44 protein-coding genes, 1 tRNA gene and 1 pseudogene are annotated in these 48,628 nt (G+C 59.7%); 33 read left to right on the top strand and 13 right to left on the bottom strand.

Annotated features, from left to right (window positions below; translation table 11 throughout):
* From PHX69_RS01415 to PHX69_RS01395, 5 genes and pseudogenes are all read left to right on the top strand, one after another.
* Window positions 1-79: pseudogene (locus tag PHX69_RS01415) on the top strand (electron transfer flavoprotein subunit beta/FixA family protein); the annotation flags it as partial.
* Between the two features lie 10 nt (window positions 80-89).
* Window positions 90-1,025 (top strand): electron transfer flavoprotein subunit alpha/FixB family protein, encoded by a 936-nt coding sequence (locus PHX69_RS01410; RefSeq protein ID WP_288042006.1) that lies wholly within the window; start codon window positions 90-92, stop codon window positions 1,023-1,025.
* A gap of 90 nt (window positions 1,026-1,115) precedes the next feature.
* The gene (locus PHX69_RS01405) at window positions 1,116-2,252 is read left to right on the top strand and encodes an ABC transporter substrate-binding protein (protein ID WP_119011736.1); all 1,137 of its coding nucleotides are present in this window, start codon (window positions 1,116-1,118) and stop codon (window positions 2,250-2,252) included.
* Between the two features lie 31 nt (window positions 2,253-2,283).
* Window positions 2,284-4,074: an acyl-CoA dehydrogenase gene (locus PHX69_RS01400; RefSeq protein ID WP_288042004.1), complete on the top strand. Its 1,791-nt coding sequence runs from the start codon at window positions 2,284-2,286 to the stop codon at window positions 4,072-4,074.
* A 116-nt stretch (window positions 4,075-4,190) separates the two neighbouring features.
* Window positions 4,191-5,147: an NAD(P)H-dependent flavin oxidoreductase gene (locus PHX69_RS01395; protein WP_119011738.1), complete on the top strand. Its 957-nt coding sequence runs from the start codon at window positions 4,191-4,193 to the stop codon at window positions 5,145-5,147.
* On the opposite strand, the gene ribD is transcribed toward PHX69_RS01395, so the two are convergent.
* The 10 genes from ribD to PHX69_RS01345 form a co-directional block, all read right to left on the bottom strand.
* Entirely contained in the window at window positions 5,144-6,262 is a 1,119-nt protein-coding gene (ribD, locus tag PHX69_RS01390; protein ID WP_288042003.1) for a bifunctional diaminohydroxyphosphoribosylaminopyrimidine deaminase/5-amino-6-(5-phosphoribosylamino)uracil reductase RibD, read from the bottom strand. The two genes, PHX69_RS01395 and ribD, sit on opposite strands and share 4 nt — an antisense overlap.
* A gap of 40 nt (window positions 6,263-6,302) precedes the next feature.
* Window positions 6,303-6,887 (bottom strand): Uma2 family endonuclease, encoded by a 585-nt coding sequence (locus tag PHX69_RS01385; RefSeq protein WP_288042002.1) that lies wholly within the window; start codon window positions 6,885-6,887, stop codon window positions 6,303-6,305.
* Window positions 6,888-7,080: 193 nt separating this feature from the next.
* The gene (locus tag PHX69_RS01380) at window positions 7,081-7,512 is read right to left on the bottom strand and encodes a type IV pilin protein (protein ID WP_288042001.1); all 432 of its coding nucleotides are present in this window, start codon (window positions 7,510-7,512) and stop codon (window positions 7,081-7,083) included.
* Between the two features lie 24 nt (window positions 7,513-7,536).
* Window positions 7,537-11,496 carry a pilus assembly protein gene (locus PHX69_RS01375; RefSeq protein WP_288041999.1) on the bottom strand — a complete coding sequence of 1,320 codons (3,960 nt, stop codon included), beginning with the start codon at window positions 11,494-11,496 and terminating at the stop codon, window positions 7,537-7,539.
* A gap of 91 nt (window positions 11,497-11,587) precedes the next feature.
* The gene (locus PHX69_RS01370; RefSeq protein WP_288041998.1) at window positions 11,588-12,376 is read right to left on the bottom strand and encodes a pilus assembly PilX family protein; all 789 of its coding nucleotides are present in this window, start codon (window positions 12,374-12,376) and stop codon (window positions 11,588-11,590) included.
* A gap of 11 nt (window positions 12,377-12,387) precedes the next feature.
* Window positions 12,388-13,263, bottom strand: a complete 876-nt coding sequence (locus tag PHX69_RS01365) for a PilW family protein (protein WP_288041997.1) — start codon at window positions 13,261-13,263, stop codon at window positions 12,388-12,390.
* 76 nt (window positions 13,264-13,339) lie between these two features.
* The gene (pilV, locus tag PHX69_RS01360; protein WP_502958454.1) at window positions 13,340-13,924 is read right to left on the bottom strand and encodes a type IV pilus modification protein PilV; all 585 of its coding nucleotides are present in this window, start codon (window positions 13,922-13,924) and stop codon (window positions 13,340-13,342) included.
* Window positions 13,925-13,974: 50 nt separating this feature from the next.
* Window positions 13,975-14,556 (bottom strand): GspH/FimT family pseudopilin, encoded by a 582-nt coding sequence (locus PHX69_RS01355; protein WP_288041995.1) that lies wholly within the window; start codon window positions 14,554-14,556, stop codon window positions 13,975-13,977.
* Window positions 14,547-15,107 carry a GspH/FimT family pseudopilin gene (locus PHX69_RS01350; RefSeq protein WP_288041994.1) on the bottom strand — a complete coding sequence of 187 codons (561 nt, stop codon included), beginning with the start codon at window positions 15,105-15,107 and terminating at the stop codon, window positions 14,547-14,549. Before PHX69_RS01350 ends, PHX69_RS01355 begins: the two co-directional genes overlap by 10 nt.
* An 87-nt stretch (window positions 15,108-15,194) precedes the next feature.
* Window positions 15,195-15,503 carry a hypothetical protein gene (locus PHX69_RS01345; RefSeq protein WP_288041993.1) on the bottom strand — a complete coding sequence of 103 codons (309 nt, stop codon included), beginning with the start codon at window positions 15,501-15,503 and terminating at the stop codon, window positions 15,195-15,197.
* Between the two features lie 164 nt (window positions 15,504-15,667).
* Here PHX69_RS01345 and PHX69_RS01340 point away from each other — a divergent pair, with 164 nt between their 5' ends.
* The 23 genes from PHX69_RS01340 (at window position 15,668) to PHX69_RS01230 (ending at window position 37,651) form a co-directional block, all read left to right on the top strand.
* Window positions 15,668-17,038, top strand: a complete 1,371-nt coding sequence (locus PHX69_RS01340) for a Fic family protein (protein WP_288041992.1) — start codon at window positions 15,668-15,670, stop codon at window positions 17,036-17,038.
* Between the two features lie 156 nt (window positions 17,039-17,194).
* Entirely contained in the window at window positions 17,195-17,461 is a 267-nt protein-coding gene (gene rpsO / locus PHX69_RS01335; RefSeq protein WP_119011745.1) for a 30S ribosomal protein S15, read from the top strand.
* 197 nt (window positions 17,462-17,658) lie between these two features.
* Window positions 17,659-19,896: a polyribonucleotide nucleotidyltransferase gene (pnp, locus tag PHX69_RS01330; protein WP_288041989.1), complete on the top strand. Its 2,238-nt coding sequence runs from the start codon at window positions 17,659-17,661 to the stop codon at window positions 19,894-19,896.
* 92 nt (window positions 19,897-19,988) lie between these two features.
* Window positions 19,989-20,975, top strand: coding sequence for an NAD(P)H-quinone oxidoreductase (locus tag PHX69_RS01325; RefSeq protein ID WP_288041987.1), 987 nt, complete (start codon window positions 19,989-19,991; stop codon window positions 20,973-20,975).
* A gap of 2 nt (window positions 20,976-20,977) precedes the next feature.
* Window positions 20,978-21,724 carry a triose-phosphate isomerase gene (gene tpiA, locus PHX69_RS01320; RefSeq protein ID WP_119011748.1) on the top strand — a complete coding sequence of 249 codons (747 nt, stop codon included), beginning with the start codon at window positions 20,978-20,980 and terminating at the stop codon, window positions 21,722-21,724.
* Window positions 21,725-21,765: 41 nt separating this feature from the next.
* Window positions 21,766-22,143: a preprotein translocase subunit SecG gene (gene secG, locus PHX69_RS01315; RefSeq protein WP_288041986.1), complete on the top strand. Its 378-nt coding sequence runs from the start codon at window positions 21,766-21,768 to the stop codon at window positions 22,141-22,143.
* Window positions 22,144-22,237: 94 nt separating this feature from the next.
* Window positions 22,238-22,322 (top strand) — tRNA-Leu (locus PHX69_RS01310).
* Between the two features lie 79 nt (window positions 22,323-22,401).
* A complete protein-coding gene (locus PHX69_RS01305) occupies window positions 22,402-22,761 on the top strand; it encodes an NADH-quinone oxidoreductase subunit A (protein ID WP_119011750.1) in 360 nt (119 codons plus the stop codon).
* A 25-nt stretch (window positions 22,762-22,786) separates the two neighbouring features.
* The gene (locus tag PHX69_RS01300; protein WP_119011751.1) at window positions 22,787-23,266 is read left to right on the top strand and encodes a NuoB/complex I 20 kDa subunit family protein; all 480 of its coding nucleotides are present in this window, start codon (window positions 22,787-22,789) and stop codon (window positions 23,264-23,266) included.
* 9 nt (window positions 23,267-23,275) lie between these two features.
* Window positions 23,276-23,884, top strand: a complete 609-nt coding sequence (locus PHX69_RS01295; protein ID WP_119011752.1) for an NADH-quinone oxidoreductase subunit C — start codon at window positions 23,276-23,278, stop codon at window positions 23,882-23,884.
* A gap of 27 nt (window positions 23,885-23,911) precedes the next feature.
* Entirely contained in the window at window positions 23,912-25,165 is a 1,254-nt protein-coding gene (locus PHX69_RS01290) for an NADH-quinone oxidoreductase subunit D (RefSeq protein WP_119011753.1), read from the top strand.
* Entirely contained in the window at window positions 25,162-25,653 is a 492-nt protein-coding gene (gene nuoE / locus PHX69_RS01285) for an NADH-quinone oxidoreductase subunit NuoE (RefSeq protein ID WP_119011754.1), read from the top strand. The genes PHX69_RS01290 and nuoE overlap by 4 nt, the downstream gene beginning before the upstream one ends.
* Entirely contained in the window at window positions 25,650-27,005 is a 1,356-nt protein-coding gene (nuoF, locus tag PHX69_RS01280) for an NADH-quinone oxidoreductase subunit NuoF (RefSeq protein ID WP_119011755.1), read from the top strand. Before nuoE ends, nuoF begins: the two co-directional genes overlap by 4 nt.
* A 15-nt stretch (window positions 27,006-27,020) precedes the next feature.
* Window positions 27,021-29,144 carry an NADH-quinone oxidoreductase subunit NuoG gene (gene nuoG / locus PHX69_RS01275; protein ID WP_288041983.1) on the top strand — a complete coding sequence of 708 codons (2,124 nt, stop codon included), beginning with the start codon at window positions 27,021-27,023 and terminating at the stop codon, window positions 29,142-29,144.
* The gene (nuoH, locus tag PHX69_RS01270; RefSeq protein ID WP_119011757.1) at window positions 29,141-30,217 is read left to right on the top strand and encodes an NADH-quinone oxidoreductase subunit NuoH; all 1,077 of its coding nucleotides are present in this window, start codon (window positions 29,141-29,143) and stop codon (window positions 30,215-30,217) included. Before nuoG ends, nuoH begins: the two co-directional genes overlap by 4 nt.
* A gap of 14 nt (window positions 30,218-30,231) precedes the next feature.
* A complete protein-coding gene (gene nuoI / locus PHX69_RS01265; protein ID WP_119011898.1) occupies window positions 30,232-30,741 on the top strand; it encodes an NADH-quinone oxidoreductase subunit NuoI in 510 nt (169 codons plus the stop codon).
* A 45-nt stretch (window positions 30,742-30,786) separates the two neighbouring features.
* Window positions 30,787-31,455, top strand: coding sequence for an NADH-quinone oxidoreductase subunit J (locus tag PHX69_RS01260; protein ID WP_119011758.1), 669 nt, complete (start codon window positions 30,787-30,789; stop codon window positions 31,453-31,455).
* Complete coding sequence (gene nuoK / locus PHX69_RS01255; RefSeq protein ID WP_119011759.1) at window positions 31,452-31,760, top strand: NADH-quinone oxidoreductase subunit NuoK; 309 nt, start codon at window positions 31,452-31,454, stop codon at window positions 31,758-31,760. The genes PHX69_RS01260 and nuoK overlap by 4 nt, the downstream gene beginning before the upstream one ends.
* Before the next feature lie 27 nt (window positions 31,761-31,787).
* Complete coding sequence (gene nuoL / locus PHX69_RS01250) at window positions 31,788-33,812, top strand: NADH-quinone oxidoreductase subunit L (protein ID WP_288041981.1); 2,025 nt, start codon at window positions 31,788-31,790, stop codon at window positions 33,810-33,812.
* A 13-nt stretch (window positions 33,813-33,825) separates the two neighbouring features.
* The gene (locus tag PHX69_RS01245) at window positions 33,826-35,301 is read left to right on the top strand and encodes an NADH-quinone oxidoreductase subunit M (protein WP_288041980.1); all 1,476 of its coding nucleotides are present in this window, start codon (window positions 33,826-33,828) and stop codon (window positions 35,299-35,301) included.
* A 24-nt stretch (window positions 35,302-35,325) separates the two neighbouring features.
* Window positions 35,326-36,819 (top strand): NADH-quinone oxidoreductase subunit NuoN, encoded by a 1,494-nt coding sequence (nuoN, locus tag PHX69_RS01240; RefSeq protein ID WP_119011762.1) that lies wholly within the window; start codon window positions 35,326-35,328, stop codon window positions 36,817-36,819.
* 16 nt (window positions 36,820-36,835) lie between these two features.
* A complete protein-coding gene (locus PHX69_RS01235; RefSeq protein WP_119011763.1) occupies window positions 36,836-37,144 on the top strand; it encodes a DUF2818 family protein in 309 nt (102 codons plus the stop codon).
* A gap of 30 nt (window positions 37,145-37,174) precedes the next feature.
* On the top strand, window positions 37,175-37,651 hold the full coding sequence (locus PHX69_RS01230) for a DUF1178 family protein (protein WP_119011764.1): 477 nt from the start codon (window positions 37,175-37,177) through the stop codon (window positions 37,649-37,651).
* Between the two features lie 115 nt (window positions 37,652-37,766).
* On the opposite strand, the gene PHX69_RS01225 is transcribed toward PHX69_RS01230, so the two are convergent.
* Complete coding sequence (locus tag PHX69_RS01225; protein WP_288041975.1) at window positions 37,767-39,605, bottom strand: ABC transporter transmembrane domain-containing protein; 1,839 nt, start codon at window positions 39,603-39,605, stop codon at window positions 37,767-37,769.
* A 287-nt stretch (window positions 39,606-39,892) separates the two neighbouring features.
* On the opposite strand from PHX69_RS01225, the gene PHX69_RS01220 reads away from it, so the two are divergent.
* The 5 genes from PHX69_RS01220 to PHX69_RS01200 are packed head-to-tail and all read left to right on the top strand — an operon-like array spanning window position 39,893 to window position 44,575.
* Window positions 39,893-40,663, top strand: coding sequence for an ABC transporter ATP-binding protein (locus PHX69_RS01220; RefSeq protein ID WP_119011766.1), 771 nt, complete (start codon window positions 39,893-39,895; stop codon window positions 40,661-40,663).
* Window position 40,664: 1 nt separating this feature from the next.
* Entirely contained in the window at window positions 40,665-41,390 is a 726-nt protein-coding gene (locus PHX69_RS01215) for an ABC transporter ATP-binding protein (protein ID WP_288041972.1), read from the top strand.
* A gap of 56 nt (window positions 41,391-41,446) precedes the next feature.
* Window positions 41,447-42,643 carry an ABC transporter substrate-binding protein gene (locus tag PHX69_RS01210; protein ID WP_288041970.1) on the top strand — a complete coding sequence of 399 codons (1,197 nt, stop codon included), beginning with the start codon at window positions 41,447-41,449 and terminating at the stop codon, window positions 42,641-42,643.
* Window positions 42,644-42,682: 39 nt separating this feature from the next.
* Window positions 42,683-43,567 carry a branched-chain amino acid ABC transporter permease gene (locus tag PHX69_RS01205; RefSeq protein WP_119011769.1) on the top strand — a complete coding sequence of 295 codons (885 nt, stop codon included), beginning with the start codon at window positions 42,683-42,685 and terminating at the stop codon, window positions 43,565-43,567.
* Window positions 43,568-43,579: 12 nt separating this feature from the next.
* Window positions 43,580-44,575 carry a branched-chain amino acid ABC transporter permease gene (locus PHX69_RS01200; protein ID WP_119011770.1) on the top strand — a complete coding sequence of 332 codons (996 nt, stop codon included), beginning with the start codon at window positions 43,580-43,582 and terminating at the stop codon, window positions 44,573-44,575.
* Window positions 44,576-44,630: 55 nt separating this feature from the next.
* Here the strand turns inward: PHX69_RS01200 and PHX69_RS01195 are convergent, their stop codons facing one another.
* Together PHX69_RS01195 and PHX69_RS01190 are read right to left on the bottom strand one after the other, a co-directional pair.
* The gene (locus tag PHX69_RS01195; protein ID WP_288041968.1) at window positions 44,631-45,872 is read right to left on the bottom strand and encodes a lipocalin-like domain-containing protein; all 1,242 of its coding nucleotides are present in this window, start codon (window positions 45,870-45,872) and stop codon (window positions 44,631-44,633) included.
* Between the two features lie 2 nt (window positions 45,873-45,874).
* On the bottom strand, window positions 45,875-48,628 hold a 2,754-nt coding region (locus tag PHX69_RS01190; RefSeq protein WP_288041966.1), incomplete at its 5' end, for an ABC transporter permease.

The raw sequence follows: 48,628 nt of genomic DNA, 5'->3' as shown, positions 1-48,628 counted from the left end.
CAAGCGCGGCGCGGGCGTCAAAGTGGCCGACGTGGCCGCTCTGGTGGACAAACTCAAAAACGAAGCCAAAGTGATCTGAGGAACCGAACATGACCACCCTCGTTATTGCCGAACACGACAACGCCAGTATTAAAGGCGCCACCCTCAACACCGTCACGGCGGCTGCTGCCATCGGCGGTGATGTCCACGTGCTGGTCGCAGGCCACAACGCCGGTGCTGCCGCAGCCGCCGCAGCCCAAATCGCCGGTGTCGCCAAAGTGCTGCACGCCGACGGTGCCGCCCTGGCCCACGGCCTGGCCGAAAACATGGCCGCGCAGGTGCTGGCCATCGCATCCAGCTACAGCCACCTCCTGTTTGCCGCCACGGCAGCGGGCAAGAACGTCGCCCCGCGCGTCGCCGCCCTGCTGGACGTGGCGCAGATCAGCGAAATCAGCAAAGTCATCAGTGCCGACACCTTCGAGCGCCCCATCTACGCTGGCAACGCCATCGCCACCGTGCAAAGCCAGGACGCCACCAAGGTCATCACCGTGCGTTCTACGGGTTTTGACGCTGCAGCCAGCGCCGGACAAGCGCCAGCAGCTATCGAAAGTGTAGCGGCTGTGGCCGACGCCGGACAAAGCAGCTTCCAGGGCAGCGAAATCGCCAAGAGCGACCGCCCTGAACTGACCGCCGCCAAGATCATCGTCTCCGGTGGCCGGGCGCTGGGCAGCAAAGAAAAGTTCGACGAAGTGATGACCCCGCTGGCCGACAAGCTGGGCGCCGCACTGGGTGCCAGCCGCGCAGCGGTGGACGCGGGCTACGCCCCCAACGACTGGCAAGTGGGCCAGACGGGCAAGATCGTGGCGCCGCAGCTGTACGTGGCTGCGGGCATCTCCGGCGCCATCCAGCACCTGGCCGGGATGAAGGACAGCAAGGTCATCGTGGCGATCAACAAAGACCCTGAGGCGCCGATCTTCAGCGTGGCCGACTATGGGCTGGAGGCCGATCTGTTTACGGCCGTGCCGGAGCTGGTCAAGGCGCTGTAAACCACAGCGCAAAGCAAAAAGGGGCGTTGTGCCCCTTTTTCTTGTCTGAAAAAGCAGGCGCCCCGGCCTGCCCGAACAAAGGAAAACGCCATGACACGCTTGTCCCTATGGGGTCGATTTTTGTTGGCCACTGTGGTGTGTGCTGCCGGTGCGGTAGCGCACGCCAGCCCGTGGGTGGTAGGGCAGGTGGCGCCCCTGAGCGGGCCCTATGCCACGCAGGCACGGGCCTATGCGCAGGGCATGCGCCTGTACTTTGACGAGGTCAACAAGGCCGGTGGCATACAGGGCGAGCAGATCACGCTGGTCACGCAAGACGACCGGGGGCAGCCCGAAGAAACCGTGCGTGCCACGCGCGAGATGCTGGCCCAGTCCAAACCCGTGGTGTTGGCGGGCTACTTTGGCGACCGCAACTTGTTGGCCCTGGCCGACAGTGGCCTGCTGGCGCAGACGCAGACCAGTCTGGTGGGCTACCGCAGCGTGGACCCGCGCGTGCTCCAGGTGCCGCAGTTGTTCAATGCGCGTGCCAATACCCAGGACGAGATGGCCAAAATCGCCACCCACCTGGCTACCGTGGGCATCACCAAACTCGGGCTCTTTTATGAAGACGGCCCCGGTGCTGCCTCGGTGGTGAAGCTGGTCGAGGAGGCCATCAAGCCCGCAGGCGCCCGCCTGGCCGGGCACGCCATGCTGCAAGCCCAAGGAGGGGCACGCACCGCCGATGCCGTGGCCACCTTGATCAACGCGCAGCCCCAGGCCATTTTGATCATTGCCTCCAGCCCGGCGGCCGCCGGTTTTATCGAGCACTACCGCATGTCCGGGGGCACGGCGCAGATCTATACCAATTCCGATGCCGACATTGAGCAGCTCATCAAGCGCCTGTCGGTAGAGCACATGAGCGGCATCTCCATTGCCCAGGTAGTGCCCAGCCCCTACCGCGTCTCGGGCCGCTTGAACAAGCAGTTTCGGGATGTGGTGGCCACCCGTGGCGACAAGCTCGACACCCCCGTCAGCTACGCCATGATGGAAGGCTACGTCAACGCCCGCGTGATTGCCGAGGCCCTGCGCCGCGCACCCAAAATCACCCCCGACCAAATTGCCCCGGCACTGCGCAGCATCGATTCCGTCGATCTGGGCGGTTACTGGGTTTCCTTCAAGCCGCGATCCAACCAGGGGTCGCGGTTTGTGGAGTTGTCCATCGTCAATGCAGCTGGCCGCGTCAGCCACTGAAGAAAAGTCTTATTTCACAGGGAGTTCACCCATGAGTTACATCGCACCCGTCAAAGACATGCTGTTTGCCATTGAGCACTTGGCCCAGATTGAGCAAGTCGCGCAAATCCCCGGTTTTGAAGATGCCAACCTCGATACCGCACAGGCCGTGCTGGAAGAGTGCGCCAAGTTCAACGAGGGTGTGGTTGCCCCGCTGAACTGGGAGAGCGACAAGAACCCGTCGAGCTTCCAGGCCGGTGTGGTCACCACTGCAGCGGGCTTCAAGGACGCATTCCGCCAATACGCCGAGGGCGGCTGGCAAGGCTTGCAGCACCCGGCAGATTTTGGCGGCCAGGGCCTGCCCAAAACCATTGGTGCTGCCTGCATTGAAATGTCCAACAGCGCCAGCCTGAGCTTTGCGCTGTGCCCGCTGCTGACCGATGGCGCCATCGAGGCGCTGCTCACCGCAGGCAGCGATGCACTCAAAGAAACGTACCTGGAAAAACTCGTCAGTGGCCAGTGGACGGGCACCATGAACCTGACCGAGCCCCAGGCCGGTTCTGATCTGGCTCTGGTGCGCACCCGTGCCGAGCCCCAGCCCGATGGCACCTACAAGGTCTTCGGCACCAAGATTTTCATCACCTACGGTGAGCACGACATGGCCGAGAACATCGTCCATCTGGTGCTGGCCCGCGTGCAGGGCGCGCCCGAGGGCGTCAAGGGCATCAGCCTGTTTGTGGTGCCCAAGTTCTTGGTCAATGCCGATGGCACGCTGGGCGCGCGCAACGACGCGCACTGCGTCAGCATCGAGCACAAGCTGGGCATCAAGGCCAGCCCCACGGCCGTGCTGCAATTTGGCGACCACGGCGGCGCCGTGGGCTACCTGGTGGGCGAAGAAAACCGGGGCCTGGAGTACATGTTCATCATGATGAACGCTGCGCGCTACGCCGTGGGCGTGCAGGGCATCGCCATTGCTGAACGCGCCTACCAACAGGCCGTGCAATACGCCCGTGACCGCGTGCAAAGCCGCCCGGTCGATGGCAGCGTGGCGGGCAGCGCCGCCATCATCCACCACCCCGATGTGCGCCGCATGCTCATGACCATGCGCGCCTACACCGAGGGCTGTCGCGCCATGGCCACCACCGCCGCTGCGGCCTACGATGCGGCCCACCACCACCCCGATGCGCAGGTGCGCAAGGACAACGCCACCTTCTATGAATTCATGGTGCCGCTGGTCAAGGGCTACAGCACTGAAATGAGCCTGGAAGTGACCAGCCTGGGCGTGCAAGTGCATGGCGGCATGGGCTTTATCGAAGAAACCGGCGCTGCCCAGCACTACCGCGACGCCAAAATTCTGACGATTTACGAAGGCACCACCGCCATCCAGGCCAACGACCTGGTGGGCCGCAAAACCGCCCGCGACGGTGGTCAGTCGGCCCGCGCCATCGCCGCGCAAATCGAGAAGACCGAAGGCGAACTGACCGCCAGCGCCACCCCCGCTGCCCTGGCCGTGGCCAAGCGCTTGCAGGCCGCGCGCCAGGCGTTTCTGGACGTGGTCGGCTTTGTGGCGGGCAGCGCCAAGGCCGACCCCAACGCCGTCTACGCTGGCAGCGTGCCCTACCTCATGCTCACCGGCAACCTGGTGGCAGGCTGGCAAATGGCCCGTGCGCTGCTGGTGGCGCAGGAGCTGTTGCACAAGGGACAGGACGAAGCCTTCATGCGCGCCAAAATCGCCACGGCCCAGTTCTACGCCGAACACATCCTGGTCAAGACCGGCAGCCTGCGCGACAGCATCGTCGAAGGCGCCGCCAGCGTGACGGCCTTGGCACTGGACGCGTTCTGAGCCCCAGACCAGCCGCCCTGGTTGGCTGAATTTCGCTACTGAAATGAGAGCTGCTCGCGCTTGCCAGGCAAGCCCTGCGGCTCTTTTTTATATCTAAAACTTGTTGGAGACACGCCATGTCACGTTTGCCCCCCGTTTTGCAGAAACTGACCTTTCCGGTGATCGGCTCGCCGCTGTTCATCATCAGCAACCCGCAACTGGTGATTGCGCAATGCAAGGCGGGCATCGTCGGCTCCATGCCCGCGCTCAATGCCCGCCCGGCCGCGCAGCTGGACGACTGGCTGGCAGAAATCACGGAAACCCTGGCCGCCCACGACCGTGCCCACCCCGAGCAGCCTGCGGCGCCCTTTGCCATCAACCAGATCGTGCACAAAAGCAACGACCGGCTGGAGCAAGACATGGCCGTTTGCGCCAAATACCATGTGCCTATCGTCATCACCAGCCTGGGCGCGCGCGAAGACGTGAACCAGGCTGTGCACGGCTGGGGCGGCGTGGTGCTGCACGACATCATCAACAACAAGTTTGCGCACAAGGCCATTGAAAAAGGGGCGGATGGCCTGATTGCCGTGGCCGCAGGCGCCGGTGGCCACGCGGGCGTGAAAAGCCCGTTTGCGCTGATCCAGGAAATCCGCCAGTGGTTTGATGGCCCCGTCGCCCTGAGCGGCTCCATCGCCAGCGGCGGCGCCGTGTTGGCCGCGCAGGCCATGGGGGCCGATTTTGCCTACATCGGCTCAGCCTTCATCGCCACCCACGAAGCGCGCGCCAGCGAGGCCTACAAGCAGGCCATCGTGGACAGCAACTCCGACGACATCATCTACAGCAACCTGTTCACCGGCGTACACGGCAACTACCTGGCCAGCTCCATCCGTGCTGCTGGCCTGGACCCCGAGAACCTGCCCGCATCCGACCCCAGCAAAATGAGTTTTGGCAGCGACCGCACCAAAGCCTGGAAAGACATCTGGGGCTGCGGCCAGGGCATTGGCACCATCGATGCCGTCACCTCCACGGCAGAGTTGGTGGCACGCCTGCGCCGCGAGTACCAGGCCGCCCGCGAGCGCCTGCAATTGGTTTAAAAATCTCCGCGTCCGGGCACACGCGCCAGCACCCGCAAATCGGGCCCTACGCGCTCGGCGCTGGTGAATTCCAGTGCCTGTGCCTGGGCCAGCTCGCTCAAGGGGCCGATGTTGGCGATGCCCAGGCCGGGCCCCAGCAGCTTGGGCGCCAAATACACCAGCAGCTCATCGACCAGCCCCTCGCGCAGCAAAGAGCCGTTGAGCTGGTGGCCCGCTTCTACGTGCAGCTCGTTGATGCCGCGCCGCCCCAGGTCGATCAGCATGGCGCGCAAATCCACCTTGCCTTGCGGATTGGGCAACTGCACTACCGCTGCGCCGCGCGCCTGCAGGGCGGCTTTGCGCGCGGCAAATTCAGCATCCAAAGTGCCTCCAGCGTAGATGGTGCAAGCGCGACCAGCTATAAAAAGTGCAGCATCTGGCGGCGTTTGCAGGCGGCTATCGATCACCACCACCTGCGGCTGGCGCGGCGTGGCCACCTCGCGCACGTCCAGGCGCGGGTTGTCGCTCCGCACCGTGCCAAAGCCGGTGAGCACGGCGCAGGCGCGGGCGCGCCAGGCGTGGCCATCGGCGCGCGCGCTGGCAGAGGTAATCCACTGGCTGGCCCCGTTGGCCAGCGCCGTAGTGCCATCCAGCGACGCTGCCACCTTGAGCCGTACCCATGGCGTGCCGCGCACCATGCGGCTGAAAAAACCGATGTTGAGTTCGCGCGCTTGGTTTGCGCCCGGCCCCACCTCTACTGCCACGCCCGCTGCGCGCAGCCGGGCAAAGCCCTGACCACCGACCAGCGGATTGGGGTCGGCAATCGAGCCCACCACGCGGCCTATGCCTGCGGCAATCAGTGCATCGCAGCACGGGCCTGTGCGGCCCTGGTGGGCGCAGGGCTCCAGCGTGACATAGGCGGTGGCGCCGCGCACATCGTGCCCGGCGGCCTGCGCATCGCACAGTGCCATCACCTCGGCGTGCGGGCCGCCCGCCTGCTGCGTAAAGCCTTGGCCCAGCACACGCCCGTCGGGCGTCGCAATGACGCAGCCCACGCGCGGGTTGGGGTTGGAAAGAAAAAGCGCCTGGGCCGCCAGCCCAAGCGCTTGAGAGATGAAGTGCGCTGTTGTTGTCATAGCGCGGCGATGGTAGCGTGCCGCAATGGTGGTGGTGGCGCTAGGCCAGCAGCTCTGGTACATCGGCATACACATCGCGCAGGCTGACGGCGGCATCCAGACAGCGCAGCGCCAGCACGTCGTCTGGCTGGGTGAAAGTGTGGTGCTCCCAACGGCCCTCGTCGCCGCGCTGGTACAGATCGGCCTGCACGCGGTCTTGGCGCAGCAGCAGGTACTCGCGCAGGCTGGGCAGCAGGCGGTAGGCCAGCAACTTTTCGCGCGAGTCGATGCGCTCGGTGCTGGGCGAGAGCACCTCTACCAGCAGGCAGGGGTGGCGGCGGTAGTAGGCCGACTCCCGGTCGTCTGGCTGGCAGCTCAGCAGCAGGTCGGGGTAGTAACAGTAGCTGTCACTGTCGTGGTTTACGCGCACTTTCATGTCTGCGATGAACAACTGGCACCCTTTGCGCCGTGCAGCCGGGAGCAAAGCCGCGTACAACGAGCCTGCAATCAGGCCATGCTTGTCACTGGCACCACCCATGGCCACCACTTGGCCGGCCAGGTACTCGTGCTTGGTGTCGGTGTGCTGCTCGCCCTCAAGGTAGTCCTCAATGCTGATTGGAGCTTGTGGCTGGGTTTGGCTAGTCATGGGCTTGTACTCCGTGGAAAGGCAGGCGGGGCTTCTATCCTACAGAAGCAGGGTAGATGCCCAAAAGTCCCGTTTTGCCAAGCGCGCCAGGGACGGATGGAACATGAAAAAAGCGCCTAGACGGCCAGCCCAAGCGCTTGAGAGATGAAGTGCGCTGTTGTTGTCATAGCGCACGCGATGGTAGCGCAGCGGGTTATTTGTTCCAGCAGTCCGCAACCGATAAGGTGGCTGATGCTACATCCCGTTTACCTGATTGGGTCAGGGTGTAGCTGCCGCACTTGTCTTTCAACTGAGCGCCTTTGGGGGTGGCGGTCAAGGTGTAGCTGCTGCCATTTGCACTGTCAACTTTGATGCCGTAACGATCCATCTTGAGCTGTGCTTCCAGCGCAGCAATAGCGGAGGCGGCAGACGAGGCTGTCGGGTACGTGCCATTCGCTGTAGCTGCGCGCTCCATCCACTGCGCTGCTTGCAGCAAGTTGGCCCTGGCTTCTGCGCGGTGCCCGCGCGCGATGTACTCGGTGTAACTGGGGTAGGCAATGGCCGACAAGATGCCGACGATAGCCACCACGATCATGAGTTCGATGAGGGTGAAACCTTTTTGTCGCATAGTGATAGTGGTGCTCATGGTTGCTGTCATATCTCCCGCCCGTTATTGGATTTGGCGCCAGCTGGGGCGCAAGGATTCTTCCGGCATGCGGGCGAGCTTTTCTTTGTTGTTCTTGGCGTCAATATCGACGTTTTCATATTTGCCGATCCCGATGATGCTGTGCGGGCCTTTCTCCACTTTCTTGCGTGAGATGCTGATGTATTTGCCGCTACCGACCGAGTAGCCATCGCCATCGGCCACGTTGAATTTGTCGTCTTTGTTCTTGTCCACCAGCGCTACTGAAGGAGCCTTGCCATCCATGATGTTGACAAAGGTGCGGTATTGATGCTCTTCGTCCACAGAGGTTGCATCGCAGCTCTCCACGTCGGCGCTGGCGGTCGATCCCTTGGCGGGTGCCTGCGACCACACCGTCAGCAGGTTGCTCGCATCGTAAAACTCCATGCCTTTGAGCAGGCGCTCGCCCGTAGCAGGCAGGTCTACGTACCAGCCGTTGAAGTTGCCCCAGTTTTCTGGCTTCAATTCGTTCGATGCGTTGGTTGGTTTAATCGCACCATAGGTGCCCGAATCGATTTCTGCGAATTCTTGCTGGGCCAGTTTGGCCGCGCTTGCCCCAGCACCGAGTGGCGTGGGTGTTGGTACGCAGTTATCCCCACTGGGGCAGCTACCGCCGCCGGGATGCACCTCCAGGCGCTTGCCCAGGCCAGGGGCGGGGTTGCGGTAGCGGTAGCGGGTGTTGTCCAGCACCGAATACAAGGTTTGCACACTCCTCTTATTGGGATCTCTTACTTCCACGTTACGGCCCGTGCCAAAGGCCACCATCATGCCGCCGACTTTCACGGTTTTGGCATCTTTGCCGCTGCCCACGATTCTGGTGCGGTCGTTGGCGCGCACGGTGGGTGGGGCGGTGATGGGTTGGATTTGATCGCGCGATGCAGAAGTCGGCGCTTCCAGTCCACTGGTGGTAAACAGCGGTTGGCCGCCAAAGGCAACGTTCCAGTCACTGGCGCTGGCGCTGGTCAGGTCAAACTTCCACAGATTGCCTAGGTTGTCGCCGGCATAGACCACGTCAGAGAGACCGTCACCATCCAGATCAATCACGCGTGGGGCCGACAGGCCGTTGTCGTTGGCCAGCCCGGTGCCAGGGGTGGGTGGCGCAGCCACGGTGCCTGCTGTAGGAATGCGCACCAGCTTTTTGTCGCCGTCCAGGTACTGGATGAGCAACACGGCACGCTGGTTGGTGCTGTTGTAGCCATTACCCATCACCACAGCCCAGCGGTTGTTGTTCAGGCGGGTGATTTGCGTGCTGCGCATGGCGTTGTTTTCGTCCAGCACGGGTTTGGCGGTGATGTAGCCAATGTCTTTGTCTTCCTCTACGGCTTCAAGGCAGGCGGTTTTTTCTGCGGCAACGGTCATGGCTGCGCAGTCAGGCACGGGCTCGGTGGCGGTAGAGCCACGGGTGCGGTCGAGTTTGACCAAGCTGGCTGCATTGGCCTCGGTAAATGCGGGTGCTGATCCGCTAGGCGCAGTGGTAGCGGTGGGGTTGGTCACGTCCAGCACAAAGTAGCCCTTGCCACCCAGGCCCAGTGTGCCCACCAGCAAGGTGCGCCAGTCGGGCACATAGTCGTCATAGCCCCCCGCCTTGGGGTCTTGCATCCCGCCGTTCATATCCACATCGCCGGTCATGGGTGAGCCATCGACAAAGTATTGATGGCCTGCGTTGTACGCGGGTGCGGTCAGGAGGGGCAGTTTGGGAACCACGCCTCGGGGCACATAGGCCAGTTTTTCTTCGCCTTTGCTGGCGGTAAAGCCGTGCAACATGCCATCGTTGCCGCCCACGTAGAGCATGGCGGGCCGTGCTTTGTGGTCGCGCACAAACGCGGCATAGCCCTTGAGCAGCGAAGTGCCTGCGGGCGCGCCTGTGTACCACACGTCAGAGTTGATGATGTCGCCTTGGCGGCTTTTGCGTTCACGGTATGGTTTGGCGATGGTGTAACCGGTGGACTCGGAGCCCTCCAGGCTGCGGTCGCCCCGGATGTAGTTCAGTCGCTGTTGGCCCTTGGTGGTGCCTTCGTCGGTGCCCGCTGTGTTTTTTTGCAGCCAGAGTTTTTGCGCTGTGCTTAAGTTGCTGTCATCGGAAGCCCATTGGAATGGCACTCCGCCCTTGGGTTTGGTATCGACCCATTGGTCGCTCCAGCTCAGTACCACGCGGTTGGTCACGCTCATGGCATCAAGCCTGTCGGCGGTGGTCTTGCCTTCCCAGCGTATGTCTGGTGCAGTAGTGCCATCGGGCTTGACGCGGTCGGCAGTGACAGATCCTTTCCAGCCATTTTTGGGTTCGTAGTTGCCTGTGAATTTTCCCACCTCATTAAGTGAAGCGTTGGAGCCGCTCGTGGCGGTGGACGTCATGTCTGGCTCGACGTTGGCGTTGATGGTTTTGACAATTTGCCGGAAGGCTTCTTTCAGTTCTTCTGCTTTTTCTACGGCGTAGAACTGGCCCCGGCCATTGATGGCAGCGTGCCACATGTCTTGCCCCGCTTCACCACCTACGACGGAAAACCACTGCGCCCGGCCAGCGGCATAGTCGGCAAAACTGCCGTCGTAACCATAAGGTAGGGTGCTAGAGGGGGTAATCAGCTTGCCATTGTTGCCATTATTGGTGACTGCATTATTACTATTAGCGAGTTCAGGGCCATCGTATTGCCAAAGAGGGCCGTCCTTCTTTTCATACCATTTATTTCCTATTTTTTCATTGATCCAATACCTGCCAATATTTTTCTCTGATTCCGTATTATTCCCAACCGGTCTGTATTGATTTTTAGGGATGGAGTCCGTACTGAAGCCGATAGTGAAGGTCACCATGTGTGGCCAAGTGGCAGGGTTGTAGCGAGGGTTCCAGTATTTTTTAAGGGTGGCTTGTTTCTTTGAGATGCTGTTAGTGAATGTTTCCTCGGGAGGTGCTTTGTCATATTCAGGAAGCGGGGATATTTCGCCGTCTAGGCTAGATGGCGGCTGGAGGTTTGTAGCCCAACTTTTGAATGACCAATCAGCTAATGAGCTAATGTATTCAGACTTATAGCCAGGATGATAGTCGCTCCAAGTTGGATAATCAATATCTCGATAAATCCAGGTTTGCGGATCGCTGCGCTTATAGGCGGTGCCATCGGGTAGAAAAAAAGGAGAGAATGTAGCTATCGGGTTATCTGTGCCGGCGGCTCCATTGGTGTTTCTTTCGGAGTCTTGATTGTCAAAATTAATCGGATTTGTATTAATTGGATATTCTTTTCTATAGTAGCCATTCCAATCGCCGTCGGTTAAAAGAATGTGGTAATTTCGGCGGCATCCTAATGGTTTGTTATTATTTTTGGCATCTGATAATTTTGAAGTTGGTTTGTCAGCCCAAGGCCCATTTATATGTAATTCCGCCCGCATATAATCGTCTGCTTGCTTGACAAGCCAGTGGGTTGGCGTATTTGTGCATGCTTTAAGAGCATTAACATATTTAATAAAATTTTCTCGATGCGTTGAATCAAGTACCCGCATGCTATTAGAAATATCGTTTTTTGATGCTGCTTCCGCATTAAGACTTTTTAAATTAAGCCCAGAGACAGATACACAATCACTTCTATTCCATCCATCTTTATTTGCGACAGCTGGATGTAGACCAAAAGACTGCCAAGCCATCCGTATTTTTTTATCGGGCAATAAATCTTTATCGTTGAAAACTTCTTTCAGGGCATCTTGTAGTACCTGAATGCGAGTTTTGGTGTAGGGATTTTTGTCTTTGTCATATGGCTTGCTTGGATCTTTCAGTGCCATGTCTTCTTCGTCCATGCTGCCCGAGTCATCCAGCGAGAGGATGACGTTGGGTGCCACATAAGGCAGTACTGTGCCCGGCGGGGCGGTAGCCAAATCCAGCGCCCATACACTGTGTGGTGTCAGCGCTGCACCGGCGGCCAGGGCGAGCAAAGTTTTGCGAAAACGGGGTGGGTTGCGGCGGGGCATGGTGGCTGCTCCTTCAGTCAATGGTTTTATGGTCAAAAGTGGCTCTAGGGCTTATGGAGAAGGCGCTATAAGCTATTTTTTTGATAGTGGATCAGTCTTTGACGAACTGGCGGGCGTAGGTTTGTTGCAGCACGGCCATAGTGTTGCCTTTGCGGCCATAGGCCAGCGCAGTAATGCGGTACACCACGTTGGGCTTGAGGTTCAGGTTCAGCAGGTTGGCGGTGGCGGCGCCACCCGCGCCCACGATCAGGCCAGAGTTCTTGCTGCTCTCGTCGTAAGGCATCACTTCAATCCAGTACCAGCCACCACGGTTGGCAGCACTGCGGTCGGCCAGGATGGGGTTGGTAGGGTTGTCGGCATCGCCCAAAGTGGCGCCGCTGAACTGGCCATAGCGCGCGCCTGGGGTCACACTGCCCACGGTCTTGGTCATGCTGGCCAGTGAAAACTCACCCGTTGCCAGCCCAGTTTCGTCTTTTTTGTTCCAGAAGTCTTGTCGACCGGCGCGCTTGGTACACAGGCCGTGGCTGCATTTGGCGGTGGTTTTGGTGTCCAGGTCTGCCAGCAGGGGTGTGACGTCTTGGGTTTCCAGCGGGATTTTGGGGGCGTCGGCGACTTTGTCGCGGCAGTTGGTGGCAGTGCAGGCGCTGCCATCAGGATTCTCATTCCGGATGTCGAGTTCAGCGTCTTGCAGCAGGGCCTGGGCGGCCTCAAAGGCGCGCTGGTAGTCGGCATCGTTGCCCACCAGCATTTCATTGAACAGCGACGTGCGCGATGCCCACAGCGCCAGCAGCATGGACAGCATGACAAACACAATCACCACAAACAGCGCTACGCCGCGTTGGCGCGGACGCTGGTGGTGGGGTAAAGAGAGGCTTTGCATGGTAGCTTTTCTCATTGGGGGGTAATCACCGAGCCAATCAACCCTTGGCTGCGCAGCTGGAAGGTATTGCGAAAAGCGATGTGCAGGCGCTTGTTGCGCGTACCGGTCAGGGTTGTCATGTTGACGGCTGTGCCATCGCAGTCGGTGTAAGTGCTGCCAGCGGGCATATCGATGGATTCGTTGCCGTAAAGCACCAGGCACACCTGGACTGCTTGCACTTGCGCCCACTTGGTCACACCGCTGGCATCGACGGTTTTGATGGTGCTGGCGCCCGGCACGGTGTTGTCTTGCAACAGGTAGCGCACCTGGAAGTTGGCTACGTTGTTGATGATGGCTTGCGGCGTGCCGGTGCCTGCGCATCGCAGTTCTCGTCGGGTCGGATCGCTGGCGGGGGTGTAGAGCTGAAACTGGCTCTGTATCAAGGAGGGGGTGCCGTCTTGACCCAAACAGTTGCGGTGCAGTGATGCCTCTGACGCGTTGATAAACACCGGCTCTGTGTAATTGCGGTAGCCCACCGAGAGGGCGTATTCGTCCGTACTGGGGGTCTGTTTGCCTGTGATGGTCTGCGTGGCCGGTTCAAAGCCGGGGTCGGTGCCCGAGGCTGCAATTGCAACCTCAAAAGCGGCGGGTATCAAGTAGGTAGATTCTGTGGTGGCGGTGCCGGGATCTAGGTTCAGGCGCAGTGATCCGGCCTGGCGCAGTTGCAGGCCGATCACGCGCATGGCGTAGCTGCCTTGTTGTTGGATGAGGCTGGCGTCGCTGACGGTGCCCGAGATGCCACGCGAGACCATCAGCGCGCCCATGGCTACCGCCACCGTGAGCAAGCCGATGGTGATGCCTACCATCAACTCAATCAGCGTGACGCCGCGCTGGGTTTGTGGGCGCATGGCCTGTTTTTTAAGGTATTTTTGGCCTGTAGGCCTTATACAGCGGGCGTGAGCAGCTATGCTTTTTGATGTCATTTCAAACCCCTGGGCAGTAGTACACAATGATTCCACCGGGGGCGTAGGGCGCACAGCGCGACGGTGCTACCAGATATTGCAGGTGGCAGGTGTGGTCGGCGGGGCAGGCGTTGGTGTTTGTGTCATCGCCTGCGCCTGCTGTCAATGTGGCGTTGATGTTGTCTTTGTAGACCTTCTTCTCTGCTTCAGTCAGACCAGTCAAATCGCGCTCGTTTTCGCGCCAGGCCACGATCACGCCCAGTTGGCGGCGGTTGCCATTGGTCTCACCGGGGGCGACAAAAATGCTGGCTTTGCCCAGTGGCAGGTTTTCACGCACGCTTCTTTTCCAGACAGCCACGTCGTAAGCGGCCAGGTTGGCTGCGGTGCAACCGCCGGAGCAGTCGGGCACGGTGGGCGTAGCCGCAAAGTTTGTCACGTAGCTGTTGAGGTTGGCCAGAGCGCTGGGGTTGGCCTTCATACGTTCGCCCATGTCTTCAATCAGCCGAATGGCCTGGGCGCGGCGCACGCTGGTTTGGGTGTCGGTCAGGGTGCGCATTTGCACGCCCAAAATGCCCAAAATGCCTAGTGCCATCACAACGATGGCCACCAAAGACTCGATCAGGGTAACGCCGCGCTGTATACGGCTGCGCAAGGAGGTTACGTTTTGGGGCATGAAGCTTCCTCAAGAACTCGAATGCGACCGCCCGATGCCATGCAAATAGTTCGGGTGGCGGGTGATGAAACGCCCGTAGGCACAGGTGAAAAAGTAAAGCCTTTTAAGTTCAGGCCGCTCATCATTCCGTAGCGATCAACCTTGATGTTGGTGCCGCCGCTGCTGTGCATGACATTGACGTTGGCGGGTGTGTTGAAGGTTTGCAAAATTTCTTCGCCATCTTTCCATTTGCCGTTGTTATCACTGTCTATAAAAACAAACCAGCCGCAGCCCCATTCCTGGCTGGTTTCGGCCAAGGTGCAGCCAGGGGTGGTTTTCGGGTTTTTCTGAATGCCGATCCATCCCCCGCGCTTGATGGCCTCCGAGCGGGCGTAATACAGCGTGCTGGTCATGCTTTCAACGGCTTGGCGTACCCGCCAACGATCTATCGTTGTGCCGAAGCTGGGTGCGGCCAGTGCCGCCAAAACGGCCACGATGGCGGTAACCACCATGGTTTCTATCAGCGTGAAGCCGCGCGTTTTGGGCGTACAAGCGGCTTGCTGTCTGGTTGTCTGCGCTAGTCGCATGCCTCGCTTCCTTTCTTTTGCTTGATGCGCCCACCTGCCGATAGGCACAGCTTGAGTGCATTGGGGCTGCTGGCATCGCTGCCTTTGGGCGCCAAGGTCAGCGCTACTTGAGTGCCGCCGAGGGAGCCCCAGCGGTCTGCGGTCAGTGTGGCGCTGGCGGGGTCAGGTGTGATGGTGACTTGCGGCAGTGCTGCTGTGACTTGCAAGTCGCATTCGTTGGGCGTCTTGGTCGCGTCGCAGGTGTCTTGTGCGGTGTTGCCGTTGGCGTCATGAAAAACGCTCCAGCCGCTGTTCCAGTTGGTGCCATCGGTGGCTTTGATAACGATGTTGCCCCCGCGCTTGATGGCTTCCGAGCGGGCGTAATACAGGCTGGACTGGAGTGATTCCGTGGCATCACGCACGCGCCAACGTTCAATGATGGGGGTGAAGCTGGGGCCTGCCAGCGCGGCCAGCACGGCCACGATGGCCACTACGACCATGGTTTCTATCAGGGTAAAACCGCGTTGCACTCGTTGCGCAGGCGTAAAAGTCGATGCATACATGGCGTCCATGTTACGCAGCCAGAACGTGGTGCGTCGCCGTAGCGGGATAAGCGGCGGTGGTGTGCGGATCAGCGGCAGCTGTCTGGTGCTGGCAGTCTAGCGGCGGGTGTACCCAAGGCAGGCACCTGCATCGGGGCGGCCTTTGCACTCGCGGTACAGGCGCCGGTCGCGCTCTTTTGTACTTTCCTCAGAAGAGCTGCCGAAGTATTTGACGCGCACGCTGCCTTTCTTTTCGCTGGCAGCTTGGCTGCTGTTGGTACTGTCTTTTTTCTTGCGTGCGGCGTGGGCCTCGGCAGGTGCGGCCAGCAGGCCCACTGCCAGGCAGGCGCACAGCAGCGCAGCGGGCAGGGCGTGGCGCAGGGGGCGGTGTGGGGTGGGTGTTGTCTGGTGGATCGTGGTGCGCATGGTGGCGTTGCTTTCCGGGTGGTGGCTGGGTGCGTGAATCGTGCCATGCGAAGCGCGGTGCGGGCATGCGGGTATTGCCTGCTGTGGCGTGTCGCGAAAGCGGTTTTCGCGACATTTTTGCGTGTTTAATGTCGCGATTGAACCATGCGAGACAGGAGTAAACCATGTCCAGACCCCTGCCGACACAAGCCCAGCAAGCGGTGCTGGAGGCGATTGCCCGTTTTGCTGATGGTGCCAGCACCGAGCAGATTCAAGAAAGCCTCGCGGCGCCGCCCCATCGCCGTACTTTGCAGCGCTGGCTCAATGATTTGATGGCCCAGGCGCGCGTGTACCGCCAAGGCCAGGGGCGGAGCGTCAAATACCGGCTGGGCGAAGCCGCCAAACCGGGTACCACGGCCCAGGGGGCAAGCCTGCTCCCCTTGTCGCCCCAGGCCAAGGAGGTTGAGGCGCTGGTTCGCCAGCCCTTGGCGCTGCGCCAGCCTGTGGGTTACCGCCGAGCCTTTCTGGATGGCTACCGCCCCAACGAAACCTGGTATTTGCCCCAGGATGTGCGCGATGACTTGCTGGCCCAGGGGCAGGCCGTGGCCACTAGCGAGCCCGCTGGCACATATGCCCGCAAAATTGCCAATCGGTTGCTGATTGATTTGTCCTGGAACTCCAGCCGTCTGGAAGGCAACACCTATTCGCTGCTGGAGACGGAGCGCTTGCTGTCCGTCGGTGAAGCCGCAGTGGGCAAGAATGCTCTGGAGGCGCAAATGATTCTGAACCACAAAGAAGCCATCGAGTTTCTGATTGATTCAGCCAGCGACATTGGCTTTAACCGCTACACAGTGCTCAACCTGCATGCGCTGCTGTCCGACAATTTGCTCGACGACCCCACCGCCAGCGGACGTTTGCGCAGCATCGCTGTGGGCATTGGGCAGACAACGTTTTTGCCTTTGGAGGGGCCGCAGCGCATTGCCGAGTGTTTTGACCAGATTCTGGATACGGCAGCGGCCATACGCGATCCGTTCGAGCAGGCTTTTTTTGTGATGGTGCATTTGCCTTACCTGCAGCCCTTTGAGGATGTGAATAAGCGTGTCTCGCGGCTGGCGGCCAATATCCCACTGATACAACGCAACCTGTGCCCGCTATCGTTTGTGGATGTGGAGCAAGCCGCGTACATCAGCGCCATGCTGGGCGTTTATGAACTCAATCGCGTGGAGTTGCTGCGTGATGTGTTTGTCTGGGCTTACAAGCGCTCCTGCGCCCGTTACTCGGCTGTTCGCCAGTCGCTGGGAGAGCCTGACCCGTTCCGTTTGCAGTACCGGCAGCAAATCACCCAGGCAGTGACCGAAGTGGTGCGAGAGGCCTTGGGCAAGCTGCAAGCCGTCAGCGCGGTGCGGCGCTTTGCCCAAGCGCAGATCAAGCCCCAGGACAGAGAGCGTTTCATTGAGGTGGTGGAGACGCAGCTCCTGAGCCTGCATGAAGGCAGCATTGCGCGCTACCGCCTGCGACCCAGTGAGTTTCAGGTCTGGCAGGCGCACTGGAAATGAGGCGCCGCCCGGCTACAAATAGGGCAGTCGCTATAATCGACAGGTTTTGCATGGTGCAAGACGCACGCCGGTAGCCCTTCCAGTTTCTGGCGCAAGTAAAACCCGCGCTGGCTGCCCGTTTATGGGGTGGCAAGCCGCATTACAGGAAATTTCCAAATGATCGCATCCTCCATCAAGGCCGAAGTCGTCAAGGCCAACGCCCGTGCTGCCAACGATACCGGTAGCCCTGAAGTGCAAGTGGCCCTGCTGACGGCCCGCATCAACGAACTGATGCCCCACTTCAAGACCCACGCCAAAGACCACCACGGTCGCCGTGGCCTGCTGCGCATGGTGAGCCGTCGCCGCAAGCTGCTGGACTACCTCAAGGCCAAGAACGCTGAGCGTTACACCGCTTTGATCGCCAAGCTGGGTCTGCGCAAGTAAGCGCTGTCGCATGCAAAAACGCCTGGGTTAGCACGCTAGCTCAGGCGTTTTTTACTTTGCCAGTGTCCAAGATCAGAGCGAAGCTGTGTCATTCCACTGAACTTCCGCGTGCGGTTTCAATGGAATGGCATCGTGTTCTGAATAGGCCTCTGGCGCCCGCTGGTACTGCGTTACCAGCTATCTAATCAGGAGCAAAAATGAGCATTTTCAACAAAGTCACCAAGTCTTTCCAATGGGGCGACAAGACCGTCATCATGGAAACCGGCGAAGTCGCCCGCCAGGCCTCTGGTGCCGTTGTGGTCAACATTGACGATACCGTGGTGCTGGCCACGGTGGTGGCCTCCAAAGGTGCCAAGCCCGGCCAGGACTTCTTCCCGCTGACGGTGGATTACATCGAGAAGACCTATGCCGCTGGCAAGATTCCCGGCAGCTTTTTCAAGCGCGAAGCCAAGCCCAGCGAGCACGAAACCCTGACCAGCCGCCTGATCGACCGTCCGATCCGCCCGCTGTTCCCCGAAGGCTTCTTCAACGAAGTGCATGTGGTCATCCACACGCTGTCGCTGAACCCTGAAGTGGATGCAGACATTGCCGCGCTGATTGCCTCCAGCGCTGCGCTGGCCATTTCCGGCATTCCGTTCAGCGGCCCCATCGGCGCCGCGCGCGTGGGCTATGTCAATGGTGAGTACGTGCTCAACCCCGGCCAGACGCTGCGCAAGAGCAGCCAGATGGATCTGGTGGTGGCCGGTACCGAAGCTGCCGTGCTGATGGTCGAGTCCGAAGCGCAGCAACTGCCCGAAGACGTGATGCTGGGCGCTGTGGTGTTTGGCCATGAGCAGGGCAAGATTGCCATCAATGCCATCCATGAGCTGGTGCGTGACGCCGGCAAGCCGGTGTGGGACTGGAGCGCCCCGCCCAAAGACGAGGCCCTGATTGCCAAAGTCACGCAATTTGCCGAAGAAAAACTGCGCGCCGCTTACCAGATTCGCAACAAGCAGGCCCGCACCCACGCTTGCCGCGAGGCCTACGCCGTGGTCATGGCCGACCTGAAGGAAGCTGGTGTGGAGTTCGATGCCGTCAAGGTCGAAGGCATGTTGTTTGACATCGAAGCACGCATCGTGCGCAGCCAGATTCTGGCCGGTGAGCCCCGCATTGATGGCCGCGACACGCGCACGGTGCGCCCCATTGAAATCCGCAGCAGCGTGCTGCCGCGTGCCCACGGCTCGTCGCTGTTCACCCGTGGCGAAACCCAGGCGCTGGCCGTGACCACGCTGGGCACCGAGCGCGATGCCCAGCGCATCGACGCCTTGATGGGCGAATACGAAGACCGCTTCATGCTGCACTACAACATGCCTCCCTTTGCCACCGGCGAAGTCGGTCGCATGGGCAGCACCAAGCGCCGCGAAATCGGCCATGGCCGCCTGGCCAAGCGCGCACTGACCGCGGTGCTGCCGAGCAAGGAAGAATTCCCCTACACCATTCGCGTGGTGTCGGAGATCACCGAATCCAACGGCTCCTCGTCGATGGCATCGGTGTGCGGCGGCTGCCTGTCGATGATGGATGCGGGCGTGCCCATGAAGGCGCATGTGGCTGGTATTGCCATGGGCCTGATCAAGGAAGACAACCGTTTTGCCGTGCTGACCGACATCCTGGGCGATGAAGATCACCTGGGCGACATGGACTTCAAGGTGGCTGGCACCACCGCCGGTATCACGGCGTTGCAAATGGACATCAAAATCCAGGGCATCACCAAGGAAATCATGCAAGTCGCCCTGGCCCAGGCCAAAGAAGCGCGCATGCACATCCTGGGCAAGATGCAAGAAGCCATGGGCGAGGCCAATACCGAAGTCTCCAGCTTCGCGCCCAAGCTCTACACCATGAAGATCAACCCCGAGAAGATCCGCGACGTGATCGGCAAGGGTGGTTCGGTGATTCGTGCATTGACCGAAGAGACCGGTTGCCAGATCAACATCGACGAAGACGGCACCATCACCATCGCCTCGACCGACACGGCCAAGGCCGATGAAGCCAAGCGCCGCATCGCGCAAATCACGGCTGTGGTGGAAATCGGCAAAGTGTATGAAGGCCCAGTCACCAAGATTCTGGACTTTGGCGCGCTGATCAACCTGCTGCCTGGCAAGGACGGCCTGCTGCACATCAGCCAGATCGCCCACGAGCGCGTCGAGCGCGTGAGCGACTACCTGACCGAAGGCCAGATCGTCAAGGTCAAGGTCATGGAAACTGACGAAAAAGGCCGCATCAAGCTGTCCATGAAAGTGCTGGCTGAGCGTCCCCAGGGCGGTGACCGCCCTGAGCGTGGCGAGCGCCAAGAGCGTGCTGAGCGCCAGGAGCGCCGTGAGCCCGCCGCAGCGCGTGACAACGAGCAGCAGCCAGCACAGCAGCCTGCCCAGGACGCGCCAGGCCAAGTCAGCGGCTAACGTCAATTTGCTATTGATATGAGAGCTGCTAGCGCCCGCCAGTCGGGCGCTAGAGGCCAAAATCATTCAAATTAACGGAGCGCCTTCAGAGCATGCTTGCTGTAGAAATTTCATCGTTTGGCGAACCCGGCGTTCTGCGCCTGGGTGAGCGTCCTGTGCCGGTGGCCGGTGCGGGGGAGTTGCTGATCCGCGTGAGCGCCAGCGGCATCAACCGGCCTGATGTGCTGCAACGCAAGGGCCACTATGCGCCGCCGCCGGGCACCTCTGACCTGCCGGGTCTGGAGGTGGCGGGGGTGATTGAGGGGGGCGATGAGTCCGCCATGGCCCAGGCCGGTCTGCACGTGGGCGATCGCGTCTGCGCGCTGGTGGCTGGTGGTGGCTACGCCCAGTGGTGCGTGGCTCCCGTGGTGCAGTGCCTGCCCGTGCCCGCCGGATTCAGCGACGTAGAGGCTGCCTCTTTGCCCGAAACCTTCTTCACGGTGTGGAGCAATGTGTTCGAGCGTGGCCGTTTGCAGCCGGGGGAGGTTTTGCTGGTGCAAGGCGGAAGCAGCGGCATCGGCGTGACTGCCATCCAGCTGGGCCGGGCGCTGGGCGCTACCGTCATCGTCACGGCGGGCAGCGATGACAAATGTGCGGCCTGTCTGGCGCTGGGCGCCCACCATGCCATCAACTACCGCACGCAAGATTTTGTCGCTGAGGTGCAGCGCATCACGGCGGGCAAAGGCGTGGATGTGGTGCTGGACATGGTGGCAGGCAGCTACGTGGCCCGCGAGGTGCAGTGTCTGGCAGAAGATGGCCGTCTGGTGATCATCGCCGTCCAAGGTGGTGTACAGAGCACGTTCGATGCGGGGCTGGTTTTGCGACGGCGCCTGACCATTACCGGTTCCACGTTGCGGCCCCGGCCCGTGGCCTTCAAGGGCGCGATTGCGCAGGCCTTGCGCGAGCGGGTGTGGCCTTTGCTGGCCGCCGGTGCCGTGCGCCCAGTGATCCACCGCACCTTTGCCGCTGCCGATGCGGCACAGGCGCACGCTTTGATGGAGTCCAGTCAGCACACTGGCAAGATTGTTTTGACGTGGTAAGCATGAACAAAAAACTGATCGCAGGCAATTGGAAAATGAACGGCAGCTTGGCTGCCAACGACGCCTTGGTGCGTGCGCTGGTGGCAGGGCTGGCAGGGCAGGGTGGTTGTGACGTGGCTGTGGCTGTGCCCGCGCCCTACTTGGCGCAGGTGCAGTCCCTGGTTGCGGGCTCGGCCCTGGCGCTGGCGGCGCAGGATGTGTCTGCGCACGAGGCAGGTGCTTACACGGGGGAAGTGTCGGCCTTGATGTTGCGCGACTTCGCGGTGCGCTACGCCTTGGTTGGGCACTCGGAGCGGCGTCAATACCATGCCGAGTCGGATGCCTGCGTGGCGCTGAAGGCACAGCGTGCGCTGGCCGCTGGCATTACACCCATTGTGTGTGTCGGTGAAACGCTGGCCGAACGCGAAGCGGGAGAAACTGAAGCCGTGGTGCGTCGCCAGCTGGCAGCGGTCATCCATGTCAATGGCCATTGCATCAGTGAAGTGGTGGTGGCGTACGAGCCCGTGTGGGCCATCGGTACAGGCAAAACTGCCACGCCAGAGCAGGCGCAGCAGGTGCATGCCGTGCTGCGTGCGCAGTTGGCAGCGGCCAGCGACAAGGCGGCACGCATTCGACTGCTCTACGGCGGCAGCATGAATGCGGGCAATGCGCAGCAGCTGCTGGCCCAACCCGACATTGATGGCGGGCTGGTCGGGGGCGCCTCGCTCAAGCCCGCAGACTTCTTGCAAATTATCGCTGCAGCCCAATAAGGATAAGCGCTAGGCGCTATCAAATCAGGAGTTATCGAAGAATGAATTTACTTGTGAACGTGATTTTGGCAGCACAGATTTTGACCGCCTTGGGCATGATCGGTTTGATTCTGATCCAGCATGGCAAAGGTGCTGACATGGGGGCGGCTTTTGGCAGTGGCAGTTCGGGCAGTCTGTTTGGCGCCAGCGGAAGCGCCAACTTCCTGTCGCGCACTACTGCAGTGCTGGCGGCCGTGTTTTTTGTCTGTACGCTGGCGTTGGCCTATTTTGGTAGCGCCCGTCCGCAAAGCACAGGCAGTGTGTTGGAGACAGTGGCGCCCGTGGTGGTGCCAGACGCTGGTTCGGCTGCGGCTATTCCGGGCAATGTGGCGCCAGCTGCGGTTCCTGCCTCTGGTGCCGCAGAGATTCCCGCCAAATAAACCTGCGCAATCATTTTTTGACAATGTATCAAGGTATAATCGCGGACTGTCTGGAAAGCAAAAAAGTTCCTCAAGCCATCCAGGCAACGCGATAGCCGTCGTGGTGAAATTGGTAGACACGCTATCTTGAGGGGGTAGTGGCGAAAGCTGTGCGAGTTCGAGTCTCGCCGACGGCACCAAACAAAAAAACAAGCTCATGCCCATGTGCCATTTTCTGGTCATGGTGCATGCAGTTACAGCGGTGAGCACATCCACAAGATGAACCTCGATCAATATCTCCCCGTTCTATTGTTCATCTTGGTAGGCATAGCGGTCGGTGTCGTGCCGCTGGCGCTGGGATATATCTTGGGGCCCAACAGGCCCGATCCCCAAAAAAATTCCCCTTATGAATGCGGCTTCGAAGCTTTCGAAGATGCCCGCATGAAGTTCGATGTGCGCTACTACCTGGTTGCCATCCTCTTTATTCTTTTTGATCTTGAAATCGCCTTCCTGATTCCCTGGGCTGTGTCGCTGCAGGAGGTTGGGGTGACTGGTTTTGTCGCTGTGATTATCTTTCTGGCCGTTCTGGTTGTGGGTTTTGCCTACGAGTGGAAAAAAGGTGCGCTGGATTGGGAATGATCAGGTTTGAGCGGGGATTGACACAATGATTGAAGGCGTGATGAAAGAAGGCTTCGTCACCACGAGTTACGACTCTGTGGTGAATTGGGCCAAAACCGGCTCTTTGTGGCCCATGACCTTTGGTCTGGCGTGCTGTGCTGTGGAAATGATGCACGCAGCAGCTGCACGTTATGACATCGGTCGATTTGGTGCCGAGGTCTTTCGTGCTAGTCCACGCCAGTCTGATTTGATGATTGTTGCGGGAACCTTGTGCAACAAGATGGCGCCCGCTTTGCGCAAGGTGTATGACCAGATGTCGGAGCCGCGCTGGGTTTTGTCCATGGGGTCGTGCGCCAATGGCGGTGGTTATTACCACTACAGCTATTCAGTCGTGCGCGGTTGTGATCGTATTGTGCCTGTGGATGTGTATGTGCCTGGTTGCCCTCCAACGGCTGAGGCGCTGATCTACGGCATTATCCAGTTGCAGCAAAAAATACGTCGCACCAATACCATTGCGCGCGCTTGAGGTGGTGTCATGACAAACGTAGCTATCAGCCCTGAAAACCTCAAAAATGCCATTGCCCAAGCCTTGGGCGAGAAAGTGCGCGCAGTCAAGGTGGCTTTGGATGAGGTAACTATTGAAGTTGCTGCAAAGCATTATCTGGAAGCCATGCGCATTTTGCGTGAGGCGCCAGGTTGCCGTTTTGAACAGCTGATTGATTTGTGTGGAGTAGATTATTCTGCCTACAAAGATCGTGAGCAAGAAGGGTTGCGTTACTGTGTGGTTTCGCACTTGCTTTCTGTGAGTTTGAATCAGCGTTTGCGCGTCAAAGTATTTTGTCCGGATGATGATTTTCCAGTTGTTGCGTCGCTGACCACTTTGTGGGAAGGCGCTGGCTGGTTTGAGCGCGAGGCCTTTGATTTGTTTGGCATCGTATTTGATGGTCACGGCGATCTGCGTCGCATTTTGACGGACTACGGTTTCATTGGGCATCCTTTCCGTAAAGACTTTCCGTTGTCCGGTAATGTTGAAATGCGTTACGACGCTGACCAGCGTCGTGTGATTTATGAGCCGGTAACGATTGAGCCGCGTGAAGTCACGCCACGCATCATCCGTGAAGATAAATACGGAGGCCTGCACTAAGGCGCTTTGTGCCTTCTCTGGTGAAACATGGCTGAAATCAAAAATTATTCTCTGAACTTTGGTCCCCAGCATCCGGCTGCGCACGGTGTGCTGCGCTTGGTGTTGGAGCTTGATGGTGAGGTGGTTCAGCGTGCTGATCCGCACATTGGTCTGTTGCACCGTGCTACCGAAAAATTGGCTGAACACAAGACCTTTATCCAATCGCTTCCTTATATGGATCGGTTGGATTACGTGTCGATGATGTGCAATGAGCATGCCTATTGCCTGGCAATCGAGAAGTTGCTGGGCATTGAGGTTCCGGTTCGCGCGCAGTACATCCGTGTGATGTTTGCTGAAATCACTCGTCTGCTGAATCACTTGATGTGGCTTGGTTCGCACGGGAACGACTGCGGCAGCTCCACCATCTTGATCTACACTTTCCGTGAGCGTGAAGATCTGTTTGACATGTATGAGGCAGTGTCTGGCGCACGCATGCATGCTGCTTACTTCCGTCCAGGCGGCGTGTATCGCGACCTGCCTGACAGCATGCCCCAGTACAAGGCAAGCAAGGTGCGCAATGCCAAATCGTTGGAAGAGCGCAATCAGAACCGTAAGGGTTCTTTGCTTGATTTTATTGATGATTTCACACAGCGCTTTCCAGCTTGTGTGGATGAGTATGAAACCTTGTTGACAGAAAACCGTATCTGGAAGCAGCGTACGGTGGGTATTGGTGTGGTTCAGCCTGAACGCGCCATCAATCTGGGTATGACAGGCCCTATGTTGCGTGGCTCTGGTATTGCCTGGGATTTGCGCAAGGCGCAGCCCTATGATGTTTATGATCGCCTCGATTTTGATATCCCTGTGGGCGAAACCGGCGATTGCTATGACCGCTATTTGGTACGCGTTCAGGAAATGCGCCAGTCCAATCGCATCATCAAGCAATGCGTAGATTGGTTGCGTGCCAATCCTGGCCCTGTTATTACCGATAACCATAAGGTTGCGCCACCCAGCCGTGAATCCATGAAGTCGAACATGGAGGAGTTGATCCACCACTTCAAGTTGTTCACGGAAGGATTTCATGTGCCAGAAGGTGAAGCTTACGCTGCGGTAGAGCATCCCAAAGGCGAGTTTGGCATTTATCTGGTAAGCGATGGTGCCAATAAGCCCTATCGTTTGAAAATTCGAGCGCCTGGTTTTGTGCATTTGTCGGCATTAGATGAAATGTCGCGTGGTCATATGTTGGCAGACGTTGTTGCCATTATTGGCACGATGGATATCGTGTTCGGAGAAATTGACCGATGATTTCTGAAGCGACCAAGGCGCGTTTTGCGCGGGAAGTGGCCAAATACCCAGCCGAGCAAAAGCAATCGGCTGTTATGGCTTGTCTGGCCATTGTTCAGCAAGAGCAAGGCCATGTCAGTGAAGCCAGTGAGGCAGTGATTGCCGAGTATCTCGGTATGCCCCAAATTGCTGTCCATGAGGTCACTACCTTCTACAACATGTACAACCAGCAAGCAGTAGGAAAATACAAGCTGGCTGTGTGTACCAATTTGCCATGTCTTTTGCGCGATGGGGCTAAGGCATTGGAGCATCTTGAACAAAAACTCGGTGTTTCCATGGGGCAAACCACTGCTGATGGATTATTTACCTTACAACAGTGTGAATGCCTCGGCGCTTGCGCCGATGCGCCGGTAATGTTGGTGAATGATCGGAATATGTGCAGTTTTATGGGCCATGAAAAGCTCGATCAGCTGGTCGATGCTTTGCGTGCAGCGGAGGAAAAGAAATGAGCAGTTCTGCCCAAATCCTCGCCCAATTCCAATCAGCCGGAATAGAAACCTGTTTTCATGGTCGGCATATTGACCCACAAATCTATGCCGATCTGAATGGTTCTAACTGGACTCTGAAAGATTACGAAGCGCGTGGTGGTTACCAAGCTTTGCGCTCTATATTGGGAAAAGATGGCGGCGAAGGGCTGACCCAAGACCAAGTGATTGCCAGTGTCAAGGAGTCTGGCTTGCGCGGTCGTGGCGGTGCCGGCTTCCCCACGGGACTGAAGTGGAGCTTTATGCCCCGTCAGTTTCCAGGTCAAAAGTATTTGGTCTGCAATTCCGACGAAGGTGAGCCGGGGACTTGCAAAGACCGCGACATTTTGATGTTCAACCCCCATATCGTGATCGAGGGGATGATCATTGCCGCTTATGCCATGGGTATTTCAGTGGGTTATAACTATATCCACGGTGAAATCTTCCAAGTTTATGAGCGTTTTGAAGCTGCCTTGGAAGAGGCGCGCGCTGCCGGTTACTTGGGTGATTCTATTTTAGGCAGTGCCTTCAGTTTCCAACTGCATGCCCACCATGGCTTTGGTGCCTACATTTGTGGAGAAGAAACTGCACTGCTGGAATCTCTGGAAGGTAAAAAAGGCCAGCCGCGCTTCAAGCCGCCTTTTCCTGCTAGTTTTGGGTTGTATGGCAAACCCACCACGATCAACAACACCGAAACTTTTGCTGCGGTTCCCTGGATTATTCGCAACGGTGGGGCTGCCTACTTGGCATGTGGTAAGCCGAATAACGGTGGTACAAAAATTTATTCCGTCAGTGGGGATGTGGAGAGGCCTGGCAACTACGAAGTTCCCATGGGAACTCCTTTCGCCAAGTTGCTGGAGCTGGCTGGTGGTGTCCGTACAGGGCGTCAGCTCAAAGCGGTCATCCCCGGTGGCTCCTCGTCGCCTGTTCTGCCTGCATCCATCATCATGGAATGCACCATGGACTACGATTCGATTGCCAAGGCTGGTTCCATGCTGGGTTCGGGTGCCGTGATCGTCATGGATGACAGCCGTTGCATGGTGGAGTCGCTCAAGCGTCTGTCTTATTTTTATATGCATGAGTCTTGTGGCCAGTGCACACCATGTCGTGAAGGTACTGGTTGGCTTTGGCGTCTGGTGGATCGAATTCACCGCGGTGAAGGGCGTCCGCAAGATATGGATGTGCTGGACTCTGTGGCCAGCAATATCATGGGCCGAACCATCTGTGCTTTGGGTGATGCTGCAGCCATGCCCGTGCGAGCCATGATCAAGCATTTCAGGCCTGAGTTTGAGGCGCTGATCCAGAAGAATGTTTCCCAGGCCGTGGCCTCTGCCTGATCGTGAGAAAAGCATATGGTTGAAATTGAACTTGACGGTCAGAAGGTGGAAATCGCTGAAGGTTGCATGGTGATGCATGCTGCTGAAAAAGCGGGCACCTACATACCGCATTTTTGTTATCACAAAAAGCTATCTATCGCTGCCAATTGCCGCATGTGTCTGGTAGAGGTAGAAAAGGCACCCAAACCGATGCCTGCCTGTGCCACGCCTGTCACCCAAGGTATGGTCGTCCGCACCAAAAGTGATAAGGCGATACAGGCTCAAAAATCCGTGATGGAGTTTTTGCTCATCAACCATCCGCTGGATTGCCCTATATGTGATCAGGGTGGTGAGTGCCAGTTACAGGATTTGGCCGTGGGTTACGGCGGCACTTCTTCGCGCTACGAAGAAGAAAAACGTGTGGTGTTTCATAAGGATGTCGGCCCTCTTATCTCCATGGAGGAAATGAGTCGCTGCATTCATTGCACCCGTTGCGTGCGATTTGGTCAGGAAGTGGCTGGCGTCATGGAGTTGGGGATGATTCACCGTGGTGAGCATTCCGAAATCACCACTGTGACCGGCGACACCATCGATTCCGAGTTGTCGGGCAACATGATTGATATTTGCCCTGTGGGTGCTTTGACCAGCAAGCCATTTCGCTACAGCGCTCGTACCTGGGAGCTGTCCCGTCGCAAGTCGATCAGTCCCCATGACTCGACGGGTGCTAATCTGGTGGTGCAAGTCAAAAACCACAAGGTCATGCGTGTTTTGCCTTTCGAAAATGAAGACGTCAACGAATGCTGGATTGCTGACCGTGATCGCTTCTCGTATGAAGCCCTGAATAGTGCTGAGCGTCTGACGCGCCCCATGCTTAAGCAAGGAGGTGTCTGGAGTGAAGTGGATTGGCAGACCGCGCTCGAATACATCGCCAACGGTTTGCAGCAAATCAAGAAAGACCACGGTGCCAACAAGATCGGTGCCTTGGTCAGCCCTCACAGTACGCTGGAAGAGTTGTACTTGGCGCGTGCTCTGGTGCAAGGCTTGGGTAGCAACAACATCGACTATCGTCTGCGCAATGCAGAATTCGCCACCCAGCACGGCGTAAATTGGTTGGGCTGCTCCATTGCTTCTTTGTCCGCTTTGCAATCGGTTTTGGTGGTTGGATCCAACCTCCGCAAAGACCATCCTTTGTTTGCGCAGCGTGTGCGCCAAGCTGCACGCAAAGGTGCGGTGGTCACTGCTATTGATTCGGTTGTGCGTGACTGGGCTATGCCGGTGGCCCATACGCTAGTGGCACAGTCCAATGCGTGGGTGCAAGCCTTGGCAGATGTGGCCGCTGCTGTGGCACAGGCCAAAGGTGTTGTTGCACCGCAGCCTCAAGGACAGGCTGGCGAAGTGGCACAAGCCATTGCCCAAGCACTGTTGAGCGGTGAACGCAAAGCCGTTTTGCTCGGTAATGCCGCCGCTCACCATGCGCAAGCTTCCAACTTGTTGGCTTTGGCGCAATGGATTGGTGAGAATACAGGCGCTACAGTGGGGTACCTTACGGAGGCTGCCAATACTGTGGGAGCGCAGTGGGTGGGTGCGATGCCCACCGCAGAGGGTCTGAATGCCGCGCAAATGCTGGCCGGTGGACTGCGCTGCGCGCTGTTGCTGAATACCGAGCCTCAGTGGGACAGTGCTGTTGGCGCGCAGGCTGTAGCAGCGCTGGGCAAAGTCGACATGGTGATCACCATGAGCCCATTCAAGGCCAATATGGAATTCAGCGATGTGTTGTTGCCCATTGCCCCGTTCACAGAAACCTCCGGCAGTTTTATCAATGCGGAAGGTCGCGTGCAAAGCTTCCATGCCGTGGTCAAGCCTCTGGGTGAAACCCGTCCTGGCTGGAAAGTTCTGCGGGTATTGGGTAACTTGCTCGGTTTGTCGAATTTCGATTTTGAAACATCGCAGGAAATTTTGACCAAATCGGTCAATGTACCTTCTGGCGGGTTGTTAGACATGTCCACACGGCGTGTTCAGGCGCAGACTCTCACATCGCCTGCACAAGCCGGTGAACCTGTGGTGGCGTCGATTTACCAACTCGATGGCATAGTTCGCCGAGCCACCTCATTGCAGTTGACGGCAGATGCACGCTTGGCATCTGGGGAGGTGCCAGCATGATTGATGCAATCTACAACGGTGGTCTGGGTTTGGTGTCCCAGGGATGGTGGAGCGCTGCCGTCTGGCCAGTGCTCTGGATATTGATCAAGATTGTTGTCATCTTGCTGCCTCTGATGGGGGCGGTGGCTTATCTCACGCTCTGGGAGCGTAAGCTTTTGGGTTTCATGCAGGTGCGCCATGGTCCCAACCGGGTGGGGCCTTTGGGTTTATTGCAACCCATTGCCGATGCTGTCAAGTTGCTGACCAAAGAAATCATCCAACCTTCTGCTGCCAGCAAAGGTTTGTTCATCCTCGGCCCAGTAATGGCTATCATGCCTGCTTTGGCAGCCTGGGTGGTAATTCCATTTGGCCCGGATGTGGCACTGACCAATGTCAACGTCGGTATTTTGCTGATGATGGCCATTACTTCGATTGAAGTCTATGGTGTGATTATTGCGGGGTGGGCGTCCAACTCCAAATATGCGTTTCTTGGTGCCATGCGCGCATCAGCGCAGATGGTGAGCTATGAAATTGCCATGGGCTTTTGCTTCTTGGTAGTCATCATGGTCACTGGCAGCATGAACTTGACGGCGGTGGTGATGAGCCAAGCTTCTGGCACGGCTGCTAGCTATGGTTTGAATTTCTTGTCCTGGAATTGGTTGCCACTGCTGCCGATTTTCATCGTGTATCTAATTTCTGGCGTCGCCGAAGTTAACCGCCATCCATTCGACGTGGTTGAAGGCGAAGCAGAGATCGTTGCTGGTCACATGGTTGAGTATTCAGGCATGGGTTTTGCCATCTTCTTTCTGGCTGAATATGCCAGCATGTGGCTGGTGTCCATTCTGGCGGTGCTGATGTTCCTGGGGGGCTGGCTCTCGCCTGTGGCAGCGCTTGACTTCATTCCCGGCTGGATCTGGCTGGGTATCAAGACATTCGTGGTGGTATCCATGTTTATCTGGATTCGCGCTACTTTCCCGCGCTTTCGCTATGACCAGATCATGCGTTTGGGCTGGAAAATCTTTATTCCGGTCACTTTGGTGTGGCTGGTGCTGGTCGGGGGCTGGTTGCACTCGCCGTGGAACATCTGGAAATGAGCGGGGATACACAAATGGCTGCTGTTGCTGCTGCATCCTTTTCCATCAAGGATTTTTTCAAAAGCTTCATGCTGGTGGAGCTGATCAAGGGGATGACCTTGACCGGGCGCTATGCCTTCCGCCGCAAAGTAACGGTGCAGTTTCCAGAGGAAAAAACACCGTTGTCGCCACGTTTCCGGGGTCTGCACGCCTTGCGCCGCTATGAAAATGGCGAAGAGCGTTGCATTGCCTGCAAACTCTGCGAGGCTGTCTGTCCTGCGACAGCTATCACTATCGAGTCGGATGTTCGCGAAGACGGTTCGCGCCGTACCACCCGCTACGACATCGATCTCACCAAGTGCATTTTTTGTGGATTTTGTGAGGAAAGCTGTCCAGTGGATTCGATCGTCGAAACGCAAATTCTCGAATACCACGGGGAAAAGCGTGGCGATTTGTATTTCACCAAGGACATGTTGTTGGCCGTGGGTGACCGCTACGAAGGCGAAATCGCTGCAGCCAAGGCAGCGGACGCCAAATACCGCTGATATTGCGCGTGCATTGACGCCTGACCTCTTACAAAGAACTGACTCATGGACGCCAAGACTGGTTTTTTCTATCTATTCTCGGTAGTGCTGCTGTATGCGGCCTTTCGGGTCGTTACTGCCCGCAATCCAGTGCATGCCGTTTTGCATTTGATGTTGGCTTTTTCGCAGGCTGCCGGTGTGTGGTTGCTGCTCAAAGCCGAGTTTCTGGCCATCGTCCTGGTGCTGGTGTACCTGGGTGCCGTCATGGTGCTTTTCATGTTCGTCGTCATGATGCTAGACATCAGAGAAGATGCGCTGCGACAAGGTTTTTGGAAGCATTTCCCACTGGCCGCCACCATGGGTGTGCTGATTGCACTTGAAATGGCTGCGATATTGATGGGTGGCTTTGGTGGCATGGATGAGCCTAAAGCATTGGCCGTTGTTCTGGATGCTGCCGGTAATGTGGTGCCTTACTCCAATGCCAAGGCACTTGGCCAGTTGATGTACACCAAATATCTTTATCCCGTAGAAATTGCTTCGGTGATTTTGCTGGTGGGTATGGTCGCTGCCATTGCATTGACCCTGCGCCGTCGGAAAGACAGCAAGGCTATTGATCCAGCGCTACAGGTGCGTGTGCGTTCTGCGGACCGTGTGCGCCTTGTAAAAGTGACGGCTACACAAAAAGCGGCAGCTGATAGTGTTGTCGTCTCTGCTGGTGAGGAGAAAAAGGCATGACATTGACTCTGGGGCATTTTCTTTCACTTGGAGCAATGCTGTTTGCTTTGGCAGTGATCGGTATATTTTTGAATCGCAAGAATCTGATCGTCTTGCTCATGGCCATTGAACTGATGTTGTTGGCTGTCAATATGAACTTCGTTGCGTTCTCCCATTACCTGGGCGATATGCATGGACAGGTTTTTGTGTTTTTCATTCTGACCGTCGCTGCTGCTGAGTCGGCTATTGGCTTGGCCATCTTGGTGCTGCTGTTCCGCAATAAGTCCAATATCGACGCGGACACCCTCGACACCCTCCGCGGTTGATCCGACGGACATGCAAGGTTCTCCACAATGAGTCAAACCCTTTCTGCTTCAACGCTTCTGGCTGTTCCGCTGGCGCCGCTGGCGGGCGCTTTGCTCGCCGGTATTTTCGGTACGGCATTTGGTGGCAACTGGATTGGCCGCCGCGTCTCGCACACGCTCACCATCGCTGGTGTTTTGGTGGCATTCATCCTGTCTGCCATGACGCTTCAGAGCGTTGCCATGGATGGTGCCCGCTTCAATGAAACCCTCTACACCTGGATGGTGGTGGGTGGTTTCAAGATGGAAGTGGGCTTTATGGTCGATAGCCTGACAGCGATGATGATGTGCGTAGTGACCTTCGTGTCATTGATGGTGCATATCTACACCATTGGCTACATGGAAGAGGACGAAGGCTATAACCGCTTCTTCTCTTACATCTCGCTGTTTACCTTTTCCATGCTCATGCTGGTCATGAGCAACAATCTGCTACAGCTTTTCTTCGGTTGGGAGGCTGTGGGTCTGGTTTCCTATCTGCTGATCGGTTTCTGGTTCAACAAACCATCGGCTATTTTTGCCAACATGAAAGCGTTTTTGGTCAACCGTATTGGTGACTTTGGCTTCATCTTGGGTATTGGCCTGATTGCTGCCTATACCGGCACTCTCAATTACACCGAACTCTTTGGCCAGACCGGCGCCTTGGGTGCTTTGACCTTCCCAGGCACCGACTGGATGTTGATCACGGTCATCTGTATCTGTCTGTTCATCGGCGCTATGGGCAAGAGCGCGCAGTTTCCGCTGCACGTCTGGTTGCCCGACTCGATGGAAGGCCCCACACCCATTTCCGCGCTGATCCACGCTGCCACCATGGTGACGGCAGGCATTTTCATGGTGGCGCGCATGTCGCCACTGTTTGAGTTGTCGGATACGGCTTTGAACTTCATTCTGGTGATTGGCGCTATTACCGCTTTGTTCATGGGTTTCCTGGGCATCATCCAGAACGACATCAAGCGCGTGGTGGCTTATTCCACCCTGTCGCAGCTCGGTTACATGACCGTGGCGTTGGGTGCATCAGCATACTCGGTGGCTGTCTTTCACCTGATGACGCACGCTTTCTTCAAGGCTTTGCTGTTCCTGGGGGCTGGTTCGGTCATTATGGGAATGCACCACAATCAGGACATCCGCTGGATGGGCGCTGTGCGTAAGTACATGCCTATCACCTGGATTACTTCGTTGCTTGGTTCGCTGGCACTGATCGGTACACCGCTGTTCTCGGGCTTCTATTCCAAAGACAGCATCATTGAGGCTGTTCATTTCAGTAACTTGCCTGCCGCTGGTTTTGCACACTTTGCCGTCCTGGCGGGTGTCTTTGTGACGGCTTTTTATTCGTTCCGCATGTATTTTCTGGTGTTCCACGGCAAAGAGCGTTACGACCAGAATCCTGATGCACACCACCACCACGACGATCATGGTCATGGTGACCACCACGATGCCAAGCCGCACGAATCTCCTTGGGTGGTGACGGTTCCATTGGTGTTGTTGGCGATTCCTTCGGTCGTGATCGGTTTCATGACCATCCAGCCCATGCTGTTTGGTGACTTCTTCAAAGGCGTGATTTTTGTCGATCCCGTCAAGCACCCTGCCATGGCCAAACTGGCAGAGATTTTCCATGGCCCCATGGCCATGGCCACGCACGGTCTGATGACAGCGCCGTTCTGGCTGGCACTGGCTGGTGTAGCCTTGTCCTACTACATGTACATGGTGAATCCAGCTTTGCCTGCTGCCATCAAGAGAACCTTCATGCCGGTGTTCACCCTGCTTGAAAACAAGTACTACCTGGATTGGATCAACGAAAACATCCTGGCGCGCGGTGCCCGTGCTTTGGGCGTGGGTTTGTGGAAGGGTGGTGACCAGGCAGTGATTGATGGCACGCTCGTCAATGGCTCCTGGAAGCTGGTGGGATGGATTGCAGGGCTGGTTCGCCGCATGCAGACGGGGTATGTGTACCACTATGCATTGGTCATGCTTCTGGGCATTTTTGTCCTGATGACCTGGTTTGTCTGGCTCAACAAGTAGGAGAAAAACAAAAATGGGTTTGTTGAGTCTTGCCATCTGGACGCCAATCGCGTTTGGTGCGCTGCTGCTGGCTTTGGGGCGTGAGAGCCAGGTTCAGGCTGTTCGCTGGTTGGCCCTGATTGGTTCGCTGATCGGGTTTGCTGTTACTTTGCCGTTGTACGAAGGTTTCAAACTGGGCACTGCTGCGATGCAGTTTGTCGAAAAGGCCCCCTGGATTGAGAGCTTCAATATCTTCTACCACCTTGGGGTAGACGGCATTTCCTTCTGGTTTGTCCCCCTGACTGCTTTCATCACGGTCATCGTGGTGATTGCCTCCTGGGAGTCCATCACCGAGCGCGTCAACCAGTACATGGGGGCGTTCCTGATCCTGTCGGGTTTGATGATCGGTGTATTCAGCGCGCTTGATGGCATGCTGTTTTACGTGTTCTTTGAGGCCACGCTGATACCGATGTACCTCATCATCGGTATCTGGGGCGGTCCGAACCGGATCTATGCAGCGTTCAAGTTTTTCCTGTACACGCTGCTGGGCTCTTTGCTGATGCTGATTGCCCTGATCTACCTGTACCACCAGTCGGGTGGCAGCTTTGATATCGCCGCTTGGCACAAACTGCCATTGGATGCGCGCGCGCAGACGTTGCTGTTCTTTGCGTTCTTTGCTGCTTTTGCTGTCAAGGTGCCCATGTGGCCAGTACACACCTGGCTGCCTGACGTACACGTCGAGGCGCCCACTGGCGGCTCTGCCGTACTGGCTGCCATCATGCTGAAGCTGGGTGCGTATGGTTTCCTGCGTTTCTCTATGCCCATTGCCCCCGATGCTTCGCGTGAGTGGGCCTGGCTGATGATTACGCTGTCCCTGGTGGCCGTGCTCTACGTCGGTTTGGTGGCCATGGTGCAAAAAGACATGAAGAAGCTGGTGGCTTACTCGTCTGTGGCGCACATGGGCTTTGTCACCTTGGGCTTCTTTGTCTTCAACGACCTCGGTGTATCCGGAGGCTTGGTGCAAATGATTGCCCACGGCTTTGTCTCTGGCGCCATGTTCCTGTCGATTGGCGTGCTCTACGACCGCATGCACTCGCGTGAAATCGCCGACTACGGCGGCGTGGTCAACACCATGCCCAAGTTTGCTGCCTTTGCGCTGCTGTTCACCATGGCCAATTGCGGCCTGCCCGGAACTGCCGGTTTCGTGGGCGAGTGGATGGTGATCCTGGCTGCCGTCAAGGCCAATTTCTGGATTGGTCTGGCCGCTGCCACCGCATTGATCTGGGGTGCCGCTTACAGCCTCTGGATGTTCAAGCGTGTGTACTTGGGTCCCGTGGGCAATGAAAACGTGAAAGCCTTGCTCGACATCGGCCGCCGCGAGTTCTTCATCATGGCCGTGCTGGCCGTGGCAGTGCTGTATATGGGTGTGTACCCTCGCCCCTTCACGGACGTGATGGACGCTTCTGTGGCCGAGCTGCTCAAGCATGTGGCACTGACCAAGCTCAACTGACCAGACTGAATTGAGAGACCCGAGATGATTGACAACATCAGTTGGCTAGCCATTTACCCAGAGATTCTGCTGTTGGTCATGACCTGCGTGATTGCGCTGGTAGATCTGGGTGTGACCAGTGCCCGGCGCACGCCCACCTACGTCCTGACCCTGCTGACGCTGGCGGTGGTGGCCGTGCTCCAAGGCGTGTATGCCAGCAGCGGCAACACCTTTTATGGCTTTGGCAACATGGTGGTCAGTGACCCCATGGGAAACTGGCTCAAGTGTTTTGCTACCGTGGCCATGATGGTCACGCTGATCTATGGCCGCCCTTACGCTGCCGACCGTGACATGCTGCGCGGTGGTGAGCTCTTCACCCTGGGCATGTTCTCGTTGCTGGGCATGTTCATCATGATCGGCGGCAACAACTTTCTGGTGATTTACCTGGGCCTGGAATTGCTCACCCTGTCAGGTTATGCGCTGGTGGCACTGCGCCGTGACCACGCCACAGCCACAGAAGCAGCCATGAAGTACTTTGTACTGGGCGCCATGGCCAGCGGCTTTCTGCTGTATGGCCTGTCGATGGTGTACGGTGCCACAGGTTCGCTGGACATCGGTGAGGTCTTCAAGGCTGTGAACTCCGGTCAGATTCGCCACCAGGTGCTGGTGTTTGGCGTGGTGTTCATCGTGGCGGGCCTGGGCTTCAAACTGGGCGCTGCGCCATTCCACATGTGGGTTCCCGACGTGTACCAGGGTGCCCCCACTGTGGTCACACTGATGATCGGTGGCGCGCCCAAGTTGGCTGCTTTTGCCATCGTCATGCGCTTGCTGGTGGATGGCTTGCTGCCGTTGGCCATTGACTGGCAGCAAATGCTGGCCGTGCTGGCGATTGCCTCGCTGCTGGTCGGTAACTTGGCCGCCATTGCACAAACCAACCTCAAGCGCATGCTGGCGTACTCGACCATCTCGCAAATGGGTTTTGTATTGCTGGGTTTGCTCTCTGGCGTGATCAACGGCAACGTCGAAGCCTCGACCATCCAGGGCGCCTACAGCGCTTCCATGTTCTACGTGGTCACTTATGTGCTGACCACGCTGGCTGCCTTTGGCGTCATCCTGCTGCTGGCCCGCGAAGGGTTCGAGAGCGAAGAAATTGCCGACATGGCTGGCCTCAACCAGCGCAGCCCGCTGTATGCAGGTGTGTTGGCAGTGTGCTTGTTCTCCATGGCCGGTATTCCTCCGCTGGTGGGTTTCTATGCCAAGCTGGCAGTGTTGCAGTCGCTGATGGCATCGGGCCAGGGCTTGTACATTGCGCTGGCCGTGTTTGCGGTGGTCATGTCGCTGATTGGCGCTTTCTACTACCTGCGCGTGGTCAAGGTCATGTACTTTGATGCGCCGCTCACCGCCACCCGGGTGTCCGCTTCGCTGGAAGTGCGCGTGGTGCTGACGCTCAACGGCGCTCTGGTGCTGGTGCTGGGCATTCTGCCCGGTGGCTTGATGGCTTTGTGTGCCGATGCCATCGTGCGTTCGCTGGCCACCTGATACATCTGCCTGCCTCGTGTCCCAAACTGCTTCCATCTGGATGGTGATCGTGGCGGCTTGCATTGCCGCTAACTTGCCCTTTGTCAACCAGCGCCTGCTGGCGGCGGGGCCTGCGCTGGCATCGCACAAAAGCCTGTGGCTGCGTTTGTTGGAGCTGGTGGTGCTGTACTTTGTGGTCGGTACTTTTGCCCTGCTGCTGGAACAGCGTGCCGGGCAAATTGCCCCCCAAGGCTGGGAGTTCTACGCCATCACCGGCACGCTGTTTGTGACGCTGGCTTTTCCGGGCTTTGTCTACCGCTACCTGGTGCGTCACCGTGGCGCCTGAAAATTGTCAGCGCCTGACCGTTGATGCGCTATGAAAGTGCTTGATCTGTGTTGCCAGAACGACCACACCTTTGAGGGCTGGTTTGGCAGTGAAGCAGATTTCCAAGACCAGCACCAGCGTGGCCTGTTGCAGTGCCCATTGTGTGGTGACTCCCAGGTGCGCAAGGTGCTGAGTGCGCCGCGCATTCAGCGCAGTGCCCGGACGGTCAGTGCACAAGAACCTGTACTGCCCGCCGCGTCCACTCCTTTGCCCGCATCTGCCGCGGGTGGCGCTGACCATTCTGTGGCCTCGTTGCAGGCAGCGTGGCTGGAGGTGGCGCGCAAGATTGTTGCCCAAACCGAAGACGTTGGCGCGCACTTTGCCGATGAGGCGCGGCGCATGCACCACGGTGAGGTGCCTGAGCGCGCTATCCGCGGCCAAGCCAGCCGCGAAGAAACTGTGCAGTTGCTCGACGAAGGCATTGCCGTTTTACCCTTGCCCGGCATCGCTACCAAAACCTTGCATTAACCGCTTGCAAGGCAGCAGGCAGGGCGCTAAATGCTTCTTTTTTGATAGCTGCTTGCGCCCGACTGGTAAGCTTTAGGGCCACTTTTTGTTCTGAATTGCAGGCTGTGTCCATCCGTTACGTGGCCCATTGCAGCGCCGCCAGCCGCGCGTACACGCCATCCTGTGCTAGCAATTGGGCGTGGCTCCCTTGTTCCACGATGCACCCGTGCTCCAGCACCACGATGCGATCGGCGTTTTGCACTGTGGCCAGCCGGTGGGCGATGACCAAGGTGGTACGCAAACCACTGTGGCGTTGCAGTGCCGCGTCCAGCGCTGCCTGCACCATGCGCTCGCTCTCGGCATCGAGGGCGCTGGTGGCTTCGTCCAGCAGCAAGAGCAGCGGGTTTTTCAGCAGTGCGCGGGCAATGGCAATGCGCTGGCGTTGCCCGCCCGACAGGCGCACGCCGCGCTCGCCCAGGAAGGTGGCGTAGCCCTCGGGAAGTGCCTGCAAAAAATCGTGGGCAAAGGCCTCCTTGGCAGCAGCGATGACTTCGGCGTCTGTGGCGTCGGGGCGACCATAGCGGATGTTGTCCAGCGCACTGGCTGAGAAGATCACTGCATCCTGCGGTACTGTGCCGATCTGGCGGCGCACTTCGGGCAGCGCCAGTTCGCGCACATCCACGCCGTTGAGGTAAATGCCCTGGCCCGAACCCGGGGCGTTGTCCACATCGTAAAAGCGCTGTAGCAGCTGGAACACGGTGGTTTTGCCCGCCCCGCTGGTACCCACCAGGGCCACGGTTTCGCCGGGCTCCAGCGCCAAAGTGACGTTGTGCAAGGCCATGTGACCGGGGCGGGAAGGGTAGTGAAAATCCACTGCGTTCAGGCGCACGGCCAGGCCCCGGCCCGTGTCAGGCAGTGCGCGCGGTTGCGCAGGCGATGCCACGGGCGATGCGCTGTCCAGCAGTTCCATCAGTCGCTCGGTGGCACCGGCGGCGCGCAGCAAGTCGCCATACACCTCGCCCAGAACGGCCACGGCACCGGCCAGCAGCATCACGTACAGCACCGTCTGCCCCAGGTGCCCGGCGCTGGTCTGGCCAGCCAGCACCGCCTGTGTGCCCTGGTACAGACCCCACAGCAGCAGCGCCGCGTTGGCAATGATGATGAAAGCCACCAGCAGCGCCCGTGTGCGGGTGCGGCGCACGGCGGTGTCAAACGCGGCCTGCGTGGCCTGGGCAAAGCGTGCCCCTTCGCGCGGCTCGGCGGTGTAGCTTTGCACCACGCTGACGGCATTGAGCACCTCGGCGGCCAGGGCGCTGGAGTCGGCCACCCGATCCTGGCTGGCGCGCGAGAGGCGGCGCACGCGCCGACCTATCCACATGCCCGGCAGTACCACCAGCACCAGCATCAGCAGCACGATGGCCATGGCGCGTGGATTGGTCCAGACCAGCATGGCCAGCGCCCCCACGGCCATGACCGCATTGCGCAGCCCCATCGACAGCGACGAGCCCACCACGGTTTGCACCAGCGTGGTGTCGGTGGTCAGGCGCGAGAGCACTTCGCCGGTCTGCGTGGTTTCAAAAAACTGTGGGCTTTGTTGCAGCACATGGGCGTACACGGCATTGCGCAGGTCGGCAGTGACGCGCTCGCCCAGCCAGCTCACCAGGTAAAAGCGCGCGGCAGAAAAAATGCCCAACGCCACTGCAATGGCCAGCAGCAGGCCAAAGTGCTGGCGCAGTGCCAGCGTGGCCGCGCCTGCGTTGTCCGCATTGCCCGCGCCTGCGCTGCCTGCGCCCAGGCCCGTGTCAATCAGTGTGCGCAGCGCCCACGGAAAAGCCAGTGTGGCCAGCGCCGCCAGCAGCAAAAACAACCCGGCTACTGCGATACGCCAGCGGTAGGGGCGCAGAAAAGGCAGCAGTCCGGTGAGTGAGCGCGGCGCGCCACGCGCCGGTGTAGAAGCGGAAGGGGAAGAGGCCATGGTCGCAGTGTAGGGCTTGTGCCTTGGCCGTTTCGTGGTGTTTTTGATAGCTGCTAGCGCACATCCTGTAAGGCTTAGAGCGGTTTTTGGCTTGTAAATCGGGCCATGCCCGGTGCAGGCCATCGCCACTGCCATCGGGGGGTAGTTTTCCCTTAGGCATTAATACATAGGCGTTAGCCCCAGTGCTTGCAGGAAGGGTGCGCCCTAGGATGCGATGCAGCAAAGCACCTGCGAGGGCGCGCCATCGGGGCGCGTTTTGTTGATTTACACGGAGCGGCCAAGGCGCAATGAGCGACGTCATACTTGAAACCCAGCACCTGACCAAAGAGTTCAAGGGCTTTACCGCGGTCAGCGACGTGACACTGTCGGTGCGCCGGGGCTCCATCCATGCCCTGATCGGCCCCAACGGTGCAGGCAAAACCACCTGCTTCAATCTGCTGACCAAGTTTCTGGAGCCCACCTCGGGCACCATCCGCTTCAACGGCCACGACATCACCCGCGAGGCACCGGCGCAGATTGCCCGCCGGGGCGTGATCCGTTCGTTCCAGATATCGGCGGTGTTTCCGCACCTGACCTTGATAGAGAACGTGCGCATCGGCTTGCAGCGCAAGTTGGGCACAGCGTTCCATTTCTGGCGCAGCGAACGCAGCCTGCGCCAACTCGATGAGCGCGCCATGCAGCTGCTCACTGAAGTGGGCCTGGAAGACCTGGCCGACGAGCTCACCGTCAACCTGCCCTATGGCCGCAAGCGCGCGCTGGAGATTGCCACCACGCTGGCCATGGAGCCCGAACTCATGCTGCTGGACGAGCCCACGCAGGGCATGGGCCACGAGGACGTGGACCGCGTCACGCAGCTCATCAAGAAAGTCTCTGCTGGGCGCACCATTTTGATGGTCGAGCACAACATGAAAGTCATCTCCACCATCGCCGACCGCATCACCGTGTTGCAGCGCGGCGCTGTGCTGGCCGAAGGCGCCTACGCCGAGGTGTCGAGCAACCCGCAGGTCATGGAAGCGTACATGGGCACCACCGATGGCCAATTGCAGGGAGCACACTGACATGGCCACTGTATCTGCCAACACCCCCGCGCTGGAGATCACCAACCTGCAAGCCTGGTACGGCGAGTCGCATGTGCTGCACGGCGTGGATATCGTGGTGCATCCTGGCGAGGTGGTCACGCTGCTGGGCCGCAACGGCGCAGGCCGCACCACCACGATGCGCGCCATCATGGGACTGACGGGCGCGCGCAAGGGCTCCGTCAAGATCAATGGTGTGGAAACCGTGGGCATGGCCACGCACCGCATTGCCCACCTGGGCGTGGGCTACTGCCCGGAAGAGCGGGGCATCTTCTCCAGCCTGTCGTGCGAAGAGAACCTGCTGCTGCCGCCCCTGCTCAAGACGGGCACGCCCGGCATGAGCGTGGACGAGATTTACGCCATGTTTCCCAACCTGGCCGAGCGCCGCCACAGCCAGGGTACGCGCCTGTCGGGCGGCGAGCAGCAAATGCTGGCCGTGGCGCGCATCCTGCGCACGGGCGCCAAGCTGCTGCTGCTGGACGAAATCTCCGAAGGACTGGCGCCCGTCATCGTGCAGGCGCTGGCCCGCATGATCACCACGCTGCGCCAGCGCGGTTACACGGTGGTCATGGTGGAACAGAACTTCCGCTTTGCTGCGCCGCTGGCCGACCGCTTCTATGTGATGGAGCATGGCCGCATCGTCGAGCGCTTTGGCGCCAGCGAGCTGGCAGAAAAAATGCCCGTGCTCAACGAACTGCTGGGCGTTTGAGCCGCACGGCGGCATTGCTTCTTCTTCATTTTTCACCACGACAACAGGAGACATCCATGAAAAACAAACTTACCGTGCTGGCCATGATGCTGGGCGCCGCAGGTCTGGCCGCGCCGCTGGCCCATGCCCAGGAGAAGGTCAAGATCGGTTTCATCACCGACATGTCCAGCCTGTATTCGGACGTGGATGGCAAAAACGGTGCCCTGGCCATCCAGATGGCCATCGACGACTTTGGCGGCAAGGTCAACGGCAAGTCCATCGAGTTGCTGTCAGCCGACCACCAGAACAAGGCCGACATCGCCGCCACCAAGGCGCGCGAGTGGATTGACACCCAGGGCCTGACCATGCTCTTTGGTGGCACCAACTCGGGCACGGCGCTGGCCATGGCCCAGATCGCCAACGAGAAAAAGCGCGTCTTCATGGTCAATGGTGCAGGTGGCTCGGCACTGACCAACGAGCAATGCACCCCCTACACCGTTCACTACGCCTATGACACCGTGGCGCTGGCCAAGGGCACCGCAGGCGCTTTGGTCGATCAGGGCGGCAAGAGCTGGTTCTTCCTGACCGCCGACTACGCCTTTGGCCAACTGCTGGAGCGCGATGCCGCTGCCGTGGTCAAGAGCAAGGGCGGCACCGTGGCCGGGGCGGTGCGCCACCCGCTCAATGCGTCGGACTTCTCCTCTTTCCTGCTCCAGGCGCAAAACTCCAAGGCCCAGGTGCTGGGCCTGGCCAATGCGGGCGGCGACACCATCAACGCCATCAAGGCGGCCAAAGAGTTTGGCGTGGGCAAGAGCATGAAGATGGCAGGCCTGCTGGTGTTCATCACCGATGTCCACAGCCTGGGCCTGAAAAACACCGAAGGCTTGCTGCTGACCACCAGCTGGGACTGGAACCTGAACGACCAGACGCGCGCTTTTGGCAAGAAGTTCTTTGAGAAAACCAAGCGCATGCCTACGGACATCCAGGCTGCCAACTACTCGGCCACCATGAACTACCTCAAGGCGTTGCAGGCCACCAAGACCGAAGACGCCGACAAGGTCATGGCCTACCTCAAGAGCACGCCGCTGGACGACTTTTATGCCAAAGGCACCATCCGACCCGATGGCCGCTACGTGCACGACATGTACCTGATGCAGGTCAAGTCCCCCGCCGAGTCCAAGCAGCCCTGGGATTACTACAAGGTCGTCACCAAGCTGCCCGGCGACCAGGTTTTCACCACCAAGGCCGAGAGCAAGTGCGCTCTCTGGAAATAAGCCCTTGACCTGACACACCCTTACCCTCTGCCGCCTCCCATGGAAATTTTTGGTGTCTCCTTGCCGGCCATGCTCAGCCAGCTCCTTCTGGGGCTGGTCAATGGCTCGTTTTACGCAATCCTCAGCCTCGGGCTGGCCGTGATTTTTGGCCTGCTCAACGTCATCAACTTTGCGCACGGTGCGCTGTTCATGATGGGGGCGGTGATTACCTGGATGGCCATGAATTACCTGGGCATCGGCTACTGGTGGATGCTGGTGCTGGCGCCGCTGGTGGTGGGGGTGTTCGGGGTGGTCATCGAGCGCCTGCTCTTGCGCTGGATCTACAAACTCGATCACCTCTATGGCCTGCTGCTCACGCTGGGCCTGACGCTGCTGATTGAGGGGCTGTTTCGCTCGTTCTACGGCGTCTCGGGCCTGGGCTACGACACGCCCGAGCTGCTCGAAGGCGCCACCAACCTGGGCTTCATGATGCTGCCCAACTACCGTGCCTGGGTGGTGGTGGTGTCGATTGTGGTGTGCATTGCCACCTGGTACGTGATCGAAAAAACCAAACTGGGCGCCTACCTGCGCGCCGGTACGGAAAACCCCCGCCTGGTGGAGGCCTTCGGCATCAACGTGCCGGTGATGATTACGCTGACCTACGCCTTTGGCGCGGCGCTGGCGGCCTTTGCGGGCGTGCTGGCTGCGCCGGTGTACCAGGTCTCGCCGCTGATGGGGCAGAACCTCATCATCGTGGTGTTTGCCGTGGTGGTGATCGGTGGCATGGGCTCGATCATGGGCTCCATCCTCACCGGTCTGGGCCTGGGCATCGTCGAGGGGTTCACCAAGGTGTTTTACCCCGAAGCGTCTTCCACCGTGGTGTTTGTCATCATGGTCATCGTTCTCCTGATCCGCCCCGCCGGCCTGTTCGGCAAAGAGAAATAAGGGGCCGCCAACATGAATCCCAAGAACCTCTCCGCACTGGGCTACGGCCTGCTGTTCATCGCTTTGCTGGCAGCGCCGCTGCTGGGTGCCTACCCGGTGTTTGTGATGAAGCTCATGTGCTTCGCGCTCTTTGCCTCGGCGTTCAACCTGCTGCTGGGTTACACCGGCATGCTGTCGTTTGGCCATGCCGCTTTTCTGGGCGGCGCTGCCTACGCGGCCGGGCATTCCATCAAGGTGTGGGGCTTTACCCCGGAAGTGGGCTTGCTGCTGGGCACCGCCAGCGGTGCGCTGCTGGGCCTGATCGTGGGTTTTTTCGCCATCCGCCGCCAGGGCATTTACTCCACCATGATCACGCTGGCGCTGGCACAGATGCTGTTTTTCGTCTGCTTGCAGGCGCCCTTCACCGGTGGTGAAGACGGGTTGCAGGGCGTGCCACGCGGCAAATTGTTCGGTCTGATCGATCTGCAAAACGACCTGGCCATGTACTACGTGGTGCTGGCCGTGGTGACGGCGGCCTTTTTGCTCATTGTGCGCACCATCCATTCTCCGTATGGCCAGGTGCTCAAGGCCATCAAAGAGAACGAGCCGCGCGCCATCTCGCTGGGCTACGACACCAACCGCTTCAAGCTGCTGGCCTTTGTGCTGTCGGCGGCGCTGGCCGGGCTGGCCGGTTCGCTCAAGACGCTGGTGCTGGGCTTTGCCACGCTCAGCGATGTCCACTGGAGTGCCTCGGGCCATGTGGTGCTGATGACGCTGGTGGGGGGGCTGGGCACCTTGTCAGGGCCGCTGGTGGGCTCTGCCGTGGTGGTGCTGCTGGAAAACAAGATTGGCGACCTGGGCGAGCTGTTGGCCAACGTCTCGGGCATCGCATGGTTCCAGACCCTGGGCGAGTCGGTCACCATCGTCACGGGGCTGATCTTCGTGGTCTGTGTGCTGGCTTTCCGGCGCGGCATCATGGGTGAGCTGATCGCCTGGCTGACGCGCCTGCGGGCCGGCAAAAAAGCCTGAGCCATGGCCCAGGGGCGGCCCCACGCGCCACGGGGCGCCGCCGCTGGGCACGCCTTCATAGCCGCAGTGCGGCGGCGTAACCTGTCATCTCCAGGTAGCCCGAGCCCACCACCGGGCCTGCATTCTGGCCTGTGCCCGCTGTGTGCAGCGCGCACAGGCCCTCCCAGTAAATAGCGCCGGTGGAGCCCCGGCTGTCCAGCTCCTGGTTGTCGAGCAGGGCCTGCACGGCAAAGGCCCCGGCGGGTGTGTCCACCCGCCACTGCACCGGGTAGCGGGTGCCGCCCAGCGGGCTGCGCCACCAGCGCAGTGGCGTGAACTGCACTTCGGTGGCGGCAAAAATCCGTGCTGCTTGGCCCGGTGCCCGCCACGAGCCGCCTGCCCACAGTGCCGAACCATCGGCGCGCCGCAGCCGAAAGGCCGTCAGTGCGCTGCCATCGTGCAGGTTCATGCCTATCCAGTCCCAGCCGGTGGCCTCGGGGTGCAGCAGGGCCTGGCTGGCCTCGTGGTCCAGCCAGGCGCGGTTGTCGCCGCTGGAAGCGGGCGCCTCTATGGCCAGGCGCTGCCCGCCCAGCACCAGGCTGCCGCGCACGGCCAGCTGCGGCTGGCTGTAGTAGTAGCTGGCCTGCGCGGCGTCTGGCCCTTTGCGCGACAGGCCCTGCTGGCCTTGCAGCAGCAGCGGCTGCGTGGTGTCGCATTCCAGATTGAGCGCAAAACCGGTGGCGGTGATCTGCGCGGTGTAGCGGCTGCCGGTGAGGGGGGCTGCGCTTGCACTGGCACTGGTGCCCGTGCCGTGGTCGGTACTGTTCCTGCTGGCGTTGGCAACTGCACCTGCCAGATCGGTGCGCCGCAGCGACCAGTCTTGCAGGCGGATGTCGGTGTCGGCCTCGCTGGCGCGTGCTACGCCAAAGCCGGCACGGGCGATGCGCTGGTCGTGGTAGAGCTTGCCCGCGCGCAGGTCGGTCAGTGCGGCATGGGCAAACAGCAATTGCTTGGCGGCAAACGCCGATTGCATGCCCTGGGCCACATCCACCCGCGAGCGAAAAAACGTTACCTGAAACCCCCAGCGTTGCCCGGCTGCCTGCACCTGTCCGGTGATGTACCACCACTCGGTGCGCAGGTCGGGGTGGCTGCCAAAGTCGCGCGGAAACTGCAAGGGCCGCAGCGGCAGGGCCTGGGCACCAGGCACTGCGCTGGCGGCGTACCCCCCCGCCGCCAGTGCCAGCCAGTGCCGGCGCGACAAGGTGGGTGCAGTGGAGAAGGCCGATAAAGGTGCGGGTGTGGTGGGCCAGTTTTTCATCATTACCAATCTTCTTTGACTGCCAGCACCGCATCGCGCCCGGCGGCGGCGCGGCCAGCGAGCCAGGCGGTCAGCGTGCCGCACAGCACCACGGCCACGGCCAGCGCCAGCAGGCGCAGCAAGGGCAGGCGCAGCTCCATCGTCCAGTGAAAGCTCTGCGGATTGACCACATGTACCAGCACCACGGCCACCGCCGTGCCCAGCAGCACGCCCGCCACGGCGCCCGCACCCGTCCAGGCAGCGCCTTCGCCCGCCACCACGGTGAGGATTTGCCGCCGTGTCAGGCCCAGGTGCGCCAGCAGGCCGAACTCTTTGCGCCGCGCCAGTACCTGGGCGCTGAAGCTGGCGGCCACGCCGAACAAACCGATGCCAATGGCCACCGCCTGCAGCCAGTAAGTGACGGCAAAGCTGCGGTCGAAAATTTGCAGCGAACGGGTGCGGATGGCCTGCGCGGTGCCAAATTCCAGCAGCGGTGCATCTGCGCCTGCGCTGGTGGTCTCGGTGCCTGTGCTCGTCGCTGCCCCTGTTCGTCGCGATTCGGCCTGCGCCAGCGCTTCAATGGTTTGCTGCAAGGTGGCCAGGTCGGCATCGCTGGTGCCCGTGTCGTCCGGGCGGCTGCTGCCCGCGCCGGTGCCACTGCTGCGCGGCCAGATGACCAGGTCGTTGGCGTAGCCGTCGCCCGTCAGGCGGATGTAGTCAGCCGCATCCATGGCCACGGCCCCGGTCTGGCGGGCATAGTCACGCCACACGCCTGCTACAAAAAACGGAGCTGTTTGCGCTTTCTGTGATTGGCTTTGCGCCATAAAAGCCTTGGAAAGAGCGGGCAGTGTCTGGCCCGGCGCTGCACCCCACAGCGCGGCCATGGCTTCGCTGGCATACACGGCGATATGGCCCGGCGGCACGGGCAGGGCTGGCGCCACCAGTGCCAGCGTGCGCGCGGGCTCAGGGCCCAGGGGGCGTGCCAGCAGTGTGATGGCCGGGCGGTCTGGGGCCAGCAGCAAGTTCACCACCCGCGTGCCTTGTACCCGCTCCACGCCGGGCAATTGCGCGATGCGCTGCAACAGCGCCGGGCTGAACACCGGGGCATCGGTGCCCGTGCTGGTGGCACTGCGCGCGTACAGCGGGGCGGGCAGCACGGCGTCCAGCCAGTCGATCACGGAGCCGCGAAAGCTGGTCACCATCACCGTGAGCGCTACGGCCAGACTCAGGCTGGCCACCACGCCGCCCACGGCCACGGCGGCGCTGTGCTGGGTGCGCCGCGCGCGCTCCAGGGCCAGCAGCGCCAGCAGGTGCGGTGCAGTGCCCGGGTGGTACCAGCGCAGCCCCCAGGCCACGCCCCAGGGCAGCAGCGCAATGCCGCCGACCAGCAGCAGGGCAATCGACACATACGCTGCCAAAGGTATGCCAAAAACGGTTGGAACGTAGGCCAGCAAAGCGCTGGCAGCTATCAAAACCATACCGGGCCAGGCCGCTGGTGTACCCATGCTGCCCTGGCCCAGGCCCTTGAGGGTTTGCGCGGGCGGCAGCGCCTGCGCCGCCCGCGCGGGCCACCAGCCGCCCAGCAGCGCTGCCCCCACGCCCAGGCCGCCGTACAGCAGCGCTGCTGCCCAGCTCCATTGCAGCGCGGGCTGTGTCCCGGTGAAATAACCACCGCCCAGGTCGCCCCCCAGCAGGCGCAGCGCCAGCGCTGCCAGCGCCGTGCCCAGCGCAATGCCCGCAGCGCTGCCCACCAGCCCCAGCACCAGCGATTCGGCCAGCACCAGTTGCAGGCGCTGGCGCGGCGTGGCGCCCAGCACCGCCAGCAGGGCAAAAGCGCTGGCACGCTGCGCCACGCTCAGCGCCAGCACCGAAAACACCAAAAAAGCCCCGGTAAACAGCGCCACCAGCGCCAACACCGTCAGGTTGACGCGGTAGGCGCGCGTGAGGTTGCCCACGCTCTGGGCCGCATCACCGGGCTCGGCCCAGAGCACGTTGGCGGGCCAGCCGGGCGTGGCTTGGAGCGCCTGCTGCACTGCCTCGGGCACGCTGCCCGGTTGCCATTGCAGGTCGATGCGGGTGAGTTGGCCTGCGCGCCCGAACAGGTCTTGTGCGGCGCCAATGTCCATCACCGCCAGCGGTGCGCCCGGTGCGGCAATGCTGCCCGCCACGCGCACCCGCACGCGCTGTAACCCGGTCTGCAACAGCAGCAGTGGCGTTTGCGTGGGCTGGCTGGAGACGCCCAGCGCCTGCATCGCCGCTGCGTTGAGAAACACCGTGGCCGGGGCAAACAGCGCCCAGCGGTCTGCTGGCAGGCTGGAAAACGCCTGCGGCATCCAGGCCGGGGCTGTGGCGGGCAGCAGCAAGGCATCGGCGCCGATGATGCGCAGCGGGGTGCTGGCCGGTGTGGTCGTAGTGGTGGACTGGGCGGGTGCAGCGTCGGTATCGGGCGCAGGGGGCGCGGCAGAGGCTGGGCCATAGTGCGCTGCGCCATCAGCGGGCAGCGCCTGTGCCAGCACCGACAGCTCCAGCACCGGGCTGGCGCGCGCCACCTGCGCGTGCGTGGCCACACGCTCGTACACCGATTCGCTGAAATGGCCTTGCACCGCGCGCAACTGCACATCGGGCTGGCCGCTGACGTTGCGCACCGCCTGGGCAAACTCATCCAGTGCCGAGGCGTTGATGGTGTGTACGGCAAACGCCAGCGCCACCCCCAGCATCACGGCGCAGGCGGCGGCGGCGCTGCGCCAGGGGTGGTGGCGCAGCTCTTGCAGCGACCA

It is taken from the genome of Simplicispira sp., assembly GCF_028687295.1.
Lineage (GTDB): Bacteria > Pseudomonadota > Gammaproteobacteria > Burkholderiales > Burkholderiaceae_C > Simplicispira > Simplicispira metamorpha.
Note: the sequence above shows the minus strand (reverse complement) of the source record. Positions and strands in the feature narration are given on the sequence as shown.

Coding starts and splice junctions, on each gene's coding strand:
- nuoG (WP_288041983.1), top strand. CDS start 27,021: ATGGTTGAAATTGAACTTGACGGTCAGAAGGTGGAAATCGCTGAAGGT.
- PHX69_RS01260 (WP_119011758.1), top strand. CDS start 30,787: ATGGACGCCAAGACTGGTTTTTTCTATCTATTCTCGGTAGTGCTGCTG.
- PHX69_RS01225 (WP_288041975.1), bottom strand. CDS start 39,605: ATGGCCTCTTCCCCTTCCGCTTCTACACCGGCGCGTGGCGCGCCGCGC.
- tpiA (WP_119011748.1), top strand. CDS start 20,978: ATGAACAAAAAACTGATCGCAGGCAATTGGAAAATGAACGGCAGCTTG.
- secG (WP_288041986.1), top strand. CDS start 21,766: ATGAATTTACTTGTGAACGTGATTTTGGCAGCACAGATTTTGACCGCC.
- PHX69_RS01340 (WP_288041992.1), top strand. CDS start 15,668: ATGTCCAGACCCCTGCCGACACAAGCCCAGCAAGCGGTGCTGGAGGCG.
- PHX69_RS01325 (WP_288041987.1), top strand. CDS start 19,989: ATGCTTGCTGTAGAAATTTCATCGTTTGGCGAACCCGGCGTTCTGCGC.
- nuoK (WP_119011759.1), top strand. CDS start 31,452: ATGACATTGACTCTGGGGCATTTTCTTTCACTTGGAGCAATGCTGTTT.
- PHX69_RS01210 (WP_288041970.1), top strand. CDS start 41,447: ATGAAAAACAAACTTACCGTGCTGGCCATGATGCTGGGCGCCGCAGGT.
- PHX69_RS01370 (WP_288041998.1), bottom strand. CDS start 12,376: ATGCAAAGCCTCTCTTTACCCCACCACCAGCGTCCGCGCCAACGCGGC.
- PHX69_RS01410 (WP_288042006.1), top strand. CDS start 90: ATGACCACCCTCGTTATTGCCGAACACGACAACGCCAGTATTAAAGGC.
- PHX69_RS01365 (WP_288041997.1), bottom strand. CDS start 13,263: ATGCGCCCACAAACCCAGCGCGGCGTCACGCTGATTGAGTTGATGGTA.
- nuoE (WP_119011754.1), top strand. CDS start 25,162: ATGATTTCTGAAGCGACCAAGGCGCGTTTTGCGCGGGAAGTGGCCAAA.
- rpsO (WP_119011745.1), top strand. CDS start 17,195: ATGATCGCATCCTCCATCAAGGCCGAAGTCGTCAAGGCCAACGCCCGT.
- PHX69_RS01220 (WP_119011766.1), top strand. CDS start 39,893: ATGAGCGACGTCATACTTGAAACCCAGCACCTGACCAAAGAGTTCAAG.
- PHX69_RS01355 (WP_288041995.1), bottom strand. CDS start 14,556: ATGCGACTAGCGCAGACAACCAGACAGCAAGCCGCTTGTACGCCCAAA.
- PHX69_RS01295 (WP_119011752.1), top strand. CDS start 23,276: ATGACAAACGTAGCTATCAGCCCTGAAAACCTCAAAAATGCCATTGCC.
- nuoF (WP_119011755.1), top strand. CDS start 25,650: ATGAGCAGTTCTGCCCAAATCCTCGCCCAATTCCAATCAGCCGGAATA.
- nuoI (WP_119011898.1), top strand. CDS start 30,232: ATGGCTGCTGTTGCTGCTGCATCCTTTTCCATCAAGGATTTTTTCAAA.
- PHX69_RS01215 (WP_288041972.1), top strand. CDS start 40,665: ATGGCCACTGTATCTGCCAACACCCCCGCGCTGGAGATCACCAACCTG.
- PHX69_RS01405 (WP_119011736.1), top strand. CDS start 1,116: ATGACACGCTTGTCCCTATGGGGTCGATTTTTGTTGGCCACTGTGGTG.
- PHX69_RS01200 (WP_119011770.1), top strand. CDS start 43,580: ATGAATCCCAAGAACCTCTCCGCACTGGGCTACGGCCTGCTGTTCATC.
- PHX69_RS01350 (WP_288041994.1), bottom strand. CDS start 15,107: ATGGACGCCATGTATGCATCGACTTTTACGCCTGCGCAACGAGTGCAA.
- PHX69_RS01375 (WP_288041999.1), bottom strand. CDS start 11,496: ATGCCCCGCCGCAACCCACCCCGTTTTCGCAAAACTTTGCTCGCCCTG.
- PHX69_RS01195 (WP_288041968.1), bottom strand. CDS start 45,872: ATGAAAAACTGGCCCACCACACCCGCACCTTTATCGGCCTTCTCCACT.
- PHX69_RS01395 (WP_119011738.1), top strand. CDS start 4,191: ATGTCACGTTTGCCCCCCGTTTTGCAGAAACTGACCTTTCCGGTGATC.
- nuoN (WP_119011762.1), top strand. CDS start 35,326: ATGATTGACAACATCAGTTGGCTAGCCATTTACCCAGAGATTCTGCTG.
- PHX69_RS01345 (WP_288041993.1), bottom strand. CDS start 15,503: ATGCGCACCACGATCCACCAGACAACACCCACCCCACACCGCCCCCTG.
- nuoH (WP_119011757.1), top strand. CDS start 29,141: ATGATTGATGCAATCTACAACGGTGGTCTGGGTTTGGTGTCCCAGGGA.
- PHX69_RS01300 (WP_119011751.1), top strand. CDS start 22,787: ATGATTGAAGGCGTGATGAAAGAAGGCTTCGTCACCACGAGTTACGAC.
- nuoL (WP_288041981.1), top strand. CDS start 31,788: ATGAGTCAAACCCTTTCTGCTTCAACGCTTCTGGCTGTTCCGCTGGCG.
- PHX69_RS01305 (WP_119011750.1), top strand. CDS start 22,402: ATGAACCTCGATCAATATCTCCCCGTTCTATTGTTCATCTTGGTAGGC.
- pnp (WP_288041989.1), top strand. CDS start 17,659: ATGAGCATTTTCAACAAAGTCACCAAGTCTTTCCAATGGGGCGACAAG.
- PHX69_RS01245 (WP_288041980.1), top strand. CDS start 33,826: ATGGGTTTGTTGAGTCTTGCCATCTGGACGCCAATCGCGTTTGGTGCG.
- PHX69_RS01290 (WP_119011753.1), top strand. CDS start 23,912: ATGGCTGAAATCAAAAATTATTCTCTGAACTTTGGTCCCCAGCATCCG.
- PHX69_RS01400 (WP_288042004.1), top strand. CDS start 2,284: ATGAGTTACATCGCACCCGTCAAAGACATGCTGTTTGCCATTGAGCAC.
- PHX69_RS01230 (WP_119011764.1), top strand. CDS start 37,175: ATGAAAGTGCTTGATCTGTGTTGCCAGAACGACCACACCTTTGAGGGC.
- ribD (WP_288042003.1), bottom strand. CDS start 6,262: ATGACAACAACAGCGCACTTCATCTCTCAAGCGCTTGGGCTGGCGGCC.
- PHX69_RS01205 (WP_119011769.1), top strand. CDS start 42,683: ATGGAAATTTTTGGTGTCTCCTTGCCGGCCATGCTCAGCCAGCTCCTT.
- PHX69_RS01380 (WP_288042001.1), bottom strand. CDS start 7,512: ATGAGCACCACTATCACTATGCGACAAAAAGGTTTCACCCTCATCGAA.
- PHX69_RS01385 (WP_288042002.1), bottom strand. CDS start 6,887: ATGACTAGCCAAACCCAGCCACAAGCTCCAATCAGCATTGAGGACTAC.